Source organism: Micromonospora sp. WMMD730, assembly GCF_049178955.1.
GTDB classification, from domain to species: Bacteria; Actinomycetota; Actinomycetes; order Mycobacteriales; family Micromonosporaceae; genus Micromonospora; species Micromonospora wenchangensis.
Map to the genome: position 1 here is coordinate 3150475 of NZ_JBMHML010000002.1, position 55181 is coordinate 3205655.

53 protein-coding genes, 1 pseudogene and 1 riboswitch (1 of these 55 running past the window's edge) are annotated in these 55181 nt (G+C 73.7%); of the genes and pseudogenes, 27 read left to right on the forward strand and 27 right to left on the reverse strand.

Annotated elements, in window-relative coordinates:
* Positions 1-28: 28 nt before the first annotated feature.
* The 3 genes from ACN265_RS13830 to def are packed head-to-tail and all read left to right on the forward strand — an operon-like array spanning position 29 to position 2556.
* Positions 29-1222 carry a chorismate-binding protein gene (locus tag ACN265_RS13830; protein ID WP_421407873.1) on the forward strand — a complete coding sequence of 398 codons (1194 nt, stop codon included), beginning with the start codon at positions 29-31 and terminating at the stop codon, positions 1220-1222.
* A gap of 28 nt (positions 1223-1250) precedes the next feature.
* Complete coding sequence (locus ACN265_RS13835; protein WP_204928321.1) at positions 1251-2036, forward strand: TetR/AcrR family transcriptional regulator; 786 nt, start codon at positions 1251-1253, stop codon at positions 2034-2036.
* Between the two features lie 10 nt (positions 2037-2046).
* On the forward strand, positions 2047-2556 hold the full coding sequence (def, locus tag ACN265_RS13840) for a peptide deformylase (protein WP_421407876.1): 510 nt from the start codon (positions 2047-2049) through the stop codon (positions 2554-2556).
* On the opposite strand, the gene ACN265_RS13845 is transcribed toward def, so the two are convergent.
* Positions 2536-3330 (reverse strand): GNAT family N-acetyltransferase, encoded by a 795-nt coding sequence (locus tag ACN265_RS13845; protein ID WP_420115362.1) that lies wholly within the window; start codon positions 3328-3330, stop codon positions 2536-2538. The two genes, def and ACN265_RS13845, sit on opposite strands and share 21 nt — an antisense overlap.
* Positions 3331-3333: 3 nt before the next feature.
* A complete protein-coding gene (locus tag ACN265_RS13850) occupies positions 3334-3681 on the reverse strand; it encodes a winged helix-turn-helix transcriptional regulator (protein WP_204928318.1) in 348 nt (115 codons plus the stop codon).
* Between the two features lie 97 nt (positions 3682-3778).
* Here ACN265_RS13850 and ACN265_RS13855 point away from each other — a divergent pair, with 97 nt between their 5' ends.
* Complete coding sequence (locus ACN265_RS13855; RefSeq protein ID WP_357927667.1) at positions 3779-4393, forward strand: malonic semialdehyde reductase; 615 nt, start codon at positions 3779-3781, stop codon at positions 4391-4393.
* A 53-nt stretch (positions 4394-4446) separates the two neighbouring features.
* On the opposite strand, the gene ACN265_RS13860 is transcribed toward ACN265_RS13855, so the two are convergent.
* Positions 4447-5205: a sulfite exporter TauE/SafE family protein gene (locus ACN265_RS13860; protein WP_421407878.1), complete on the reverse strand. Its 759-nt coding sequence runs from the start codon at positions 5203-5205 to the stop codon at positions 4447-4449.
* 190 nt (positions 5206-5395) lie between these two features.
* Between ACN265_RS13860 and ACN265_RS13865 the strand changes: the two genes are divergently transcribed.
* A complete protein-coding gene (locus ACN265_RS13865) occupies positions 5396-6175 on the forward strand; it encodes an endonuclease/exonuclease/phosphatase family protein (protein WP_357927664.1) in 780 nt (259 codons plus the stop codon).
* Here ACN265_RS13865 and ACN265_RS13870 read toward each other — a convergent pair.
* From ACN265_RS13870 to ACN265_RS13885, 4 genes are all read right to left on the reverse strand, one after another.
* Positions 6098-7069, reverse strand: coding sequence for a bifunctional 5,10-methylenetetrahydrofolate dehydrogenase/5,10-methenyltetrahydrofolate cyclohydrolase (locus ACN265_RS13870; protein WP_421407880.1), 972 nt, complete (start codon positions 7067-7069; stop codon positions 6098-6100). The genes ACN265_RS13865 and ACN265_RS13870 overlap by 78 nt on opposite strands.
* Positions 7070-7082: 13 nt before the next feature.
* A riboswitch (ZMP/ZTP riboswitch) is annotated at positions 7083-7159 on the reverse strand.
* A 172-nt stretch (positions 7160-7331) separates the two neighbouring features.
* Complete coding sequence (locus ACN265_RS13875; protein ID WP_421407882.1) at positions 7332-8027, reverse strand: cation transporter; 696 nt, start codon at positions 8025-8027, stop codon at positions 7332-7334.
* Complete coding sequence (locus ACN265_RS13880) at positions 8027-8344, reverse strand: ArsR/SmtB family transcription factor (RefSeq protein ID WP_204924619.1); 318 nt, start codon at positions 8342-8344, stop codon at positions 8027-8029. Before ACN265_RS13880 ends, ACN265_RS13875 begins: the two co-directional genes overlap by 1 nt.
* A 90-nt stretch (positions 8345-8434) precedes the next feature.
* Positions 8435-9439, reverse strand: coding sequence for a tyrosine-type recombinase/integrase (locus tag ACN265_RS13885; protein WP_420118600.1), 1005 nt, complete (start codon positions 9437-9439; stop codon positions 8435-8437).
* A gap of 649 nt (positions 9440-10088) precedes the next feature.
* On the opposite strand from ACN265_RS13885, the pseudogene ACN265_RS13890 reads away from it, so the two are divergent.
* Together ACN265_RS13890 and ACN265_RS13895 are read left to right on the forward strand one after the other, a co-directional pair.
* Positions 10089-11487, forward strand: a pseudogene (locus ACN265_RS13890) (OFA family MFS transporter).
* Complete coding sequence (locus tag ACN265_RS13895) at positions 11484-11609, forward strand: MFS transporter small subunit (RefSeq protein ID WP_363653198.1); 126 nt, start codon at positions 11484-11486, stop codon at positions 11607-11609. The pseudogene ACN265_RS13890 and the gene ACN265_RS13895 overlap by 4 nt, the downstream one beginning before the upstream one ends.
* Before the next feature lie 43 nt (positions 11610-11652).
* Here the strand turns inward: ACN265_RS13895 and ACN265_RS13900 are convergent, their stop codons facing one another.
* Complete coding sequence (locus ACN265_RS13900; RefSeq protein ID WP_421407884.1) at positions 11653-12381, reverse strand: SDR family NAD(P)-dependent oxidoreductase; 729 nt, start codon at positions 12379-12381, stop codon at positions 11653-11655.
* Positions 12382-12554: 173 nt separating this feature from the next.
* On the opposite strand from ACN265_RS13900, the gene ACN265_RS13905 reads away from it, so the two are divergent.
* Entirely contained in the window at positions 12555-13007 is a 453-nt protein-coding gene (locus tag ACN265_RS13905; protein ID WP_204924189.1) for a peroxiredoxin, read from the forward strand.
* 66 nt (positions 13008-13073) lie between these two features.
* Positions 13074-13775 carry a hypothetical protein gene (locus tag ACN265_RS13910; protein ID WP_204924190.1) on the forward strand — a complete coding sequence of 234 codons (702 nt, stop codon included), beginning with the start codon at positions 13074-13076 and terminating at the stop codon, positions 13773-13775.
* Between the two features lie 72 nt (positions 13776-13847).
* Here ACN265_RS13910 and ACN265_RS13915 read toward each other — a convergent pair whose 3' ends face one another.
* The 3 genes from ACN265_RS13915 to ACN265_RS13925 all read right to left on the reverse strand — a co-directional run bounded on the left by ACN265_RS13915 (position 13848) and on the right by ACN265_RS13925 (position 17585).
* Positions 13848-15050: a GNAT family N-acetyltransferase gene (locus ACN265_RS13915; protein WP_421407887.1), complete on the reverse strand. Its 1203-nt coding sequence runs from the start codon at positions 15048-15050 to the stop codon at positions 13848-13850.
* A 115-nt stretch (positions 15051-15165) separates the two neighbouring features.
* The gene (cydB, locus tag ACN265_RS13920) at positions 15166-16164 is read right to left on the reverse strand and encodes a cytochrome d ubiquinol oxidase subunit II (RefSeq protein WP_421407889.1); all 999 of its coding nucleotides are present in this window, start codon (positions 16162-16164) and stop codon (positions 15166-15168) included.
* A 14-nt stretch (positions 16165-16178) separates the two neighbouring features.
* Entirely contained in the window at positions 16179-17585 is a 1407-nt protein-coding gene (locus ACN265_RS13925; RefSeq protein ID WP_421407890.1) for a cytochrome ubiquinol oxidase subunit I, read from the reverse strand.
* A 173-nt stretch (positions 17586-17758) separates the two neighbouring features.
* On the opposite strand from ACN265_RS13925, the gene ACN265_RS13930 reads away from it, so the two are divergent.
* Genes ACN265_RS13930 through ACN265_RS13945 form a run of 4 tightly spaced genes read left to right on the forward strand, consistent with a single transcriptional unit; the run spans position 17759 to position 21528 of the window.
* On the forward strand, positions 17759-18535 hold the full coding sequence (locus ACN265_RS13930) for a lysophospholipid acyltransferase family protein (RefSeq protein WP_204924194.1): 777 nt from the start codon (positions 17759-17761) through the stop codon (positions 18533-18535).
* A 53-nt stretch (positions 18536-18588) separates the two neighbouring features.
* Entirely contained in the window at positions 18589-19356 is a 768-nt protein-coding gene (locus tag ACN265_RS13935) for a glycerophosphodiester phosphodiesterase (RefSeq protein ID WP_421407892.1), read from the forward strand.
* Between the two features lie 15 nt (positions 19357-19371).
* Entirely contained in the window at positions 19372-20766 is a 1395-nt protein-coding gene (locus ACN265_RS13940) for an MFS transporter (protein ID WP_420118607.1), read from the forward strand.
* A gap of 45 nt (positions 20767-20811) precedes the next feature.
* Entirely contained in the window at positions 20812-21528 is a 717-nt protein-coding gene (locus ACN265_RS13945; RefSeq protein ID WP_204924197.1) for a thymidine kinase, read from the forward strand.
* 13 nt (positions 21529-21541) lie between these two features.
* Here ACN265_RS13945 and ACN265_RS13950 read toward each other — a convergent pair whose 3' ends face one another.
* A complete protein-coding gene (locus ACN265_RS13950) occupies positions 21542-22000 on the reverse strand; it encodes a hypothetical protein (protein ID WP_421407895.1) in 459 nt (152 codons plus the stop codon).
* 110 nt (positions 22001-22110) lie between these two features.
* Between ACN265_RS13950 and ACN265_RS13955 the strand changes: the two genes are divergently transcribed.
* Positions 22111-23817, forward strand: a complete 1707-nt coding sequence (locus ACN265_RS13955; protein ID WP_421407896.1) for an acyl-CoA dehydrogenase family protein — start codon at positions 22111-22113, stop codon at positions 23815-23817.
* Here ACN265_RS13955 and ACN265_RS13960 read toward each other — a convergent pair.
* The 4 genes from ACN265_RS13960 to ACN265_RS13975 all read right to left on the reverse strand — a co-directional run bounded on the left by ACN265_RS13960 (position 23810) and on the right by ACN265_RS13975 (position 27299).
* Positions 23810-24397, reverse strand: a complete 588-nt coding sequence (locus ACN265_RS13960; RefSeq protein WP_421407898.1) for a TetR/AcrR family transcriptional regulator — start codon at positions 24395-24397, stop codon at positions 23810-23812. The genes ACN265_RS13955 and ACN265_RS13960 overlap by 8 nt on opposite strands.
* A gap of 46 nt (positions 24398-24443) precedes the next feature.
* Complete coding sequence (locus ACN265_RS13965; RefSeq protein WP_421407900.1) at positions 24444-25442, reverse strand: tyrosine-type recombinase/integrase; 999 nt, start codon at positions 25440-25442, stop codon at positions 24444-24446.
* Between the two features lie 128 nt (positions 25443-25570).
* Complete coding sequence (locus ACN265_RS13970) at positions 25571-25993, reverse strand: Hsp20/alpha crystallin family protein (protein ID WP_204924202.1); 423 nt, start codon at positions 25991-25993, stop codon at positions 25571-25573.
* Between the two features lie 193 nt (positions 25994-26186).
* Positions 26187-27299, reverse strand: coding sequence for an FAD-dependent oxidoreductase (locus ACN265_RS13975; RefSeq protein WP_421407902.1), 1113 nt, complete (start codon positions 27297-27299; stop codon positions 26187-26189).
* Positions 27300-27356: 57 nt separating this feature from the next.
* On the opposite strand from ACN265_RS13975, the gene ACN265_RS13980 reads away from it, so the two are divergent.
* Both ACN265_RS13980 and ACN265_RS13985 read left to right on the forward strand, forming a co-directional pair.
* Positions 27357-28040, forward strand: coding sequence for a TetR/AcrR family transcriptional regulator (locus tag ACN265_RS13980; RefSeq protein WP_421407905.1), 684 nt, complete (start codon positions 27357-27359; stop codon positions 28038-28040).
* Positions 28041-28089: 49 nt separating this feature from the next.
* Positions 28090-28878 (forward strand): NAD(P)H-binding protein, encoded by a 789-nt coding sequence (locus tag ACN265_RS13985; RefSeq protein ID WP_421407906.1) that lies wholly within the window; start codon positions 28090-28092, stop codon positions 28876-28878.
* A gap of 253 nt (positions 28879-29131) precedes the next feature.
* Here the strand turns inward: ACN265_RS13985 and ACN265_RS13990 are convergent, their stop codons facing one another.
* From ACN265_RS13990 to ACN265_RS14000, 3 genes are read right to left on the reverse strand one after another with little or no spacing between them, the layout of a single operon-like run.
* On the reverse strand, positions 29132-29620 hold the full coding sequence (locus ACN265_RS13990; RefSeq protein WP_421407908.1) for a DinB family protein: 489 nt from the start codon (positions 29618-29620) through the stop codon (positions 29132-29134).
* Positions 29620-30264 (reverse strand): class I SAM-dependent methyltransferase, encoded by a 645-nt coding sequence (locus ACN265_RS13995; protein ID WP_421407909.1) that lies wholly within the window; start codon positions 30262-30264, stop codon positions 29620-29622. Before ACN265_RS13995 ends, ACN265_RS13990 begins: the two co-directional genes overlap by 1 nt.
* On the reverse strand, positions 30261-31088 hold the full coding sequence (locus ACN265_RS14000) for an alpha/beta fold hydrolase (RefSeq protein ID WP_421411487.1): 828 nt from the start codon (positions 31086-31088) through the stop codon (positions 30261-30263). Before ACN265_RS14000 ends, ACN265_RS13995 begins: the two co-directional genes overlap by 4 nt.
* Positions 31089-31402: 314 nt before the next feature.
* Between ACN265_RS14000 and ACN265_RS14005 the strand changes: the two genes are divergently transcribed.
* The gene (locus tag ACN265_RS14005; RefSeq protein WP_204924209.1) at positions 31403-31990 is read left to right on the forward strand and encodes a helix-turn-helix domain-containing protein; all 588 of its coding nucleotides are present in this window, start codon (positions 31403-31405) and stop codon (positions 31988-31990) included.
* A gap of 18 nt (positions 31991-32008) precedes the next feature.
* Here ACN265_RS14005 and ACN265_RS14010 read toward each other — a convergent pair whose 3' ends face one another.
* Positions 32009-32917: an alpha/beta fold hydrolase gene (locus ACN265_RS14010; protein ID WP_421407910.1), complete on the reverse strand. Its 909-nt coding sequence runs from the start codon at positions 32915-32917 to the stop codon at positions 32009-32011.
* A 144-nt stretch (positions 32918-33061) separates the two neighbouring features.
* Between ACN265_RS14010 and ACN265_RS14015 the strand changes: the two genes are divergently transcribed.
* Positions 33062-33766 carry a hypothetical protein gene (locus tag ACN265_RS14015; RefSeq protein ID WP_421407911.1) on the forward strand — a complete coding sequence of 235 codons (705 nt, stop codon included), beginning with the start codon at positions 33062-33064 and terminating at the stop codon, positions 33764-33766.
* Positions 33767-33888: 122 nt separating this feature from the next.
* On the opposite strand, the gene ACN265_RS14020 is transcribed toward ACN265_RS14015, so the two are convergent.
* Positions 33889-34617 carry a TetR/AcrR family transcriptional regulator gene (locus ACN265_RS14020; RefSeq protein ID WP_421407914.1) on the reverse strand — a complete coding sequence of 243 codons (729 nt, stop codon included), beginning with the start codon at positions 34615-34617 and terminating at the stop codon, positions 33889-33891.
* An 87-nt stretch (positions 34618-34704) separates the two neighbouring features.
* Here ACN265_RS14020 and ACN265_RS14025 point away from each other — a divergent pair, with 87 nt between their 5' ends.
* Together ACN265_RS14025 and ACN265_RS14030 are read left to right on the forward strand one after the other, a co-directional pair.
* Positions 34705-35601, forward strand: coding sequence for an NAD(P)H-binding protein (locus ACN265_RS14025; RefSeq protein WP_421407917.1), 897 nt, complete (start codon positions 34705-34707; stop codon positions 35599-35601).
* Positions 35602-35653: 52 nt separating this feature from the next.
* Positions 35654-36238, forward strand: a complete 585-nt coding sequence (locus ACN265_RS14030) for a maleylpyruvate isomerase N-terminal domain-containing protein (RefSeq protein WP_421407919.1) — start codon at positions 35654-35656, stop codon at positions 36236-36238.
* A gap of 8 nt (positions 36239-36246) precedes the next feature.
* Here ACN265_RS14030 and ACN265_RS14035 read toward each other — a convergent pair whose 3' ends face one another.
* Both ACN265_RS14035 and ACN265_RS14040 read right to left on the reverse strand, forming a co-directional pair.
* Positions 36247-36726: a DUF1992 domain-containing protein gene (locus ACN265_RS14035; protein ID WP_421407922.1), complete on the reverse strand. Its 480-nt coding sequence runs from the start codon at positions 36724-36726 to the stop codon at positions 36247-36249.
* Between the two features lie 80 nt (positions 36727-36806).
* Complete coding sequence (locus tag ACN265_RS14040; RefSeq protein ID WP_420119475.1) at positions 36807-37355, reverse strand: GNAT family N-acetyltransferase; 549 nt, start codon at positions 37353-37355, stop codon at positions 36807-36809.
* A 122-nt stretch (positions 37356-37477) separates the two neighbouring features.
* On the opposite strand from ACN265_RS14040, the gene ACN265_RS14045 reads away from it, so the two are divergent.
* On the forward strand, positions 37478-38128 hold the full coding sequence (locus ACN265_RS14045) for a LysE family translocator (protein WP_420119476.1): 651 nt from the start codon (positions 37478-37480) through the stop codon (positions 38126-38128).
* 5 nt (positions 38129-38133) lie between these two features.
* On the opposite strand, the gene ACN265_RS14050 is transcribed toward ACN265_RS14045, so the two are convergent.
* Positions 38134-39420, reverse strand: coding sequence for an O-antigen ligase family protein (locus ACN265_RS14050; RefSeq protein ID WP_421407924.1), 1287 nt, complete (start codon positions 39418-39420; stop codon positions 38134-38136).
* Between the two features lie 10 nt (positions 39421-39430).
* Positions 39431-41524, reverse strand: coding sequence for a beta-galactosidase (locus ACN265_RS14055; protein ID WP_421407927.1), 2094 nt, complete (start codon positions 41522-41524; stop codon positions 39431-39433).
* Positions 41525-41680: 156 nt separating this feature from the next.
* Here ACN265_RS14055 and ACN265_RS14060 point away from each other — a divergent pair, with 156 nt between their 5' ends.
* From ACN265_RS14060 to ACN265_RS14080, 5 genes are all read left to right on the forward strand, one after another.
* Positions 41681-44017, forward strand: coding sequence for a TIM-barrel domain-containing protein (locus ACN265_RS14060; RefSeq protein ID WP_420118528.1), 2337 nt, complete (start codon positions 41681-41683; stop codon positions 44015-44017).
* Between the two features lie 205 nt (positions 44018-44222).
* Positions 44223-45443 carry an ROK family transcriptional regulator gene (locus ACN265_RS14065; RefSeq protein ID WP_421407929.1) on the forward strand — a complete coding sequence of 407 codons (1221 nt, stop codon included), beginning with the start codon at positions 44223-44225 and terminating at the stop codon, positions 45441-45443.
* A 235-nt stretch (positions 45444-45678) separates the two neighbouring features.
* On the forward strand, positions 45679-48141 hold the full coding sequence (locus ACN265_RS14070; protein ID WP_421407932.1) for a glycoside hydrolase family 3 C-terminal domain-containing protein: 2463 nt from the start codon (positions 45679-45681) through the stop codon (positions 48139-48141).
* The gene (locus ACN265_RS14075) at positions 48138-49196 is read left to right on the forward strand and encodes a LacI family DNA-binding transcriptional regulator (protein ID WP_421407935.1); all 1059 of its coding nucleotides are present in this window, start codon (positions 48138-48140) and stop codon (positions 49194-49196) included. The genes ACN265_RS14070 and ACN265_RS14075 overlap by 4 nt, the downstream gene beginning before the upstream one ends.
* Positions 49193-51397, forward strand: a complete 2205-nt coding sequence (locus tag ACN265_RS14080; protein ID WP_421407937.1) for a glycosyl hydrolase family 95 catalytic domain-containing protein — start codon at positions 49193-49195, stop codon at positions 51395-51397. Before ACN265_RS14075 ends, ACN265_RS14080 begins: the two co-directional genes overlap by 4 nt.
* A 28-nt stretch (positions 51398-51425) precedes the next feature.
* Here the strand turns inward: ACN265_RS14080 and ACN265_RS14085 are convergent, their stop codons facing one another.
* Positions 51426-51935: an NUDIX hydrolase gene (locus ACN265_RS14085; protein ID WP_421407939.1), complete on the reverse strand. Its 510-nt coding sequence runs from the start codon at positions 51933-51935 to the stop codon at positions 51426-51428.
* A gap of 84 nt (positions 51936-52019) precedes the next feature.
* Here ACN265_RS14085 and ACN265_RS14090 point away from each other — a divergent pair, with 84 nt between their 5' ends.
* Entirely contained in the window at positions 52020-53168 is a 1149-nt protein-coding gene (locus tag ACN265_RS14090) for a hypothetical protein (RefSeq protein ID WP_421407941.1), read from the forward strand.
* Here ACN265_RS14090 and ACN265_RS14095 read toward each other — a convergent pair.
* Positions 53153-55181, reverse strand: the 3' portion of a protein-coding gene (locus tag ACN265_RS14095; RefSeq protein ID WP_421407943.1) for a molybdopterin-containing oxidoreductase family protein. 56 nt of this gene lie beyond the right edge of the window; 2029 of the gene's 2085 nt are visible here — the last part of the coding sequence; its start codon lies beyond the right edge, outside the window — the gene reads right to left on this strand; it ends in the stop codon at positions 53153-53155. The two genes, ACN265_RS14090 and ACN265_RS14095, sit on opposite strands and share 16 nt — an antisense overlap.

A 55181-nucleotide genomic window follows, 5' to 3' on the forward strand; every position in this document is an offset into this window, starting at 1 on the left:
CCATGTTGCCCGGAAATCCGCTGAACGGATGAGGAAGAATCAGCCACCCGGCGTGGAAACGCTCCCAACGGCCCCGGTCGACGTACCCGCAGTGCCGGCACCGTGCCGCAGCGTGCTCGTCGAACGGGACCGCTACGAATGGCGGATCACCGACGGTGGTGACCCGGCCGCGCAGATCACCGCTTTCCTCACCGCCCACGGCCTGCCCGTCGACGACCTGACCCGCCCGGCGACCCACCGCACCGACGGCCCCTGCGGCGCCGCCCTGTTCGTCTCCGCCGCCGCCGGCGCCCGGATGGCCGACGCACCCACCGGCCCCGCGAGCCCCGTGCCCGCCCTGCCCGACGTCGCCGTCGTCGTCTACGACCACGGCCCCCGCCGCCCGCCCCCCACCGCACCGGCGCCCGAGCGGCTACGGCTCGGACCCTGGCGGGACAGCTGGACCGGCACCCGGCACGCCGACGCCGTGCGTGCCGTCCGCGCCGCCATCGGCCGCGGCGACGTCTACCAGGTCAACGTGGTCGGCCACGCCGCCGCCACCTACACCGGTGACCCCCGCCCCGCCCTGGCCCGCCTCGCCGGACTGCCCGGCGCCCGCTACGGCGGCACCCTGCACGGCGACGGCTGGAGCATCGGCTGCGCCTCACCGGAAACCCTCGTCGCCGTGCACGCCGGCCGGGTCGTCACCCGCCCCATCAAGGGCACCCGCCCCGCCACCCCCGCCGGCCGCCGCGACCTGCTCGCCTCCGCCAAGGAACGCGCCGAACACATCATGATCGTCGACCTGGAACGCAACGACCTCGCCCGGATCGCCCGCACCGGCTCGGTGACCGTCGACGACCTGTTCACCGTCCGCCGCTGGTGTGACCTGTGGCAGGCCGAGTCGACCGTGTCGGCGGCCCTCGCCGACGGAACCGGCCTGACCGACCTGCTGCGCGCCACCTGCCCCGGCGGCTCGGTCACCGGCGCGCCGAAACACGCCGCGCTGACGCTGATCGCCGCCGTGGAACCCGTCGGCCGGGGCGCCGGCATGGGCGCGTTCGGCTGGATCGGCCCCGGCCACCTCGACCTGGGCCTGACCATCCGCACCGCCGCCGCCGACCACGACCGGCTGCACCTGTGGGCCGGCGGCGGCATCACCTGGGACAGCGACCCCGCCGCCGAGGTCGCCGAGGCCGCCGCCAAGGCCGCCCCGCTACGGGCCCTGCTCGCCGCCGGCTGAGCACACCCGGGCCGTTAGGGTGACGGGCATGCACGTCGAGTACAGCGGCACCGGTGACCCCGCCCGCAGCCTCGCCCTGCTGTGGCGCACCCGCGAACGGGTCAGCCGCAGCGGCGACCTCGGCGTCGACCAGATCGTCCGGGCCGCCATCGACGTCGCCGACGCCGAGGGTCTCGCCGCGTTGTCCATGCGCCGGGTCGCCGAACGTCTCGGCGTGGGCACCATGTCCCTCTACACGCACGTGCCCGGCAAGGGGGAACTGCTCGACGTCATGCTCGACACCGTGCACGGCGAAACCCCCCGCCCCACCGACGTCCCCGGCGGCTGGCGCGGCCGCCTGGACCGCATCGCCCGCGACAAGTGGGCGCTGTACCTGCGCCACCCGTGGCTGCTGCAGGTCGCCACCACCCGCCCCCCGCTGGGCCCCCAGGTCACCGCCCGCTACGACTACGAACTACGCGCCGTCGAGGGCACCGGCCTGACCGACCTGGAGATGGACGCGGTGGTCACCCTCGTCGACTCCTACGTCCACGGCGCGGTGCGCGGCGCGGTGGAGGCCGCGCAGGCCACCGGCCGCACCGGCCTCACCGATCAACAGTGGTGGCACGCCCACGCCCCCTACCTGGAGAAGGTCATGGACCCGGCGCGGTTCCCCACCGCCGCCCGGGTCGGCGCCGCCGCCGGGCAGGAGTACCAGGCCGCCACCGACCCGACCCGCGCCTTCGAGTTCGGCCTGGCCCGCGTCCTGGACGGCATCGCCGCCCTGATCGCCGACCGGTGCGCCGGGTCACCGCCACCGGTGACCCCCCGATAGCCTTCCCGACATGACCGTACGCCCGATCCGGATCATCGGTGATCCCGTCCTGCGCACCGCCTGCACCCCGGTGACCCGCTTCGACGCCGCCCTGCAGCAGCTCGTCGACGACCTGATGGACACCCTCACCGGTGAACCCGGCCGGGCCGGTGTCGCCGCCCCCCAGATCGGCGTCGACGCCCAGGTGTTCGTCTACGACGCCGACGGCCACCGGGGACACCTGATCAACCCCACCATCGAGCTGTCCGACGACGTCCAGGACGACGATGAGGGCTGCCTGTCCATCCCCGGCCTGTACTTCCCGACCCGCCGTGCCCTGCACGCCACCGTGCACGGCGTCGACCGGCACGGTGACCCGCTGACCATCTCCGGCAGCGGCTTCCTCGCCCGCGCCCTGCAACACGAGACCGATCACCTCGCCGGCCGGCTCTACGTCGACACCCTGCGCGGTGACATCCGCCGCAAGGCCCTGCGGGAGATCCGCGCCGGCCGGTTCGACTCACCCCGCCGACGCGGCTGACCCCGCCCCGACGGTCAACGTGTACTCACCGAACCCGGCGACCCGGGTGAACCCCAACCGTTCGTAGAGGCGCACCGCGCCCGTGTTGTCGGCGTGCACGTTCAACGTCACGTGGTCGACGCTGCCGGCCAGCCGGGCACACAACGCGGCCACCACCGCGGCGCCCAGACCCCGCCTGCGCGCCTGCGGACGGGTGGTCACGTTCCCCACCGCCGCCACCCGGTACGTCGGCGACCACACGTGCACCCCGGCCACCGCCAGCAGGGCGTCACCCTGACGTATCCCCACGTAGTGGCCGGTGTCGAGCATCCGCGCGTCGAACCAGTTCCCCGGGTACGCCACCGCGTACAGGTCCCGCAACGCCGGCAGGTCCGCGGCGTCGAGCACCTCACCCGCGGCGGTGGTGCCGGCGAGCCGCCCCGGGTCGGTCAACGCCATCCGCAGGTGCGCCCCGGCCGGGGTGAGGACGTACCGGCCCGCGAGGACCCGCTCCAGGCCGGGGGACAGGTGCGCGTACAGGCGGGCCGGCAGCACCGGGGCCACCTCGTCGAGCAGCGCCGCCATGGCCGCGCCGTCGCGCTGCGCGGCGAACGCCAGCAGCACCGGCTCGGCCGCCCCGTGGTAGAGCAGCACCACCTGGTCACCGCGCCGGAACCACGACGTGTACGGCCAGAAGAAGTCGTCCAGGTCACCCAGCTGGTAGGCGTGCAGCACCGGATCACGGCGCAGCAGCGCGGCCAGCACGGCACGGTCGTGTTCGGCGCGGACCGGCACCGGTCAGCAACGACCCGTGGGAAGGTTCTCGTCGGCCCACCGGGCCAGCTCGTCCAGCGCCGGCAGCAGGGCCGCGCCCCGCCCGGTCAGCTGGTAGCTGACGCCCAGCGGGGGGCCCTCGCGCACCGTGCGGCTGACCAGGTCCACCCGGGCCAGCTCACCGAGCCGGTCCGACAGCACCGACTCGCTGATGCCGGGCAGCGCCCGCGTCAGCTCGGCGAAGCCGGCCGGCCCCTGGGCGAGGGTGCCGAGGATCATGCCGTTCCACCGCTTGCCGAGGAACGCGAACGCCCGGGACAGCCCCCCGGGGCAGGCGCGGGGCCCGCCGTCGGTCGGGGAGCACGTCGTCATCGTCCCAGCATACGTGGTCCGCAACTCACCCTAGCCACTTCGAAAAAACTAGCTGCTACTGTGGTCGCAGCAATCGTCGATCCGACCGGAGGACACCATGACCGACGTACTGCCCGGCCACCTCATCACCCTCGACCCGCAGGCCCAGGCCCAACTGTTCACCGAAGCCCGCACCGCCAACACCTTCACCGACACCCCCGTCAGCGACGAACAACTCCGCGCCATCTTCGACCTCGTCAAGTACCCACCCACCGCCATGAACGTCCAACCCCTGCGCGTCCTGTTCGTCCGCCCCGGCGACGGCCGCGACCGCCTCCTCACCCACGTCGCCGAAGGCAACCGCGCCAAGACCGCCACCGCCCCCGTCGTCGCCGTCCTCGCCGCCGACACCGACTTCCACGAGCACCTCGACACCGTCTTCCCCATCCGCCCCGGCATGCGCGAGCACTTCGCCGCCGACCCCGCCACCCGCGACGGCATGGCCCGCTTCAACGCCGGCCTCCAGGTCGGCTACTTCCTGCTCGCCGTCCGCGCCGCCGGCCTCGCCGCCGGACCCATGGGCGGATTCGACGCCACCGGCGTCGACAACGAATTCTTCACCGACACCGCCTGGAAGTCCCTGCTCCTGGTCAACATCGGCCACCCCGGCCCCGACGCCTGGCACCCCCGGCTGCCCCGCCTCGACTACGACACCGTCGTCCGGCACGCCTGACCCACCGACACCCCGCACCGACCCCGGCTGGCCGGCCGAGCGCCACCACGCGCTCAGCCGGCCAGCCACTGGTCGTACCCCAACTTCGCCACCAACGCCAACACCACCACCAGCAACACCACCCGCACGAACCCCGCACCCCGACGCAACGCCATCCGCGCCCCCACCGCCGCCCCCGCCACGTTGCACACCGCCATCGCCAACCCCAACCACCACCACACATGCCCGGTCGCCGCGAACACCACCAACGCCCCCAGATTCGTCCCCGCGTTCACCACCTTCGCCATCGCCGACCCGTGCAGAAAATCCGCCCCCACCAACGCCGTGAACGCCACCACCAGAAACGTCCCCGTACCCGGCCCGATCAACCCGTCATACAGGGCCACACCCACCCCCGCCACCACCACCGCAGCCACCACCCGCCACCGCGTCCGCCGCGCCGGCACCGCCACCGTCCCCAACCGCGGCCGCAACACCACGAACAACGCCACCACCACCAACACCACCAACACCACCGGCCGGTACGCCCCCGCCGGCACCGAACCCGCCAACACCGCCCCCACCCCCGCACAACCCACCGCCAACACCCCCGCCGGACCCGCCACCCCCCAGTCCACCCGCGTACGCCGCGCGAACGTCACCGCCGCCGTCGACGTACCCGCGATCGCCGCCAACTTGTTCGTCCCCAACGCCGTCGCCACCGGCACCCCCGGCGCCGCCACCAACAACGCCGGCAACAACAACAACCCACCCCCACCCACCACCGCATCAACCCACCCCGCCAGGGCAGCCGCAGTCAGCAGAGTCGTCAACGAGACAGGATCCACGGCCGGCCATTCTCCCCACCCCACCCGGCCACCCACCCACCCGAGTGGCCCACCTCACCGCCCACGCCGCCGCCGCAACCACACCCCCACCACACCCACCGCCACGAACACCAGCACCGAACAACACAGCAACTTGATCATCCAGCAACTCTCCCACGCCACGTAGGGTGCACACGTGCGCCTGGCCACCTTCAACCTGCTCCACGGCCGCTCCCTGACCGACGGACTCGTCGACCCCGACCGGCTCACCGCCGCCGTCCACGCCCTCGACGCCGACATCCTCGCCCTGCAGGAAGTCGACCGCGACCAGTCCCGCAGCGGCCACCACGACCTCACCACCATCGCCGCCCACGCCCTCGACGCCCCCGAACACCGCTTCGCCGCCGCCGTCGTCGGCACCCCCGGCGAACACTTCCGCCCCCTACGCCACGACGACGACGGCCACGGCGAACCCTGCTACGGCATCGGCCTGATCAGCCGCCACCGGGTCCGCAGCTGGCACGTCACCCGCCTCAAACCCGCACCCGTCCGCTCACCCCTCTACGCCCCCGGCCCCGGCGGCGGCCTCATCCTCCTGCGCGACGAACCCCGCGTCGTCCTCGCCGCCGTCCTCGACACCCCCCACGGCCCCCTCACCGCCGCCGCCACCCACCTGTCCTTCGTCCCCGGCTGGAACGCCTACCAACTCCGCCACGTCGTACGCGCCCTACGCGCCCTACCCGCCCCCCGCATCCTCCTCGGCGACCTCAACATCCCCGCCGGCCCCGCCCGCCTCCTCACCGGCTGGCAACCCCTCGCCCGCCACCCCACCTACCCCGCCACCGCACCCCGCGTGCAACTCGACCACATCCTCGCCGACCCCCACGACCGGCACCGACTACCCCCGGTCACCGCCACCGCCACCCCCCGCTCCACCATCTCCGACCACCGCCCCCTCATCGTCGACCTCGGCTGAACCCCGACCCGCAGCCCGCTGCGCCGCCCGCAACGCGTTACGGAACAACATCGCCACCGTCGTCGGACCCACCCCACCCACCCGCGGCGTGATCGCCCCCGCCACCCGCGCACACGACTCGTCCACATCCGGCAACAACCGACGACCCTCGTACCGCACCCCACCACCCACCACCACCGCACCCGGACGCACATGCTCCGGCCGCACGATCCCCGGCACCCCCGCCGCCGCCACCAGGATCTCCGCCCGCCGCGTGTACCGCGGCCAGTCCGCCACCCCCGTGTGCACCACCGTCACCGCCGCGTTCGCCGTCGGCCGCTTCTGCGCCAACAACATCGCCAACGGACGCCCCAACGTCGCACCACGACCCAACACCACCACCTCCCGCCCCGCCACCGGCACCCCGTGGAACGCCAACAACGCCTCGATCCCCGCCGGCGTACACGGCAACGGCCCCGGCAACCCCAACGCCAACCGGCCCATGTTCACCGGATGCATCCCGTCCACGTCCGAATCCGGATCCAACACCTCCAACGCCCGGTCGTAATCCAGATGCCCCGGCACCGGATGCTGCACCAACACCGCGTGCACCCCGGCGTCGTCGTTGAAATCCCGCAACACCCGGTGCAGATCGGCCTGCGACGCCGACCCGGGCAACCGCACGTGCGGCGACGCGAACCCCAACTCCGCCGCCTGCCGCTGCTTTATCCGGATGTACCCGGCACTGGCGTCGTCGTCACCCACCAGTACCGTCGCCAACGCCGGCACCACCCCGGCCGCCCGCAACGCCGCCACCCCGTCGGCAACCTCGGCGAGAATCCGCTCCGCCACCGGCCCACCCGGCAACAACCGGGCCATACCAGGCGTGGGGGAGAGGGAAGAGGAAACAGACATGACTCACCTCGACCACGGGGGCCCAGGCGGTCGACCCCCGCGACGAGCTCCCCGATGGTTGACCCATCCCCGTGCCGCCAGTCGCGTCCACCCACACCATCCCACACCCACCCACACCCCGTACGCCCGCGCCACACGGGCCGTTCCCAGGTTCCGGCGAAACCCGACGCCGACAAACTGATCCGCCTCGGGAACGGCTACGTGTGCCACCCGAGGGTCGACGACCGCCCGAGCACACGGGTCCGACGGGCCGGCGCGGCCGTCACCGCGGGCTGCCGGGCGCGCAACATCCGTCGGACGTCGGGCCGCTGTCGGATATGACCGGGGTGCAGCAGGTGTGCCCGCGCCAAGCGTCGCGGCCTTCTCTGACGGCGACGGCGGCGATGACCAGCGCAGCGGCGGGGTCGGCCCACCACCAGCCGAACAGCGAGTTGACCGCCAGACCCACCAGCAGGACCGCGGACAGATAGGTGCACAGCAGCGTCTGCCTGGAGTCGGCCACCGCCGACGCCGACCCCAACTCCCGCCCGGCGCGGCGCTGCACCGCCGACAGCAGCGGCATCACCAGCAACGACAGCACGGCGAGCACCAGTCCCACGGTGGAATGCTCGGCCCGGTCGCCGCCGACCAGAGCCCGCACCGACTCGACGGTCACGTAGGCGGCCAGGGCGAAGAATGAGCCGGCGACGATCCGCAGCGCGGTTCGTTCGCGGCGTTCGTGGTCAGCGGCGGTGAACTGCCACGCCACCGCGGCGGCCGAGGACACCTCGATGACCGAGTCCAACCCGAACCCGACGAGCGCGGTGGAGTCGGCGAGGGTGCCGGCGGTGAGCGCGACGGCCGCCTCGATCACGTTGTAGGCGATGGTGGCCGCCACCAACAGGCGGACCCGGCGCACCAGCGACGCCCGCCGCGTCGGGCTCGGCTCGGCGCTCAGCAGCGGCAGCGGCCCGGTCATCAACAGCACCCGTCGGTGCCGGCGCAGGCGGCCGGGTCGACGGCGAGGACCAGGCCGAGCAGGTCACCCAGGGCGTGCGCGAGCCGGGCGTCGGCCAGTTCGTACCGGGTCCGTCGACCCTCGGGGACGGCGACGACCAAGCCGCAGCCGCGTAGGCAGGCCAGGTGGTTGGACAGGTTCTGCCGGCTGGTGCCGAGCAGATCGGCGAGCTCGGCCGGGTAGCCGGGGCGCTCGCGCAACGCGAGCAGCAGCCGGGCCCGCACCGGGTCGGACAGGGCATGGCCGAAGCGGGCAAGGACCTGACCGTGCGTCAGCATCTCCACACCACGACAGTACAGCAGTCGCTGTATTCAGCAAGCGGTGAACCGTCATGCTCGACAGCCGCCGCACCCCGGACCACCCCACCCTCAGCCCGGACGCCCTCCTGACACCAACCCCACCAACACCCGGTTCGTCCGGTTCGACCGCACCGCCGCCCGCTGCTGACCCGCCGTCACCTCGATGTACGTCTGCGACGACGCCAACGACGCATGCCCCAACAGCCGCATGATCTCCGCCGCCCCCGCCCCGTCCTCGGCCAACCGGGTCGCGAACGTGTGCCGCAACGCGTGCAACCGGGCCCCCGCCGGCACCCGGTCGGTGATCCCCGCCCGCCGGTAACAGGAATCCACCAGATACTGCAACCCGCCCCGACGCAGCGGCTCACCCCGCCGATCCACGAACAACACCCCGTCCGGTCGTACGCTGCGCGCCCCGAACCGCCGCCGCCGACTGTCTAGGTAGGCCGCCACCACCTCGTCCAACTCCGGCTCCACCGGCACCACCCTCGGCCGGCCACCCTTGCCGGCCACCGCCACCCGCCGCTCACCGGCCCGCCCCGACACCGACGACACCCGCAACGCCAACAACTCCGCCAGGCGCAGCCCCGCGCACAACGCCAGCGCCAGCACCGCGACGTCCCGCTCCGGCCACGGATCACGCTGCCGCGCGTCCTCCCGCGACACCGACGCCAGCAGCACCTCCGGGGTGTCCTCGCCCCGCAACGGCTTGGGCTGGGGGAGCGGGTTGCGGGGACGCCCCACCGCGGGCATCGGGTTGCCCGCCACCACCTGCTCGGCCACCAGGAACGAGAAGAACCCGTTCCAGCTCGACCAGGCCCGGTGCACCGACGCTGCCGCCCGGGGCGCGGCGAACCGGGCGAACGCCGCCCGCATCAGCCGGGGGGAGAGGGCGGAGATCGTCAGCTCGTGGGGGGACAGGGGAGGGCTGCACTCCTCGCCGGCCAGCGCCGCGACGGCCAGCAGGTCCCGCCGGTACGCCTCCTGCGTGTGTGGGGAGGGCTTGCGGGTGGCCCGCGCGGTCAGGAACTCCTCGACGAGCCGTCCAACCGATTCGTCCTGTTTGTCATGCATAAGGGATATTATGCAGGTTTCTCGGGTTGTCGGGAACCCAGGGGAGGGGAGCGACATCAGGCTGCTCCGCACTGCATCCGGGCCGGGTTCCACCTGCCGACATCGCCTGCACCCTCGGCGGGCTGTCAGTGCGCCCGAGCGGGAGTCTCGCGGCTCGGCATCCGTCCGGGTGGTGGTGGAGCACCAGTCCGGAGTGCGCGCAGCGGGGCTGTGGGTCGCGTGACGCCCGGGACGCCGCAGTGGACCGGCGGACGTCTTGGGGCGCCGTCCGCCCCGGCAGACCACGCACACGAACCGACGTCCCACCGGCACACCGGCGGCTCGTCGGCTGCCTGACCCGCACAGGCGTCCCGTCGGATCCGGCGCGGCAGTGCGACCCGCTGTTGCGCGGTGGACACCACGCGGGTGCGAGAAGCGGTTGCGGCCCCGAAGGTGGGCACTCGCCATCCCGGGTGCCCGAAGGCCGGCAGGGGGCTTCTCTCCGGCTTAGCTTTACATAATGTGCATTATCGAACCTGGATCGGGACGGCGGTGGCAGCCGGTCGGCTCACCGGGACGACCGCTGGGCGCGGCACCGGTTTGCCCGCCGTAGGCGGCGGGGGCATGTGACGGGAGCACGTCACCGCGATGTTCCGGAGAGGAAGCACCGATGCTGTCCGCACTCGATCGTCGGCACACCGTCGCGCCGCCCGGGTACAGCCGCTGGCTGATCCCCCCGGCGGCGCTGGCGATCCACCTCTGCATCGGCCAGGTCTACGCGACCAGCGTCTACAAGAACTCCCTGATCGCGCACTTCGACGCGAGTCAGACGGCGATCGGGGTGATCTTCAGCATCGCGATCGTGATGCTGGGGTTGTCGGCGGCGGTCGCCGGCACCTGGGTCGAGGCGAACGGGCCGCGCAAGGCGATGTTCGTCTCGGCGTGTTTCTGGGCGGCCGGGTTCGGCGTCGGCGCGCTGGGCATCGCCACCGGGCAGCTGTGGCTGCTGTACGTCGGCTACGGGCTGCTGGGCGGGATCGGGTTGGGTATCGGCTACATCTCCCCCGTGTCCACGTTGATCAAGTGGTTCCCGGACCGGCCGGGGCTGGCCACCGGTCTGGCGATCATGGGTTTCGGTGGTGGGGCGATGGTGGCCTCTCCCCTGTCGCGTCAGCTGCTGTCGTTGTACGAACCCGGCGGACGCCGGATCGACGGCCTCGGGGCCGGCGCTGGTCTGGTTGTTCGTCACGTTGGGTGTCGGCTACTTCGTCATCATGATGTTCGGGGTGGTCAACGTGCGGGTGCCGGCGGCGCGCTGGCGGCCGGACGGGTTCGATCCGGCGGCGGTGGCGGCGAAGCCGCTGGTGACCACGGCAAATGTGTCGGCGGCGAACGCGGTGCGGACCCGGGCGTTCTGGCTGCTGTGGGTGGTGTTGTTCTGCAACGTGACCGCCGGGATCGGGATCCTGGAGCAGGCCAGCCCGATGATCCAGGACTTCTTCCGCGACGGGGGCGGCTCGGCGGTGTCGGTGGCTGCGGCGGGCGGGTTCGTGGGCCTGTTGTCGTTGTTCAACATGGCCGGTCGGTTCGTCTGGTCCTCGACGTCGGACTTGCTCGGCCGTAAGCCGATCTACCTGGTGTACCTGGGTGTGGGGATGGTGCTGTACGCGGCGCTGGCCCTGGTCGGGCAGATGGCGACGGCGCTGTTCGTGCTGCTGGCCTGCGTCATCCTGTCGTTCTACGGCGGTGGGTTCGCGACCGTTCCGGCGTACCTGCGGGACCTGTTCGGCACGGTCGAGGTGGGGGCGATCCACGGCCGGTTGCTGACCGCGTGGTCGGCGGCGGGGGTGGCCGGGCCGTTGATCGTCAACGCGTTCTTGGACGCGCAGGGTGAGCCGGGGACGTTGACGGCGTCGGCGTACCGGCCGGCGTTGTTCACGATGGTCGGGGTGCTGGCGGTGGGATTCGTGGCGAACCTGCTGGTGCGTCCGGTGCCGCAGCGGTACCACGAGCCGCCCGGTGGGCGGGACACGGATGTGGTGACGACGCAGAAAGGTGGCGCGCGATGAACGAGGACGGTCCCCGGGGGCAGCGGGTCCGGTTGTGGGTTTCCTGGTCGGTGGTGTCGGTGCTGCTGGGTTACGGGGTGGTGCAGACGGTGCTGACGGCGGCGAAGCTGTTCACCGGTTGACCGGCGGTCGGCGGCCCGGAGGCGTCTGTTCCCGGGCCGCCGGTCAGAGGCCGCCGGCGACGCGCAGCACCGCGCCGGTGGTGTAGGTGGCGTCGGGGCCGAGGAGCCAGGCGACGGCGCCGGCGACCTCGTCGGGTTCACCGGCGCGGCCGAGCGGGATGCGGCCGGCTGCGGTGTCGGGACGGTCGGGTGCGCCGGAGGCGGCATGGATGTCGGTGCGGATGATGCCGGGGGCGACGGCGTTGACCCGGATGCCGCGGGGGGCGAGTTCCTTGGCCAGGCCGATGGTGAGGGTGTCGGTGGCGGCTTTGACGGCGGCGTAGTGGACGTACTCCCCCGGGCTGCCGAGGGTGGCGGCGGAGGAGGAGATGTTGACGATGGCGCCGCCGTGGGTGAGGCGGCGGGCGGCCTGTTGGGCGCAGAGGACGTACCCGATGAGGTTGATGTCGACGACCCGGCGCAGGTCGTCGGGGCGCAGGTCGGTGAAGGGGCCGATGGGGCTGGTGACGCCGGCGTTGTTGACCAGGGCGGTGAGCGGGCCGAGGTCGGCGGCGGCGGTGAAGAGGCGGTCGATGTGGGTGGGGTCGGTGGTGTCGGCGGGGACGGCGACGGCCTTGCCGCCGAGGCGGTGGATGTCGGCGAGGACGGTGGCGGCGGCGCGGTGGTCGCGGTGGTAGCCGATGGCGAGGTGGTGGCCTTCGGCGGCGAGTCGTCGGGCGGTGGCGGCGCCGATGCCTCGGCTGCCGCCGGTGATGACGGTGACCGTGGTCATTGTCCCTGCTCCCCTGCCGGTCCGGTGTGCGGTGGTGTGACGGTACCGTCCGCGCCGGTGTGGTGGGCAGGGTGTGGGTGCTCACGTGGCGCGGTGGCGCGGCGGTGGGTGGGGTGATCGCTTACGCTCACCGCGTTTCGGACGGATCAGATCGGTGGAGGTGTGTAGTGGGTGTGAGTGTCGGTGATCTGGTGGAGGATTTCGTGTTGCCGGATCAGACGGGTGCGCCGCGGCGGTTGTCGGAGTTGTTGGCGGCGGGGCCGGTGGTGTTGTTCTTCTATCCGGCGGCGATGACGCGTGGGTGTACGGCGGAGAGTTGTCACTTCCGGGATCTGGCGGCGGAGTTCGCGGCGGTGGGGGCGCAGCGGGTGGGGATCAGTCGGGATGCGGTGGAGAAGCAGGCGGAGTTCTCCCGGATGCACGGGTTCGACTATCCGTTGTTGTCGGATGTCGACGGTGTGGTGGCGCAGGCGTTCGGGGTGCGGCGGCGGTTGCCGTTGGGGCCGTTGAGCACGCGGCGGATGACGTTCGTGATCGGTCAGGACCGGCGGGTGCTGGCGGTGGTGCACAGCGAGTTGGGGATGAACGAGCACGCGGACGAGGCGTTGCGGGTGCTGGGGGGCTGATCCTCCGGTTGTCGTGGTGGGCTGGTATCAAGGCAGGATCAGACACGTGTACGAAAGAGGGTTGTGATGGCGGGCCAGGGTTTGTCCGATGACGAGGTGCGGGGTATCCGGGAGGCGTTGGCGGCGGGGCGGAAGCCGAAGGTGGTGTTCACCGCGTCGGCGGGGCAGATCGCCGGGCAGGTGGGTCAGGTGGTGGAGGTGACCGATCCGGCGGTGTCGGACGAGTTCGTGGTGGTGCGGTTCGGTCGCGACGAGTTGCCCTTCTCCCCCGCCGATCTGGCGGTGGCGCCGCGGGGTGCGGGTCGTCGGGTGGTGGAGGTGAAGTCGGAGCCGGTGGTGGAGCAGGTGGAGCCGACGGCGAAGGCGGAGCCGGAGTTCGTGTTGGACACGCCCCGGGTGCCGGTGCAGAGGCGGGAGGAGCCGAAGGTGGAGCAGCAGTCCGTGCCGGTGGAGAAGCCGGCGGCGCGGCGGCCGGCGAAGGTGGCGAAGCCGAAGGGGCCGGCGGGTTTGACGGTGACGTTGGCGTATGCCGATGGTGAGTGGACGGTGGCGGCGCAGCAGGGGGCGAAGGCGTTGGCGAAGCCGTACGTGGTGAAGCCTGCGGAGGCGTTGCGGATGGTGGCGTTGGTGGATGTGCCGGGGGTGCAGGAGGCGGTGGAGCAGATCCTGTCGGCGGAGCGGTCGGAGGCGGAGCAGCAGGCGGAGAAGTTGCGGGCGGAGTTGGCGGAGATCGAGGCGCGGTTGGCGGAGTTGCGCGAGGCGCGGTGAGGTGGGGCCGGTGACGGCTGTGGTGGGGGCTGGTCGGGGGCAGCCGATGCGGAGGCCCCCGGCCGGGGTGGGTCAGAAGTAGTCGCCGAGTTGGGCGGGGCCGGGGGCGGCGAGTAGGTCGAGTGGGGTGGGGTCGGTGCCGGCGGGGTGGTGCAGCAGGCCGGCCTGGGCGACGGTGCGGGCGGTGGCGGCGCCGGTGTAGAGCAGGGCGAAGCCGCGGACGGTCAGGTGCAGGTCGGCGGGGGTGGTGGTGCGGCGCAGGTCGGCGTGGCCGTCGGTGATCTCCAGGTGCCAGGTGCCGGTGTTCCAGTCGGCGAGGGGGTCGTCGAGGGTGAAGGTGGCGGTGCCGTGCAGGTGTGGTGGCCAGCCCCGGTCGCGGATGGCGCGGGTGACGTCGACGGGGCGGTGCATCCAGGTGTCCTGTTCGTTTTCGCGGGCCTTCTCCACGGGCAGGTGGGGGGTGAGGGGGTCGCCGGGGAGGAGGGTGAGGCGCAGGGTGGGGGCGACGCTGTGCCAGCTGGCGAGGATGCCGACGAGTTCGCGGGCGGCGTCGGCGGTGGTGGCGGCGAGGTCTTCGACGGTGATGGTGCCGTCGTCGCCGTAGTGGTTGCGGCGGTTCCAGCCGGCGTAGCCGACGAGGTGGCCGTGGTGTTCGACGAGGGTGAGGCCGTCGTAGGGCAGGGTGTTGTCGGTGGTGTGGCGGGTGCGGCGGTGTTCGTGCAGGGGGCCGCTGCGGGCGAGTAGGCCGCGGCGGTGGCGGATGGTGTGGGTGTGCAGTTCGTCGACGGCGGTGAGGTCGGCGGCGGTGCCGGGGCGGACGGTGAGGTGTGGGCTGGGGTGGTGGCGGGTGAGCAGGGCGGTGGGGAGGTTGACGGTGCGTAGGGTGCCGGCGGTTTCCCAGCCGCAGGCCCGGTAGGGGGCGGCGACGGTGGGGAACAGCGCGCTGACGGCGGCGTCCCGGTCGTGTGCGCCGCGCAGGAGGGTGGTGAGCAGGGTGCGGGCGACGCCGCGGCCGCGGGCTTCGGGGGCGACGGCGACGCTGGCGATGTCGGCGGCGGCGATGGTGCGGCCGTCCCACCACTGGTGGTGGTGCAGGTCGACGGCTTTGCCGATGAGGCGGCCGGTGTGGTCGAACGCGCCGTAGCGGGTGGTGCCGGGGGTGGTGGTGGGTGGTGGTGCGGGTTGCGGGTCGGAGCCGAAGGCGGTGCGGCCGAGGTGCCAGGCGGCGGTGGTGTCGTCGTCGGTGAGTTCCCGGACGTGGGGGTCGTGCGGCATGCGGCGACGATAGCGGTGGGTGGGCTGGTCGGCGACGGGTTTGTGGTGGACGCGTTGCGGGGCCGGTGCGACCCCCTCGCTCCGGCCCCGCGTCCCCGCGCCCCTCGCGCGTCTTTCAGTGTTGCGGGATGTTCTGTACCCCGATTCGCTTGCGGAACACCCAGTAGGTCCAACTTTGGTAGGCGAGGACGATCGGGGTGAAGACGACGGCGACCCAGGTCATGATTTTCAGGGTGTAGGGGGTGGAGGCGGCGTTGGTGGCGGTGAGGGTGCCGGCGGGGTCGCCGGTGGAGGGCATGACGTTGGGGAACAGGGCGGTGAAGAGGGTGGCGACGGCGAGGGCGATGGCCAGGGCGGTGCCGGTGAAGGCCCAGCCTTCGCGGCGTACGCGGGCGGCGGCGAGTGCGCCGAGTAGGGCGAGTGCGGCGCCGGCGGCGAGGACGATGGCGGCGGGGTTGGCGCGGATGGTGAGGGTCCAGGTGAGGAAGGCGACGGCGACGACGGCGGTGCCGACGCCGAGGGTGACGGCGAGGGTGCCGGCGCGGTGGCGGATGTCGCCGGTGGTCTTGAGGGCGAGGAAGACCGCGCCGTGGGTGAGGAAGAGGCCGAGGGTGGTCAGGCCGCCGAGTAGGGCGTAGGGGTTGAGCAGGTCGATCAGGCTGCCGACGTGTTCGTGGTCGGCGTCGAGGGGTACGCCGCGGAAGATGTTGGCGAAGGCGACGCCCCAGAGGAGGGCGGGGATGGCGGAGCCCCAGAAGATGGCGTGGTCCCAGCGGCGTTTCCAGGAGGCTTCGGGGCGCTTGTGGCGGTATTCGAAGGCGACGCCGCGGGCGATGAGGGCGAGCAGGATGAGCAGTAGGGGCAGGTAGAAGCCGGAGAAGAGGGTGGCGTACCACTCGGGGAAGGCGGCGAACATGGCGCCGCCTGCGGTGATGAGCCAGACCTCGTTGCCGTCCCAGACGGGGCCGATGGTGTTGATGAGGACGCGGCGTTGCCGGTCGTCGCGGCCGAGGACGGGCAGGAGCATGCCGACGCCGAAGTCGAAGCCTTCGAGGATGAAGTAGCCGGTGAAGAGCACGGCGACGAGGAGAAACCAGATGGTGGTCAGTTCCACGGTGGGGCTCCGGGTCAGTAGGCGAAGGCGAGCGGGCGCTCGGCGTCGTCGGTGTCGTCGGGGGTGGGGGTGACGTCGGGTACGCCGGCGCGGGCGTAGCGCAGGAGGAGTTTGAATTCGATGACGGCGAGGGTGGCGTAGATGAGGGTGAAGGCGGTGAAGGAGGTGAGGACTTCGGTGAGGGAGACGCTGCGGGAGACGCCGTCGCGGGTGAGCATCTCGCCGAAGACGATCCAGGGTTGGCGGCCCATCTCGGTGAAGATCCAGCCGAAGGAGTTCGCGAGCAGTGGGAGCACGGGCATGATCAGGCCGGCGCGCAGCAGCCACCTGTTGGTGGGGGTGCGGCCCTTGCGTTGGCTCCAGAGGATGAGCAGGGCGATGGCGGCGGCGGCGAGTCCGAAGCCGATCATGAAGCGGAAGCTCCAGTAGGTGACCGGGATGATCGGGGTGTAGCTGCCGGGGCCGTACTGGCTGGCGTACTGGGCCTGGAGGTCGTTGATGCCGTGGACGGTGCCGTTGGGGTCGCCGGTGCCGAGGTAGGACAGCAGGTAGGGGATCTTGAGGGCGAAGATCTCGCGGTTGCCGTCGAGGCTGCCGACGGTGAGTACGGAGAACGAGGCGGGGCTTTCGGTGGTGTAGAGGCCTTCGGCGGCGGCCATCTTCATGGGCTGCACCTGGGTCATGATCTTGCCTTGGATGTCGCCGGTGAGGACGACGAGGGTGGCGGAGATGAGGACGACCCAGGCGCCGAAGCGGGTGGCGTGGCGGTAGGCGTCGGTGTCGGGGTTGTCGCGGCGGCGCATGAGGTGCCAGAGGCCGACGGTGGTGACGAGGGCGCCGGCGACGAGGAAGGCGCCGGCGAGGGTGTGCGGGAAGGTGATCAGGGCGACCTTGTTGGTGAGGACGGCGACGAAGTCGGTGAGTTCGGCGCGTCCGGTGTCGGGGTTGAAGCGGTAGCCGACGGGGTTCTGCATGAACGAGTTGGCGGCGAGGATGAAGTAGGCGGACAGGTTGGTGCCGATGGCGGCGGCCCAGATGCTGGCGAGGTGCAGGCGTGGGGGTAGCCGGTCCCAGCCGAAGATCCACAGGCCGATGAAGGTGGATTCGAGGAAGAAGGCGACGAGGGCCTCGATGGCCAGGGGTGCGCCGAAGATGTCGCCGACGAAGCGGGAGTAGTCGGACCAGTTCATGCCGAACTGGAATTCCTGCACGATGCCCGTGACGACGCCCATGGCGAAGTTGATCAGGAAGAGTTTGCCGTAGAACTTGGTGAGTTTGAGGTATTTCTCGTCGCCGGTGCGGTGCCAGCGGGTCTGGAGGATGGCGACCAGGACGGACAGTCCGATGGTCAGTGGTACGAAGAGAAAGTGGTAGACGGTGGTGACACCGAACTGCCAGCGGGCGACGTCCAACGCGTCCACCGGGATCCCCCTGCCATTGATACTACGAGACGTAGTAGATACTACCGCGCGTCGTAGGTTGTCGGGCAGGGTCGGGGGTCCCGACCCGACCCGGGACCAATGACCCTGATCACCACAGGCCGCACGACCCGGCTTCCGGTCCTCCCCCACGCCCGTGCGACCATCGGCGACTGATGGACACCCCGCGCCCCGGCTGGCAGCCACCCCTGTTCTGGCGTGCCGCCCAACTGCTCGCCCGGCTGGTCGTCGCCCTGTTCGCCCGCCTGGAGGTCAGCGGGGACGTCCCCGCGCACCTGCGCCGGGGGCCGCTGATCCTGGCCGCCAACCACATCAGCCCCTTCGACCCCATCGTGCTGGGCGCCGCCTGCCGCGCCCGGGGCATGTCGCCCCGCTTCATGGCCACCGGTGGGCTGTTCCGCACCCCGGGCCTCGGCGCGCTGATGCGCCACGCCGGGCACCTGCGCGTCGACCGGGGCACCACCGGCGTACGCCGGGCACTCGACGACGCCGCCGCAGCGGTCACCGCCGGGTCGGTGGTGCTGGTCTACCCCGAGGGACGCATCGGGCTGGACCCCGGCATGTGGCCCGAACGCGGCAAGACCGGCACCGCCCGCCTCGCCATGGCCTGCGACGCCCCGGTGGTGCCCGTGGCCCAGTGGGGGTCGCACGAGGTGCTGCCCTACCGGGCGCCCCGGGGGATGCTGCGCGCGCTGGCCCGGACGCTGGTGCGCCGCCCGGTGATCCGGGTCCGCTTCGGCGCGCCCCTGCACCTCGGGGACCTCTCCCCCGACGCGCCCGGCGCGGCCCGCCGGGGCACCGACCGGATCATCGACGCGATCACCGACACCCTGGTGCCGCTGCGTCCCGACGAACCGGACGGACCCCGCCACGTCGACCCGGGGCGTCCCGTCGACACCAGCCGGGTCCACCGCCGCCCCACCTCGGCCTGACCCGCCGCCGGTCGGCCACCCGCCGGCCACCGGGGGCGGGCATACTGCGCTGCGTGTCGACCCGAGCCGGCTACCTGGACGCCCCCACCCCGCTGGCCTTCGCCCACCGCGGTGGCGCCGCCGACGGCGACGAGAACACCGTCGCCGCGTTCACCCGGGCCGTCGAGCTGGGCTACCGGTACGTGGAGACCGACGTGCACGCCACCGCCGACGGGGTGTGCGTGGTCTTCCACGACGCCACCCTGCGCCGGGTCACCGGGCAGCGGGGCCGCATCGCCGACCTGCGCTGGGCCGACCTGGCGACGGTGCGGGTCGGCGGCGCGGCGGTCGTGCCGCGGCTCGACGATGTGCTGGCCGGGTGGCCACAGGTCCGGTTCAACATCGACGTGAAGGCCGACGGTGGCGTCACCCCGGCGGTCGAGGCGGTGACCCGCGCCGGCGCGGCCGACCGGGTGCTGCTGGCGTCGTTCAGCGACGCCCGGCTGGCCCGGCTGCGCGCGGCCACCGGCGGCCGGGTCGCCACCGGCCTGGGCATGCGCGGGGTGGCCCGGCTGTGGCTGGCGTCGCGGCACGGCCGGCCGCTGCGGCTGCCGCCGTCGGTGGTGGCCGCGCAGGTGCCGCCCCGCTGGGCCGGGGTGCCGGTGGTCGACCGCCGGTTCCTGGCCTACTGCCGCCGGCTGGGGGTGCACGTGCACGTCTGGACGATCGACGAACCTGCCCGGATGCACGACTTACTGGATCGTGGTGTGGATGGCATCATGACCGATCACGTCGGCGTGCTGCGCGACGTCTACCGCAGCCGCGGCCTCTGGGCCGCCTGAGCCCCGAGGACCCCGATGGCCGACCCGGTCACCACCACCCCCACCGCCACCGGCACCCCGGCGGGCCTGCGCCGGGAGCGGCGCGGCTGGTACCTGTACGACTGGGCCAACTCGGCCTTCCAGACCACCGTCATCACGGTGTTCCTCGGCCCGTTCCTCACCACCGTCACCGAACTGGCCGCCGGCTGCGAACTCGGCGCGGACACCTGCGACGGGTACGTGCACCCGCTGGGCATCCGGGTCGCCGCCGGCTCCTACTACCCGTACCTGATCTCGCTGTCGGTGCTGTTGACCGTGTTCGTGCTGCCGGTGGTCGGGGCGATCGCCGACCGGACGGTGCACAAGAAGCGGCTGCTGGCCGGGGCGGCGTTCACCGGCGCCGGGGCGACCGTCGCGATGGCGTTGGTCACCGGCGAGCGGTACCTGCTCGGTGGGGCGTTGTTCCTGGTCGCCAACATCGCCTTCGGCGCGGCGGTGGTGGTGTACAACTCGTTCCTGCCGCAGCTGGCCGGCCCGGACGAACGCGACGCGGTGTCCAGCCGCGGCTGGGCCATCGGCTACCTCGGTGGTGGTCTGCTGCTGGCGTTGAACCTGGTGGCGGTGACCCTGCTCAGCGAGGACGACAACCCGCAGCGCACCCTGGACCTGGCCCGCTGGTCGATCGTGTCGGCCGGGGTGTGGTGGGCGGTGTTCACCCTGGTGCCGCTGCGGTGGCTGCGGGAGCACCCCACCGCCGAGGCGCTGCGCGGGGCGGGCCGCAACGTGGTCACCGACGGGTTCCGGCAGCTCGGCCGGACCCTGCGGGAGATCAAGGCGTACCCGTTGACGCTGTTCTTCCTGCTGGCGTTCCTGGTCTACAACGACGGCATCCAGACGGTGATCACCCTGGCCAGCCAGTACGGCACCGAGGAGCTGCGGCTGGGGCAGAGCACGCTGATCGTGACGATCCTGCTGGTGCAGTTCCTCGCCTTCGGCGGGGCGTTGGCGTTGGGGGCGTTGGCCCGGCGCATCGGGGCGTGGAAGACGGTGCTGCTGTCGCTGGTGCTGTGGACCGGGGTGATCATCGGGGCGTTCCGGTTGCCGGCCGAGGCGCCGCTGCCGTTCATGATCCTCGGTGGGGCGATCGGTCTGGTCCTCGGCGGCAGCCAGGCGTTGAGCCGGTCGCTGTTCAGCCAGCTCATCCCCGCCGGCAAGGAGGGCGAGTACTACGGGTTCTACGAGATCAGCGACAAGGGCACCAGTTGGCTCGGTCCGCTGGCGTTCGGCCTGGTCTTCCAGCTCACCTCCTCCTACCGGGTGGGTCTGGTCTCCCTGCTGATCTTCTTCGTGGTGGGGTTCGCGTTGCTGGCCGCCGTGCCGATCCGCCGGGCCATCGTCGCCGCCGGCAACACCCCGCCCCGGGTGCTCTGACCATCGGCCGAATCCACCCGCGCCGATGGGCTAGGCTGCCCCGACGTGACCGACGACGCCGCTGCCACCCCCACCTGCCTGGCCCGTCCCCTGCCCGGCCCGCATGACGGGGGAACCGGCTGTGCCGCCGCCCGGGGCGTCGACGGCCGCCCGTTGCACGCCGCCGCGTTGAAGTTCTTCTGGGGTCCGATGGACTGCGGCAAGTCGACGATGGCGTTGCAGATGAACTACAACCACGCCCGGCAGGGCCGCCGGGGCCTGGTCACCACCCGCATCGACCGCTCGTTGGGGCCGCAGGTGACCACCCGCATCGGGTTGGCCCACACGGCGGTGGAGGTGACCGACGAGCTGGACCTGCGGACCCTGGTCCGTGACACCTGGGCCGAGGGGGTCCGCATCGACTACCTGATCTGCGACGAGGCGTCGTTCTACGACGTGGCGCACGTCGAGCAGATGGCCGAACTGGTCGACGGCTACGACGTCGACGTGTACGCCTTCGGCCTGGCCACCGACTTCCGGTCGTGCCTGTTCCCGGCCGCCCGGCGGCTGTTCGAACTGGCCGACGAGGTGGCCCGCATCCAGGTGGAGGTGCTGTGCTGGTGCGGGCGGGAGGGGCTGCTCAACGCCCGCGTCGTCGACGGGCGGGTGGTCCGCGAGGGTGCGCAGGTCGTCATCGGGGACACCGTCGACACCGCCGACGTGCGCTACCAGGTGCTGTGCCGGCGGCACTACCGCTCCGGCGACCTGGGCCCGCGCGCCTGACCCGGCGGGCGGGTCAGTACGGGTCGCCGCAGACCCGCCACTTCCCGTCCTCCTTCACCACCGGCAGCCGCCGCTGCTCGTCGGCCCCGCCGTCGCGGGTGACCCGCGCCGCCACCTCCCCCGCCGGCCGGCCCCCCTTGGTGCGGACCGACACGTCGAGGATCTCGTAGCCGGTGACCACCGGCGGGGTGCGGACCCAGCCGGCGAACCCGACCTCGCTCCACCGGCTGCGGGTCGGCGCGCACAACCGCCGGTAGGCCTGCTCCACCTCACCGGCGGACAACTCCCGCAGGAACCCGTCGGCGGTCTCCCGCACCGGGCCGGTGGCGCCCGCCACCACCTGCACGTTCCACAGCCCCAGCCCGGCCACCCCGACCAGGCACAGGCCGACGGCCAGTCCCCCCAGGAACAGGCCGGTGCGCACCGGGCGACGCCGCCGCGCCGGTCGGGTCCACGCCTGCTGCACGCTCATCACCTGCGACGGTAGGCGGCGGGCCGGGGCGGCGCAGGCGGTTCGCCCCCTGTCGCGCCGCCGGGGCGATCGTCTACCGTCGGCGCACACCCCTGGTGAAGGAGCGACGGATGAGCCGCTACGTGCAGCCGGTGCCGGACATCGACGACCCGTACGCCGGTGACCGGCTGCTGCGGTCGTGGCTGACCCGGCAGCTCGGCGCGGACGGGCACACCGCCGCGCGGGACCGGCTGACCGCGCTGGCCGCCGACGTCGTCGGGCCGCTGCGCGCCGCGCACGCCGACGCCGAGGCCCACCCGCCGACGCTGGTCCGCTACGACCCGTGGGGCGCCCGTGTCGACCGGATCGACACCAGCGGCGGCTGGCAGGCGCAGCGGGCCGCCGCCGCCCGGCACGCCGTGGTCGCCCTGCCCTACCTGGATTCGGCGCGCGGCACGTGGGGGGCCGCCGCCCGCGTCGTCCAGCACGCCCTGCTGCACCTGTACGGGCCGGAGTCGGCGACGTTCTCCTGCCCGGTGGCGATGGCCGACGGGGCCGCCGCGCTGCTGAGCACCCCCGACGTCGACGCGCAGGTGCGCGACGCCTGGCTGCCCCGGCTGGTCGCCACCGACCCGGACACGGCGATCGTCAGCGGGCAGTGGATGACCGAGTCGCAGGGCGGCTCCGACCTGTCCGGCACCGGCACCCTCGGCCGGCCCGCTGCCGACGGGTCGTGGCGGCTGACCGGGGAGAAGTGGTTCTGCTCGGCCGCCGACGCGGCGATGGCGGTGGCGTTGGCCCGGCCGGAGGGCGCCGGGCGGGGCAGCCGGGTCCTCGCCCCGTTCCTGGTGCCCCGCTACGCGGCCGACTCGCCGCTGGCCGGTGCCACCGCCGCCCCGGATGGTCCCGCCCCCGGGGTGGTGGTGCGCCGGCTCAAGGACAAGCTGGGCACCCGGGCGTTACCGACCGCCGAGATCGGGTTGCGGGACGCGTACGCGCTGCCGTTGGGTGACCCGGCGGTGCCGGGGCTGGTGCGGGCGATGACCCTGGTGGTGGTGACCCGGGTGCACAACGCGTCCGCCGCCGCGTCGGGAATGCGCCGGGGCCTGTCCTACGCGACGGCGTACGCGCGTACCCGGCGGGTGGCCGGTGGGCTGCTGGCCGACAATCCGCTGCACCGGGCCACCCTCGGCGCGTTGGCGGTCGACGCGGCGGGCGCGTTCGCCCTGGCCGGACACGCGTTCGCGTTGCTCGGCCGGGTCGAGGTCGGCGGCGACCCGCAGGCCGCCGCGGAGCTGCGGGTGGTCGCGCCACTGGCGAAGCTGGCCACCGGACGGCTGGCGGTGTCGTCCGCCGCCGAGTACGTGGAGGCGTTCGGCGGGGCCGGCTACGTCGAGGACACCGGCGTGCCGAGGCTGCTGCGCGACGCGCAGGTCCTGCCGATCTGGGAGGGCACCACCAACGTGCTGTCGGTGGACGTGCTGCGCGCGGTCACCCGGGAGGACGCGGCCGGCCCGCTGCTGGCGCGGCTCACCGCCGCCGCCGACATGGCCCGCCCGCTGTCACCGGTCCTGGCCGACACGCTCGCCACGGTGGCCGGGGAGCTGCGGGCCACCCTCGGTGAGGTCACCGCCGACCCGACGTCGGCGACGGTCCTGGCCGGCGCGCGTGCCCTGGCCCTGCGGATGGCGTACGCGCTGGCGGCGGCGCTGCTGGTGGAGCACGCCGCGTGGGGTGACGGTCAGGCCGAGGTGGCCGCCCGGTTGTGGACACGGCGGTGGCTGCGGCACGAGGACATCTCCGCCGACGCCCACCACCACCTCGACCTGCTCACCTGACCCGGGTCAGCGCGCCGTGCAGGAACAGGTCGACCAGGTCGGTGGTGGACGGTGCCGTGGTGGCCAGCGGGCCCGGCGGGGACAGCAGACCGAGGAACAGGTCGGCGAGCTGGTCGGGCGGGAGCCGTAGCCGGTCGACGTCGGGGGTGAACAGGGCGGCCACCGCCGAGCGGACCGCCGTCGCCGCCGTGCCGGCCGGTGGCGGGTCGGGTCGGGCCCGACCGGCGGCGTGTAGGGCGCCGAGCACCGCGCCCAGCCGGGCCAGGTGGGCGTGGACCGCCACGGCGGCCTCGGTGAGCCGACCGGTGAGGGGCTGGCGTCGGTCGATGCGGGTCAACCGGTCGAGCAGCGGGTCGGGGCGCAGGACCTCGGCCACGCAGGCGTCGAGCAGCGCCTGCTTGTCGGCGAAGGCGCGGAACACGGTCGCCTCGCCGATCCCGGCGGCCCGCGCCACCTCGGCCGTGGTCAGGGTGGTGCCCCGGCGGGTCAGCAGGGGCAGCGCGGTCTGCACGATCATGGCGCGGCGGCGGTCGGCGGCCATGGCCGGCGCGCGTCGTCGGCGTCCCCCGGGTGCCGTCATGGCACCACACTCGGGAGTGAGCGCTTACTCCGTCAACCGGTTTTCGTCAGCCGCGCCGCCGGGCCCGCGCCGCCCAGATGACGTACGCCGGGTCCCGGTCGAGGTTGTGCCGGTCCCGGTCGTAGCGGCGGGTGGTCCGCGGGTCGGCGTGCCCCATCGCGTCCTGCACGTCCTCCAACGGCACCCCCTCCTCGCGGGCGGTGGTGGCGAAGGCGTGCCGCAGCGAGTGCGGGGACAGCTTCGCCGCCGCGGCGATGCCCGCCGTGGCGGCCAGTCGGCGCACCAGCCGGAACACCGAGTGCCGGTCGAGTCGACCGCCGGTCGTGGTGGCCAGCAGCGGCCCGGTCAACGCCTCGACGGTCACCCCGGTCGTCGCCGCCCGCTCGGCCAGGTAGGCGTCGAGGGCGTACGCGGTGCCCGGGGTGAGCGCCCGGCGGCGGGACTTGCCGCCCTTGCCGACGAACCGGACGCTGCGGTGCCCCCGTTCGGCGCCGAGGTCGGTCAGGTCGAGGGAGACCAGTTCACCGACCCGCAGGCCGAGGTCGGCCAGCAGGGCGACGGCGGCCCGGTTGCGGGCTGCCGTCGGTCCGGTGTCGGCGTCGGCGGCGGCCAGCAGCGCGTCGACCTCCTGCGGCGTGAGGCCGACGGTGGCCGAGTGGTCCCGGTCGATGCGCGGCCGGTCGGCCCCGGAGACCGGGTTGGCGTCCACCGCCCGCAGCTTCACCAGGAACTCGTACCAGCTGGACAGGGCGGACAGTTTCCGGGCGACGGTGGCCGGGGTCAACGGCCGGCCGCTGCGCGGCGACGGGGTGGCCTCCAACTGCCGGGCGTAGGCGTTGACGTCGAGGAAGGTGGCCCGCAGCGGGTCCAGGTCACCGCCGGCGCACCAGGTGAGCCAGCCGGCGATGTCGCGCCGGTACGCGTCGCGGGTGTGCGCCGACAGCCGACGGTTACGCAGCCACGCCTCGGTGAAGTCGACAGGTGTGCCGGTCAGCGCCGGGCGGGTCGCGGTGCGGGGCAGGACGGGGCCGTCGGGACGCAGCATGCGAGAAAGACTCTCATCCCCGGTGGGTAATCACGGTGAGGCGCGCCCGGGCGGATTGCCCGACGCCCGGGCGCGATGGCGTTCGGCCCGGTGGGGGCCGGTGCGGCCCCCACCGTGGGGGGTGGCGGTCAGGCGGTGATCTGCCGGTGTCCGTTACCGGCAGTGACCGGGACCCGACGCGGCTTGGCCCGCTCGGCGATCGGGATGCGCAGCGTCAGCACCCCGTGCTCGTAGGCGGCCTCCAGCCGGTCGGTGTCGAGGGTGTCGCCGAGGAACAGTTGCCGGGAGAAGGTGCCCATCGGCCGTTCGGCGGCGACCAGTTCGATGCCGTCGGAGGTGGGACGGCGGCGCTGCGCGCGGACGGTCAGCACGTTGCGCTCCACCGTGCAGTCGATGCTGTCGGGGTCCACCCCGGGCAGGTCGAACGCCGCGTGGAAGTGGTCGCCGTCGCGCCAGGCGTCCAGGTGCATCACCGCGGGACGGCTGGTGGTGCCGAAGAGCTGCTCGGCGAGCCGGTCGATCTCACGGAAGGGGTCGGTACGCATCAGCATGGTCGTGCCTCCTCGGTTTCCTCGGGCCGAAGGTTTCCAGTGGAGTTGAGTCGGGGTGGCTCAACTCGTACTTCAGTGTTTACCTCGTCCCGGCGCGCCCGTCAACCCCGTCGTCGTACGCCGGTAGACCCCCTGGTCAAAGCTCAGCAGGGCCTCGTCGACCAGGTGCCGGCGGAACGTGGGCACACGGTGGTCAGGAGGGCTGGACCTCGTCGAAGAGGGCGAGGGCGGTGGCCGGGTCCGGGCCGACCAGGCGTTCCAGACCGGCCGTGGTGATCGCCGCCCACCTGCCGGCCCGGGCCCACATCCGTTCCTCCCAGGCCCGCACGACCCCGTCCAGATCGTCGGGGTCGGCGGCGACGGACTCCGCGAGCTCGGCGCCGTCGAGCATCGCCAGGTTCGCCCCCGCCCCCAACGGCGGCATCAGGTGCGCGGCGTCACCCAGCAGCGTCACCCCACGCACGTGGGCCCACGTGTGGGACACGGGAAGGACGTGGATCGGACGGTGGACGAACGCGGTGCCCCGGCCGACCAGGTCGCGCACCGGTTGCGCCCACCCGTCGAACAGGGCGAGCAGGGCCGACCGCGTCGCCTCCACGTCGGCCAGGTCCAGCTGCGCGTGCCAGTCCAGCGGCGCGCGGAGCTGCGCGTACACCGTGACGTGGCCGCCGCTGCTGCGCTGGGCGACGATCGCGCGGTTCACCCCGTACACGGCGACCGCGCCGTCGCCGATCAGCTCGGCCAGGTCGGGGTGGCGGGTGTCGACGTCGTCGAGGGAGGTCTCGACCGCGGTGACGCCGGTGTACGTCGGGGTCACCGGCGACACCGCGGGCCGCACCCGCGACCATGCGCCGTCCGCGCCGACCACGAGATCGAACGTCTCCTGCCGCCCGTCGGCGAAGTGCACGGGCGCGCCGTCGGTGGGCACCACCCGGGTCACCTGGTGTCCCCACCGCACGTCGAGCGAGTCGAGCAGCAGGTCACGCAGTTGCCCACGGTCGATCTCCGGGTTGGCCCGCTCGTCCGGTCGGGGTCGCCAGTCCCGCAGCACGGTTCCCGCCGGGTCGAGGATGCGCATGGCCTGCCCCTCGGGACGGGACAGCTCCCGGAACCGTGCCGTCAGCCCCGCCTTGTCCAGCGCCAGTTGGCCGAGCCCCTCGTGCAGGTCCAGCGTGCCCCCGGGGGGACGGGAGTCGGGCCCGCGATCGCGTTCCAGGACGACGACGGGATGGCCGAGGCGGTGCAGGACCCGGGCGAGGGTGAGGCCGCCGGGGCCGGCACCCACCACGGCGATACGATGTCTCATGGCGATACACTGTATTGACACCGACCGTGTCGCCGCCACCCATCCGGAGGTGACCGCATGACCGTGTGGGACCGGCCGGCACCGCCGCCTCCCCCGGTGCCGCTCGACCGGGAACGGATCGTCGCCGCCGCCGTCGCGCTGGCCGACGAGGGCGGCCTCGCGGCGGTGTCGCTGCGCAAGGTCGCCGCCCGCCTCGACGCCGGCCCGATGCGGCTGTACGGCTACCTCGCCACCAAGGACGAGTTGCTCGACCTGATGGTCGACGCCGTGTATGCCGAGATCATCCCCGTCGAACCGCCCGCCGACTGGCGGGAGACACTGCGGGTCGTCGCCCACCGCACCCGGCGGACCGTGCTGCGGCACGAGTGGCTGGCCGACCTGCTCGGCGGCCGACCCACCCTGGGGCCGAACGGCCTCGCCGTGACCGAGACCCAACTGGCGGCCCTCGACGGGCTCGCCGACACCGACACCGTCCTGCGCGCCGTGGAGACCGTCGGCGCCTACGTCATCGGCGCGCTCCGACGGGAGATCGCCAACCTGCGGGCGGAACGCGCCACGGGCCTGTCCAAACGCGACTGGCAGCGCGCCCACGGCCCGCGCGTGACGAGGATCCTGGCCACCGGCCGCTACCCGGCGCTGGCCCGGGCCGTGCACGACGGCACCGAGGTGGACGCCGCGACCTCCTTCGCCACCGGCCTGGAGTGGGTCCTCGACGCCGTGGCCACCCGGCTGCCCGGGTGACCCGGGAAACCCGGTTGTCGTCGACGGTGCCGCCGGTGATGGTGTGCCCATGCCCACCGAACTGTTTGCCGTCACCGCGGCCACCGGAGCCCTCGGCCGCCGCGCCGTCACCCAGCTGCGTGAGCGGGTCGGGCCCGACCAGGTCGTGGCCATCGCCCGCGATCCCTACCGTGCCCGGCCGCTGGCCGTCGCCGTACGCCACGGCGACTACGACGTCCCCGACACGCTGGTCGAGGCGTTCGCCGGGGTCACCCGGCTACTGTTCGTCTCGTCCCCCGAGCTCGATCCCGCCCGTCGCACCGAACAGCACCGTGCCGTCGTGGTGGCGGCAGAGCGGGCCGGGGTCACCGATGTGGTCTACACCAGTTTCCACCCGATCGCCGGCCTCTTCGACGCCCACCGGGCCACCGAGGAGGCCCTCGCCGCGGCGGGCCCGGCCCACACGGTGCTGCGGAACCCGTTCTACACCGAGCCGTTCGTCGACGCGGCGCTCCGCGACGCCACGTCCGGGGCGGCGCTGGTGCACGCGACCGGGGGCCGGAACCTGACCACCGCCACCCGGGCCGACCTCGCCGATGCCGCAGTGGCCGCCCTGTTGCGCCCCGACACCCGGGGGCGGACCTACACCCTCACGGGCCCGGCGTGGACGTACCCGCAGGTGGCCGCCGCCCTCGGCGTCGAGGCCCGAACCGGCGGCGTGACCGGAGCGATGGGCTGGCTGCACGGGTTGGCCCGTGCCGGCGCCCTGGGCGTGTCGACCGACCACCTACGTGACCTGCTCGGACGGACGCCGGCCGGCATCCTCGACCAGCTCCGGGAAGCCCACCCGCTCCGCTGAGCCCGGCCACGACGGCCGGCGAGGCATGCCTGCACCCCGCAGCGAAGCGGGGTGCAACAGAACAGTCATTATGGTGCTACACCGTTATGCCCGTTTTGACGGCTCCAATTATCGAATTTGAGTTACCGGTAATACGGTAATTGGACCGGAGTGATCGGTTGGCTGTCGAAGTGGTCCCGCACCCCCGGCCGCTCCCGTGTGGGGTGGGCACGCCACCGCGGGGTCGGCGGCGGGCCAGCCGTACCACAGGCGGTCAGCGGCCGGTGGCGCCGTCGATCCTCTCGCGGATGATGTCGGCGTGCCCCGCGTGGCGTCCGATCTCCTCGATCATGTGGACCAGCACCCATCGCTGCGACGGTGGCAGGGCGCGGCCGGGTGGCCGGGGTGCCGGCCGGGTCAGCTCGGTCCAGGTGTCGATGACCTGGTTCGCCTGGGCGATCGTTGCCCGATAGGCGGCGAGCAGGCCGTCGACGGTGTCGTCACGGGTGGGCTGGAAGGTGCGGCGCATGTTGGTGATCGGTTCTTCGAGGAAGTAGAACCTCTCGACGGCGGTCACGTGTTTGATCAGCCCGAGGAGGTTGGTGCCGGAGGGCACGCCGGCGGTGCGGACCTCGGGCTCCGGCACGTCGGCGACCTTGTCCATGATCGCGTTGCGGAGGTAGTCGAGGAAGCCGACCAGGGTGTCCTTCTCCCCGGGGGCTGTCCAGGCGGGCCCGGTGTCCTTGCGTTTCCTGGGCGGCATCAGCGTGTCCGATCATGTCGTTGGATGAGCAGGACGTTGTCGGTGACGGTGGCGGTGGCGGTCCGGCCGCCCGGTCCGGTGGCCCGGCGGTGCGGCGTGTCGGCACGTACGACGGACCACCGGGTCGGGTCGAGGGCGAGCACGGCCGCGGTCTCGCCGGGTGAGGGGTGATGCGTGTCGGAATCCTTGTTCCACGACCAGGGTGCGGCCGAGCCGTGGTCGACGATCAGGAGATGACCGCCGGGGCGCAGGGCGTGCGCCGCGGTACGCAGCACCCGCGCGCGGTCCAGTGCGAAGGGGCTGTGCAGGTACTGCGCGGAGATCAGGTCGAACTGCCCGGCGGGGAAGCTCCGGGCCAGATCGTGCTGTTCGCCGTTCACCCGGTGGTCGATGCCGAGTCGCCGGGAGTGGGCACGTACCCGTTGGACGGCGGCGTCGGAGATGTCGACGGCGGTGACCTGCCAGCCGTGTCGGGCGAGCCAGATGGTGTCGCCGCCGACACCGCACCCCAGGTCGAGGGCGTCGCCGGGAGGCAGTGTCCCGGCTGTCTGCGTCAACACCGGGTTGGGGTGCCCGGGGCCGCCGTCACGCCGGGCGCGGTGGTGCTGTTCCCAGAACGACTCGGCAGTGGGCGCATCGGTCATCGGTCCGCCCCCCTCGCGAAGAACTCCACCAGCTCGGTGGTGACGAATCCCGGGTTCTCCGCGATGAGCCAGTGCCCGGCCTTGGGCACCTCGACTGCGCGGGTGATGTCGGACATGAGGGGCTGCACCGTCGAGCGGGTGAAGTCGAGTGTGCCTTCGGCTGTCAGCAGCAGCGTCGGCATGGTGATCGGCTTCGCGGCCCTGTTGTCCCGCTCATCCTGGTCCAGGGTGCGGTAAAGCTCGAATCCACCGGTCAGCACCTGCGGGCGCTGGTAGGTGCGGGCGTACTCGTCGATCTGCTGCGCGGTGAAGGGAGCCTTCGCGCCCGGCCCGCCGAAGCTGGTCCCACCATGGGCGACGTACCCGTAGAAGAGGGACAGGTAGTCACGGACGTCGTCGTCGACCAGCAGCTCGGGGAACCCGTCCTGGTGGTGGAACGACATGTGCCAGCTCGCCTGCCGGTAGGCGTTCGCACTGAGGGCGGGGCCGGGCATGGGGTAGTCGAGGTGGGCGTACCTGACGACGTCGTCCGGGAACTGGGCGGCGTACTGGAACGCCACCCCGGCACCGAGATCATGCCCGACCAGATTGATCCTGTTCAGCCCCAGCTTGCCGGCGAGCAGCCGGTGGACGTAGCGGGCCAGGGTGGCCTTGTCGTAACTGGTCGGCGCGCCCTCGCTGTCGCCGAGTCCCGGCAGGTCAAGCGCATACACGGTGTGTTTCTCGGCGAGCGCCGGCATGATCTCGCGCCACGAGTACCACGACTGGGGCCAGCCGTGCAGGAGGACGAGTGGCTCGCCGGTGCCGCCGGTGACGTAGTGCATCGTCACGCCGTCGACGTGGGCTGTCCCGTGGGTGAACTGACGGTTGAACGGGGCGTCATCGCGGGTGGCCGCGTCGTAGCCCGCCGCGGTGGTGGCGCTGGCTTGCGGTGACGTCGTGTTCTGTGCCCGGCCGCCGGTGGCCGCGCAGGCTGTCGTCAGGACGAGCCCTGCCGTGACGGCTGCGACGGTCGACCAGCGGGCCGCCGGTCTCGAAGCTACTGCTGATGTGGGCATCGGTTGTCTACCTCCGCCACCAGCATGACCAGCAGCGTTGCCCACTTGCGAGAAATGTTGCGGATCCGCATCATGGGCCCATGAACGTCACGTCAGGCGACGTCCTTGCGGGCGTCGGCCCGCGGCTGCGCGCACTACGCCAGGCCCGGAACATCTCGCTGGCCGCCCTGGCGGCGGAGACCGGCCTGACCGCAAGCACGCTGTCGCGTCTCGAGAACGGGAAACTGCGCCCGACACTGGAGCAGCTGCTGCCGCTGGCACGGGCGCACGGCGTCCCGCTCGACGAACTGGTCGCGGCTCCACCCACCGGCGATCCCCGCATCCACCTGCGGCCGGTACGGCGCTCCGGCTTCACCGTCGTGCCGCTGACCAGACGTCCCGGAGGCATCCAGGCCTACAAGGTGATCTACCCGCCGGCCGGGAAGTCGGCCACGACGAGCCTGCAGACCCACGAGGGGTACGAGTGGTTCTACGTACTCAACGGACAGGTCAGGCTCATCCTCGGTGACCAGGAATACCAGCTGGGCCCCGGCGAAGCCGCAGAGTTCGACACCCGTGTCCCGCACCAGATCGGCAGCGCCGGCCCGCAGGCCGCGGAACTGCTCACGCTCTTCAGCGCCCAGGGCGAACGCGCCCACCTGTCCCCCTCCCCGACCTCGCCCACCTGAACGCACCCGCCCGCAGGATCAGGTCGTGTGGCGGATGATCGAGCCGGCGATCCGCTCGGTGAGCCCGGGTGCGAAGAACGGGTGGTGGCCCATCCCGGGCACGATCTCCAGCCGCGCCGTGGGGATCTGCGCCGCGAGCGCCTCACCGTGGGCCGGCGGGAACAGCGGGTCGTCGCTGCCGTGCAGGACCAACGTCGCAGCCGTGATGCCGGACAGCGACGCCCGCCGGTCGTCGTCCCAGCGCCGACCGGCCAGATCGTGGTTCGCCGCGGCGGCGAGGTTACCGGCCCGGTCGTGACAGTGTTCGACGAACCGCCGCGCGGCCGGCTCGTCGAAGGGCAACACGTCACCGTTGAGCATCCGCCAGGTCTGCACGTCGGCGTCCACCCGCTGCTGTGCCGTCGCGCGGGGTGCCCTCGCCGCGTCCATCAGGTGGTCGAGGAACCGCGCCGTCGGAGGTGGGAGTTCGCCCTGCGCAGCCGGTTGACCCGCCAGCGCCCGCGCCCACGCCGGGCCGGGGTTGTTCCCCATCGGGGAGGAGGCCATGGCCGTCAGCGTGCGGACCCGGGCCGCCCGGTGCACGGCGAGCCACTGCCCGATCGCCGCACCCAGCGACGTCCCCACGACGTGCGCGGTGGCGACACCGTACGCGTCCAGGACGGCGACCGCGTCCGTGGCCAGGTCGGCGAGTGCGTAGGGGTGCGTCGTGAAGTCGACGGAGTCGGAACGGCCGGTGTCGCGGTGATCGAACCGGATCACCTGCCGGCCGCTGTCCACCAGGGCTCCGACCAGCTCGTCGGGCCAGCCGATGCCCTGGGTGGACGTGCCCATGACCAACAGGACGGTGGGGTCGTCCGGCTGCCCGAAACGCTCGGTCCACAGCCGGAGGTGCCCGCGACGAACGAAGTTCTCCTCGCCAGTAAGCATGGCGGCACGGTAGCGGTCACCGGTTCACCGGTAGGCAACTACCCGTTGTAGTGGAAAATCGTGCCCGTGAGATAATAGAGGGGCAGGACGGGGCCTGCGGCGAGCCGGCTGCGGTCGTCGACCCGCCGGCCCGAGAATCGACGGATGGCGACGGCTCTGCGCTACCACGCGGCTCTGCACTACTACGTGGTCCACGACGGTGCCGGCGAGCCGGAGGGGTTGCTGGCCGAGGAGTTCCTCCTCGCGGCAGACCACTCCTGCGTCGGGCTGGTGGGTGGCGGCTGGAGCCGCTCGGAGGGCCGGTGGTCCGACGCGTCGGCCACCAGCAGGCGGCTACGCGTCGATCCCGCGCTGCGGGCCCGGGTGACGCTCGTCAGCCGGGACGGGGCGGCGACGCTCTACCGGGAGTTCTGCGGTGCTGCCCTGCCGGACGAGGCCGCGTTGCGGACGTGCTTCGGTGCGCCTCCCACGCCGCCGTCGCCGCCCCTGCTGCTGCACCGGTCCGAGGCCACACCGGGGTTCCGCGAGACGCGCACCTACCGGATCCTGTTCGCCGGCGCGCTGACCCCGGGCGGTCTCACGGCGCTCGGCGAGGCGTGGCGGATGCCGGTCACCGGCGACCTCGCGGAGCCCGGGGTGCGCGTCCTGGGCACGGTGTGCCGTCAGGTCGGCCGCGACGCATTCCGCTGGGAACTGCGCCGGGTCGCCGCGGGCGCCGCCTGGGGACTGGACGTGACGTGCGACCTGACGGGCGACCGCGACGACGCGGTCAGCGTGCTCCTGCACGCACTGACGGCGCAGGTGCGGCTCCAGGGGCTGGTTCCCGTCACCATCGACCGGTTCCGCTGAGCGTCACGGCTACGGCTCCGCGACTGCCGGCGCACGGCGGTGGGCTGCCCGGCGCTCTCGGGGCCGGACGTGGATCGCGCCGTCGCGGACGGCCCACCTGGTCGGGACACGACGACGTCGGGCTACCGCGGCGGATCGCGTAGCAGGGACAGCGACCGGTCGAGCCACTCGGTCAGCAGCGTGCGTTCGGCGTCGGTGAGGCCGGGCAGGTCCGGCGTCACCGCCGCGAGGGTCACCGCGACCGTGCGCAGGGTCGGGTCGGGGGTCACCGGGGCGGCGGTGAGGATGCCGCCGAGGACGGCGTCGAACACGGCGTCGCCGAGTCCGGGGTCGCGTTGCGACGCGGGGGTCCCCAGCAGGGTGAGGATGACGCCGGTGCCGGCGGAGTGGATCATCATGGTGGCCCGCTGCTCGTCGACCCGCAGCAGGCCGGCGGCGGCGAGCCGGCGCACCCGCGAGCGCAGCACCGCCAGACCCGCCACCGACGCCGGGGACGGGTCGCCGGGCCCGCGCGTGCCGAGCAGCCGGAACAACTCGGGGTTGGCCAGGCCGAACTCCAGGTGCGTGCGCCAGCCGGCACGCAGGTCGGCCACCGGGTCCTGCGGCGCAGCGTCCGTGGCCACCGCCTTGGTGGCGACGTAGCTGGCCAGCACGTGTTCGGCGACGGCGTCGACGAGGCCGTTCTTGTCGCCGAACAGCCGGTAGATGGTGGGTGCCTGCACGCCTGCGGCCTGGGCGACGGCGCGGGTGGTCACCGCGTGCGCCCCGTGCTCGCGCAGCAGTCGGGCGGCTGCGGTGACGATGTCGGATCGCGCGTCGTCGCGGGGTGGGGTGTCGGGCGTCACGGTCACGGATCAACGATAACAGCACCTTGTTAGCGACGAATTAGCGGTGTTAACGTCTGCGCCGTAACGTTGATTCGTCGAAGGGATCCCCTCGTGTTCGTCATCACCGGTGCCACCGGGCAGCTCGGCTCCCGGATCGTCGACCAACTGCTGGCCCGGGTGCCCGCCACCGCCGTCGGGGTGAGCGTGCGCGACGTCGACAAGGCCACCCACCTGGCCGAACGCGGCGTGCGGGTCCGCCGGGGGGACTTCACCGACCCCGCCACGCTGGAGCACGCCTTCGCCGGGGCCGACCGGGTGCTGATCGTGTCCGCCGCCATCCGGGGCGGCGACGCGGCCACCGCGAACCGGGCCGCCGTCGACGCCGCCCGCGCCGCGGGAGCCGCCCGCATCCTCTACACCAGCCACCAGGCCGCCTCCCGCGACTCGCTCTTCCCCGCCCAGGTCACCCACGCCGCCACCGAGGAGCACCTGGCCGCGACCGGGGTGCCGTTCACCGCCCTGCGCAACGGCTTCTACGCCAGCGCCCTCGGGTTCGCCATCGGTGACGCCCTGACCACCGGCCGCCTGGTCGCGCCGGCCGACGGGCCGGTGTCCTGGACCACGCACGACGACCTGGCCGAGGCCGCCGCCATCGCGCTGACCGGTCAGGGCGTGCTCGACGGCGTCACCCCGGCGTTGACCGCCGGCGAGGCCCTCGACCTGACGGACGTCGCCGGCATCCTCACCGACCTCACCGGACGCACCGTCACCCGGCTCGTCCTCGACGACGACGAGTGGCGGGCCGCCGCCGTCGCCCGGGGTATGCCCGGGGCCGCCGCCGACTTCACCCTCGGCATGTACCGGGCCGCCCGGCGGGGCGAGTTCGCCGTCACCGACCCGACCCTGCAGGCACTCCTCGGCCGGCGTCCGGCACCCGCCCGGTCGGTGCTCGAAACCCTCGTCGCCGCCGCGTCCCCCACCGGCCCCCAGCCGGCACGTCGGGCCTGAGCCGCGCCACACGACCCGGCGCGCGGGACACGGTGGTGCGAGGATCGGTCGCATGCCCACCGAGAACCGGGTGACCGGACGCGGGGTCCGGGACGCCGTCGACGAACTGACCCGCACGCTCGGCCCGCACACCGACCGGGACTGGACCGGCCCCGCCGGGGACCTGGACTGGTCGTGCTGGACGACCGCCGCGCACATCGCCCACGACCTGCTCGGCTACGCCACCCAGCTCACCGGCCGGCCCGACACCGGCTACCTCCCGCTCGACCTGCGGGTCCACCCCGAGGCCACCCCGGCCCAGGTGCTGGTCGTGGTGGCCGCCTGCGGGGGGCTGCTCGCCGCCGCGCTCGACACCGTGCCCGCACCCACCCGCGCCTGGCACTGGGGGCCCTGCGACCCGGCCGGCTTCGCCGCCATGGGCATCGCCGAGACGCTGCTGCACACGTACGACATCACCCGGGGGCTCGGGGTGACGTGGCGGCCGCCGACGGCACCCAGCGCGGCGGTGCTGGGGCGGCTGTTCCCCGACGCGCCCGCCGGCGACCCGGCCGACGTGCTGCTCTGGATGACCGGGCGGGCCACCCTGGGTCAGCGGCCCCGCCGCACCGCATGGACCTGGCGGGCCGCCGTCGACTGATCGGGCGGCTACCCCGGCGGTCGCCGCCACGGCCAGCGGAACCGGGGACGTCGTCGTGCCGGTGGCGCGGGTGTCGGAGCGGACGGCGCGGGGACGACGCGGGTGGCGCGGTGGGCCCGCCACTGGCGCAGCACCGCCTCGGTGTCGACCGGGCGGACCGCCACCCGGGGCCCCGCGGGGTACCGCAGCCACGCCACGATCTCCTGGTTGAGCAGCCCGACGAACTCCCGGACCGACTCCTCGGTGGGCAGGTCACGGACCTCGTCGGGCACCTGCTCGACCCGACGGCGCAACTGCAACGGGGTGGGCAGCAGCAGGTCGGTGGGCAGCGCCTCCCGCTCCAGGAAACTCGTGATCCACCAGGACTCGTCGTAGGGGACGTCGCGGCCGGGGATCGGCTTGCCCATACCGGGCAGGTTGTCGAACTCGCCCCGTTCCTGGGCGCTGCGGATCTGCGCCTCGACAGCGGCCTCCCACGCGTCCACCATCCTCCGGACACCTCCCCCGCCACCGTATCCGCCCGGCCGTCACCGGTGCAGCGCCTGCGGGGCGGGCGGCATTCCCCGGTTCAGCGGTGGTGCCGCACGTGGCGGTGCCCGTCGAGGGGGAACGGCGGCCGGGCGGGCAGCACCTCGACGAAGGGGAAGCCGCTCTTCTGCGCCACCCGGCAGGACGCCGGGTTGTCCAGCTGGTGCAGCAGCTCCAGGCGGGCCAGCCCGGTCGCGGCGAACCGGGTGAACGCCCACCGGCTCACCGCGTCCACCGCCCGGGGCGCCACCTGACGGCCGCGTGCCGGCCCGGCCGTCCAGTAGCCGATCTCCGCGTCGACGCGGCCCGGCACCACGTCCTTGAGCAGGACGCAGCCGACCACCCGGTCGCCGTCGGACGTGGCTTCGCAGACGGCGAAGCTGAACCGGCGGCCCGCCGCCCAGCCCTGCCGGTTGCCGTCGACCCACCGTCTGGCCTGCGTCGGCGTGGTCAGCGGGTTACGGGTGCGGGCCCGCAGTTCCGGGTCCCGGTGCGCCTCGACCAACGCGTCGACGTCGTCGTCGCGCCAGCAGCGCAGGAGCAGTCCGGGTGCGGTGACGGTGGGGGCGGCCCGCAGGGTCACAGACATCTGAGCAGTGTGGCCGCTACCCCGCCCGTCCGGAACCCCCGCCGGGGCCGGGCACCACGGGGCGTCGCGGGACGACGGCGCGGCGTAGGGTGCGGGGCAGGTGCGGCAGGACGGGGGCGGCGATGGTCACGGTCGGTGCGGTGGCGGGAATCGCCCTGGTGGCGCTCGGTCTGGTGCTCACCCCGGGGCCGAACATGGTCTACCTGGTGTCCCGGTCGGTCAGCCAGGGTCGGCGGGCCGGGCTGGTGTCCCTGCTCGGGGTGGCCGCCGGGTTCGGCGTCTACCTGGCCGCCGCCGTCGCCGGCATCGCCACGGTGTTCGTGCTGGTGCCGCCGCTGTACACGGCGGTGAAGCTGGCCGGTGCGGCGTACCTGCTGTGGTTGGCGTGGCGGACGCTGCGCCCCGGTGGGCGTTCGGCGTTCACGCCGCAGGAGCTGCCGGTGGACCGGCCGCGCCGGCTGTTCGCCATGGGCCTGCTCACCAACCTGCTCAACCCCAAGATCGCCATCTTGTACGTGTCGTTGCTGCCGCAGTTCGTCGACCCCGCCCGGGGTGACGTGGCGGTGCAGAGCCTGCTGCTCGGCGGCACCCAGATCACCGTCGCGTTGACGGTGAACACGCTGATCGTGCTGACCGCCGGGTCGGTGTCGACGTTCCTGGTGCGCCGGCCGGGCTGGGCGCGGGTCCAGCGGTGGGTGACCGGCAGCGTGCTCGCCGCGATGGCGGTGCGGATCGCGGCGGACCGGTCCCGGGCCGCGGTGGCGGCCGGTTGATCCGCTCAGACCGGTGACGGCCGGGGTGCCGCCGCCGGCAGTGCCCGGTTCACCGGGCCGTCGACGGCGGCCACGGCCAGTCCGATCGCGTAGAACATCACCGACAGGTTCATGTCGGTGAAGCCGTAGAACGGGGCGAGGGCGAGGGCGACCACCGGCACCACGCTCAGCCACCGGCCGGCCGCGGACACCGCGACGGCGGTGCTGCGGACCAGCACCACGAGGAGGGCCAGCAGCGTCAGCAGGGCGGGGATGCCGTGGCTGTACGTGGTCAACCAGACCTGCCCCTGGGTGCCGAGGGGTTCCGCGCCGGTGGTGGTGTCGGCGCTGCGGGGGGCGCCGTAGCCGAGCAGCGGCGAGTGCAGGACCGCGTCGAGGGTCTGCCGGTACAGGTCGGCGCGGTCGCGGGTCGAGTCGGTGTTCTCCACCCGGTTCATGATCATGTCGCCGACCGGGACGACCAGGGTGACCACCCAGGCCACGGCCATCCCGGCGGTGATCGTGCCGATCAGCCGGACGTCGCCACGCGCCAGGGCGCGCAGCCCCAGGTAGAGCAGGCCCACCCCGAGGCCGACGAACATGCCCCGGTTGAGGGTGAGGAACGCCGGCACCAGGGCCAGCGGCAGGGACACCAGCAGCACCCGGCGCAGCGGTCCGGTGCGCACCGCCGACAGGTACGCCAGCACGCACGGCACGAGCAGCGCGAACCCCGTACCCCAGTTGTTGGTGTACGGGTACGGGGCGGCCGTGCGGTAGTACGGGTTGCGGCCGGTGGGGTTGAACTCGGTGGAGTGCACGTGGGTGACCGCCCGGATCATCCGCTGCCCGGCCAGCCCGTCGGGCAGCAGCACCTCCACCGGGGTGGTCAGCGCCAGTCGGGGGGCCAGCACGCCGACCCAGCCGAGCGCGACCATCCCCAACCAGAACAGCAGCACCGGTTGGAACAGCCGGTCCCAGCGGGCCCCCTGCCGGGCGGCGGTGTAGACGTACAGGTAGACCACGAGGGCGGTGAGGACGAAACCCAGCCGCAGGCCGTAGACGAGCAGGCTGCTGGCTTTCTCCAGCCGGGTGGCGCTGACCACGATGAGGCCGACGAGGACGAACCACAGCGCCGAGCCGGGCGGCCAGGACACCCGGCCGTGGGTGAGCAGGACCACCGCCAGCAGCATCCCGAACAGCGCCCAGCCGAGGTAGAGGCCACCGAGCAGCCACCACAGCGGCATCGCCGCGAACATCAGGTACAGCGGCCAGAGCGGCAGTGTGCGCGGTGCCGTCGTGTTCCTCGTCCCCACCGGGGCAAGGTTAGGCGGGCGGGGTCCGGTCGGTCATCGGCGGAGTGGCTGTGACGGACACCATCGGGGCCGGTTCCTCGCGGACCACCGCGACGCCGCCGGCCGGCAGGACCACCGTGCCGTCGGCGGGGGTGTCGGTGAGCAGGTCGACGCCGGTGACGGGCACCCGCTGCGGCCGGTCGGTGTGGTTGAGCAGGAACAGCCAGCTCCCCTGCGGGCCGGCGCGGCGGACCGCCTCCACCCCGGGTGGGGCGTCCGGGCAGACCGGGGCGAGGCCGGCGGTCCGGGCCACCTCGGTGAGCAGCCGCCGGTAGGTGCGGTCGTCGGGCCGGGTCGACAGGTACCAGGCGGTGCCGTCGCCGGTGCGGTGCCGGGTCACCGCCGGTCGGCCGTCGAGGACCCCACCGACGTACGTGCCGACCGGTTCGGCGCCGCACAGGTGGACGGTCTCCGACCAGATCCGGCCGGTCCCGCCGCCGGAGAGCAGCACCTGTTCGTCGGCGGCGAGCGGGTGGAACTCCTCCACCCGCAGGCCGAGCAGGTCCCGGTACGCGCCGGGGTAGCCGCCGAGGTGCACCCGGCCGTGCTGGTCGGCCACCCCGCTGAGGTAGCTGACCAGCAGGTGTCCGCCCGCCTCGACGTGGGCGCGGACCCAGCCGGCGACATCGTCGTCGGCCAGGTAGACGGCGGGTAGGACGAGCAGCCGGTACCGGTCGAGCGGGTCGCCGGGGACGACGATGTCGCAGCCGTAGCCGGCCCGCCACAGCGCCCGGTGCGCGGCGGCCAGTTCGGCGTGGCCGTCGAGCAGGGTCGAGGGCATGCCGGGGTGGCGCAGCGCCCAGCCGCTGGCGGCGTCGAAGGCCAGTGCGACCGATGCGGTCACCTCGCCGGCGGTGACCTCGGCGAGCCGGTCGAGGTGCTCGCCGAGGCGGACCGTCTCGCGGAACACCCGGGTGTCGGGGCCGGTGTGCGGCACCAGCGCGGAGTGGAATCGTTCCGCGCCGCCGGCCGGGGCCCGCCACTGGAAGAACATCGCCCCCCGGGAGCCGCGGGCGACGTGGGACAGGCTGTGCCGGGCCATCCGGCCGGGTTCCTTGGTGTGCGAGCGGCCAATGGTGTGGATCTGGCTGGCGGCGCTCTCCATCAGCAGCCAACCGGCCGGCCCGTCGGCGGGGGCCGCGCCGCGTCGGGTGGCGGCCCGGCGGCGGCCGTGTCGCGCCCAGCCGCGGGCCAGGTCGGCGGCGAGGGCGGTCTGTTCCTCGGCGCCGCCGTCGACGGCCGACGGGTAGTGGTCGACGGCGACCAGGTCCACCTCGGCCGCCCAGCGGGCGTGGTCGACCGGAACCCAGTCGCCCAGGACGTAGTTGGTGGTGACCGGCAGCGCCGGGTTGGCGGCGGCGAGCAGGTCACGTTGTTCGACGTACGCGGCGAGCAGGGTGTCGGACCAGAACCGCCGGAAGTCCAGCAGTTGGCCGGGGTTGCCGAGGTACTGGGTGGCCCGGGGGGTGCTCACGTACGCCCAGTCGGTGTAGTGCTGGCTCCAGAAGCTGGTGGCCCAGGCGGCGTTGAGGGTGTCCAGGTCGCCGTGGCGTTCGACGAGCCAGCGGCGGAACGCGGCCTCGGCGTGCGGGCAGTGGCAGGTGGTGCCGTACTCGTTGTGCACGTGCCACAGGGCGACGGCCGGGTGGTGGGCGTAGCGGGCGGCGAGGGTGGCGGCGATGCCCCGGGCGGCGGCCCGGTAGGCGGGGGCGGCGGCGCAGTAGGTGTCGCGGCTGCCGTGGTGCAGCCGGACGCCGTCGGCGGTGACCGGCAGCGCGTCGGGGTGCGCCAGGGAGAACCAGGGCGGTGGGGAGGCGGTGGGGGTGGCCAGGGCGACCCGGATGCCGCCGTCGTGCAGCAGGTCCAGCACCTCGTCGAGCCAGCCGAAATCGTAGCGGCCGGGGGCGGGCTCGAGCCGGGACCAGGCGAACACACCGACGGTGACCAGGTTGATCCGGGCCCGGCGCATCAGGGCGACGTCCTCGCGCCAGGTGGCGGCGGGCCACTGCTCGGGGTTGTAGTCACCGCCGTAACAGAGCCGCCCGTCGTCCCACATACCCACCATCCCGTCGACTTTGTTTGATAGGTGTCCAAACTATGGAGGTGATTTACCCATGTCAATCAGGTTGATCGCGAGTCAATCGAAGTCCCTCGTTGACAGTTCGTTGGGAAGGCAAAGAAACTGTCGGTACCGCCGGAGAACGTGCCCGAGGAGACGCCGATGCCGTACCGACCGCCACTGGTCCCGTACGAGACGTTCGTGGCCGACCCGCCCGACCTGCCCGTACGGGAACCGGGCGAGGACGGGGTCGCCACCGTCGGCCGGGCCGAGGTCGTCGCCACCGACGAGCACGGCGTCACCGTCAAGGCCGCCCTGTCCGACGGCGGCAGCCTGGTGGTCCGCCTCGACGCCGCCGGCCACGGCGTGATCCGGGTCCGCCTCGCCGAGGACCCGCAGGCCCGCAGCCGCTCGGCCCGCGCCCTGCCCCTGGTCCACCCCCGGGCCCACCCCGCCGCGATCACCGTGGACGACACCCACGTGCTCATCGACGCCGGCGCGGTCGTCGCCGAGATCCGTCTCGACCCCTGGCACCTGCGGTTCCTCACCCCCGACGGTCGGGTGCTGCTCGACCAGGACCCCGGCACCAGGGACATCAGCGGCCGACGCCGCACCCTGCCGTTCGGCCGCAGCAGCGCCGACGGTGCGCCCGTCGCCTGGCACGAGAGCTTCGTGGCGTTCGGCGACGAACGGTTCGTCGGCTTCGGGGAGAAGTTCACCCCGCTGGACAAGCGCGGCCAACGGGCCCTGATGTGGAACTACGACGCCTTCGGCGGGGAGTCCGAGCGGTCCCACAAGAACGTGCCGTTCTACCTGTCCGACCGGGGCTACGGGGTGCTCGTCGACAGCGGCATGCCGGTGCAGTTCGACGTCTGCCAGTCCACCCACAGCGCCGTGCAGATCATCGTCCCCGACGACCTGCTCGACTACTACGTGCTCGCCGGCCCCACCCCCGTCGAGGTGCTGGACCGGTTCGACGAGCTGACCAGCCGGCCGTACCTGCCGCCGAAGTGGGCCTTCGGGGCGTGGATCTCCTCGGGGTTCTATCCCGACAGTCAGCAGCGGGTGCTGGAGCGGGCCCGCCGCATCCGGGACCGCGACATCCCCTGCGACGTGCTGCACCTGGACTGCTACTGGCAGGTCGCCGGCCGCTGGTCCGAGCTGCGCTGGGACGACGAGGCGTTCCCCGACCCGGCCGGGATGCTGGCCACCCTCGCCGGGCAGGGGTTCCGGGTGTGCCTGTGGATGAACCCGTACCTGATGACCGACAGCCCGCTCTACGCCGACGCGGCCCGCGCCGGCTACTTCCTGCACCGCGCCGACGGCAGCACGTACGTGGCGGACGTGTGGCACGGCAGCTACCCGGCCAGCGCCATCGTCGACTTCACCAACCCCGACGCCGTCGCCTGGTTCCGGGGGCTGCTGCGGCCCCTGCTGGAACAGGGGGTGGCGGTGTTCAAGACCGACTTCGCCGAGGGGGTGCCGGCCGACGCGGTGGCGCACAACGGCATGACCGGCGTCGAACTGCACAACGTCTACACCCTGCTGTTCAACGACATCGTCGCCGACCTCACCGAGGAGGTCGCCGGGCACCGTACGGTGTGGGCCCGCTCGTCGTACCTGGGCGGGCAGCGGCACAGCGCGCAGTGGAGCGGCGACGTCAACGCCACCTGGCCCGGCCTGGCCAGCACCCTGCGCGGCGGCCTGTCGCACGGGCTGTCCGGGGTACCGTTCTGGAGCCACGACACCGGCGGCTTCCACGGCACCCCCGAGGCGGACCTGTACGTGCGGTGGACCCAGTTCGGGGCGCTGTCGCCGCTGGTCCGGCTGCACGGCACCACCAGCCGGCTGCCGTGGGACTTCCCCGCCGACACCGAACGCGACGCGGTCGCCGCGCTGCGGCTGCGCTACCGGCTGATGCCGTACCTGTGGTCGGCGGCGGTGGAGTCGGCGCGCACCGGCGCGCCGATGATGCGGGCGCTGCTCGTCGACACCCCCGAGGACCCGACCGCGTGGACCACCGACCTGCAGTACCGGCTCGGCACCGACCTACTCGTCGCCCCGGTCACCGACCCGTCCGGGCGGCGGGCCGTCTACCTGCCCACCGGCGACGACTGGATCGACGCCGGCACCGGCGAACGGCACGGCGGCGGCCGGCACCTGCGGGTGGCCGTGCCGCTGCACCGGCTGCCGCTGTTCGTCCGGCACGGCGCCCTGGTGCCGCTCGTCGCGGCCACCGGCACCGTCGGCGACGGCCCGTTCGACGACGTCACCCTGGTCAGCTGGGGTGGGGTGGACGCCCGCACGGTGCTGCACGACGTCGACGGCGACACCGTGGTGCAGGCGCTGCGCGACGGCGACACCCTGCGGGTCCGCACCGACGGGCCGCTGCGGGTCCGCCGGCTGAGCGTGGTCGGCGACGACGCCCCCCGCCGGCTGCTGCTCAACGGCGAACCGGTCACCCCGACGCCGTTCACCCCGTGGTTCCCGCCGGACTGACCCCACCGGGCCGGGTGGCTGTCCGGGCTCCGGACGTGCCGCTAGAGTTAGTTGAGTTTCCAGCCGAACAGACGTACCGACGGCGCACCGGCCCGCCGACGGCGTCGCCCACCGGCCGACCCGGCGTGCCCGTGCGGGGTCGACGGTGGGCGACGACGCACCGGCACGGCACCACCCACCGTCGGGCGCAGGGAGCGGACAGACCGTGATCAGCATCCACAACGAACCGCAGCCGACCGACCTGGGTGACGTCCGGGTGGCCAACCGGGCCGTGGTCCTGCGGCACGTCCGCCTGCACGCCCCCTGCTCCCGGGCCGACATCGCCGCCACCACCGGGCTCAACAAGGCCACCGTGTCCAGCCTGGTCACCGAACTGCTCGACCGGCGGCTGGTCCGCGAGACCGGGCTGACCGGCAACCGGGTCGGCCGCCCCGCCACCATGCTCGTCCTCGACGGCTCCCCGTACGCGGCGCTGGGCCTGCAGATCGGCGCGGACGACCTGGTGGTGGTCGCCGTGGATCCGGGCGGCAACCGGCTGCTCACCTGGCGGCGGGCGTTCCCCGCCCCCACCGCCGGCCCCGCCGACACCGTCCGGGCGCTGGTCACCCTGGCCCGCCGCGCGATCGGCCGGGTCACCGGGCAGGGCCGCACCGTGCTCGGCCTCACCGTCGGGGTGCCCGGCCTGGTCGACACCGCCGGTGGGGTGCCCCTGGCCAGCGGCCTCGGCTGGCGGGACGTGCCGCTGGCCGCCGACCTGCGGACCGCGCTACGGGACACCGGGTTCACCGTCACGGTGGACACCGACGCCAACCTCGCGGTGCTGGCCGAACAGCGCCACGGTGCGTACGCCGGCGCCACCGACCTGGTCCACGTCACCGGCGGGGTCTCCGTCGGCGCGGGGGTGCTCGCCGGTGGCCGGCTGCTGCGGGGCGGCCGGGGCCACGCCGGTGAACTCGGCCACCTCTGCCTCGACCCGGCCGGGCCACCGTGCCCGTGCGGCCGACGCGGCTGCCTGGCCGCGTCGACCGCGCTGCCGGCCGTGGTGGCCCGCCTGCTGCCCGACGCCACCCAGGACGGCCCGGTCACCGACTACCTGCCGGAACTCGACCGGATCGTGGCGTCGGCCCGGCAGGAGGACCCGGCCGTGCTGGCCGGGCTCGCCGAGATCGGCCGGCACCTCGGGCACGGGGCGTCGATCCTGGCGAACCTGCTCAACCCGGAGGCGATCGTGGTCGGCGGGCACTTCGCCACCCTCGCGCCCTGGCTGCTGCCGGCCGCCCGCGCGGAACTGGTCGCCCGGACCCTCGCCCCGCAGGCCGGGGGCTGCCGCCTCGACGCCTCCACGCTGGACTCCGCCGCCCCCGCGCTGGGCGGCGCCACCGCCGCGTTGGCCACCATCGAGGCCGGTCGACTCCCCGCCGGTTGATCCGGGGGCCGGTCCCCTCTTGACCGGCCGACGCGCAGGTGCCAACCTCGAACCGCCGCCCCGTCGTTCGGGCACCCGGGGCGGCACGTTTTCCGCAGTCGTCGAAGCGCTTCGCCGCTCCGGGCCGACGACCGCCACCACCCTCACTCCGCGATGCCGCACGTCACCACGGCCGTCGAAACGCTTCGACCGCCGGCCGGACGCCTCACCGCGAGCCACCGGAAGGTAACCGCAGATGAACGACCCCACCGGACCGTCCCCCGAAACGCACGCCGACGAGCTGCTGGCCCAGCTCATCCTGCCGGAGAAGATCGGCCTGCTGCACCAGTGGCAGGCCCCCGTGCCCCGGCTGGGCCTGCCCGGCTTCCGCACCGGCACCGAGGCGTTGCACGGGGTCGCCTGGCTCGGCCCGGCCACCGTCTTCCCGCAGGTCGTCGGCCTGGCCAGCAGCTGGAACCCCGACCTGATCCGGGCCGTCGGCGACGTCGTCGGCACCGAGGTGCGGGTCAAACACCAGGCCGACCCCGCCGGCGTCGGGCTCAACGTGTGGGCGCCGGTGGTCAACCCGCTGCGCGACCCCCGCTGGGGCCGCAACGAGGAAGGCTGGTCGGAGGACCCGTGGCTGACCGGCCGGCTCGCCACCGCCTACGCGTCCGGGCTGCGCGGCGACCACCCCCACCGGCTGCGCACCGCCCCGACGGTGAAGCACTTCCTCGGCTACAACAACGAGACCGACCGGGCCACCACCTCCAGCGACCTGCCACCCCGGGTCCTGCACGAGTACGAACTGCCCGCGTTCCGCGCGCCCCTCGCCGCCGGGGCGGCGGTCGCCGTGATGGCCTCCTACAACCTGGTCGACGGGGTGCCCGCGCACCTGAGCCCGCTGCTGAACGACGAACTACGCCGGTGGACCAGCCACGAGGTGATGGTCGTCGGTGACGCCGGGGCGGTCACCAACATCGCCGGCGTGCAGGGCCACCTGCCCGACCACGTCACCGGATTCGCCGCCGCCCTGCGCGCCGGCATCGACAACTTCACCGAGGACGACACCGACAGCGCACCGACCATCCAACGCCTGACCGAAGCCCTGCGCCGGGGGCTCGTCGACGAATCCGACGTGGACCGGGCGGTCCGCCGCATCCTCAGCGTCCGCATCCGCCTCGGCGACCTGGACCCACCCGGGCAGGACCCGTTCGCCGGGGTCTGCCCCGACGTGCTCGACAGCCCCGCCCACCGGGACCTGGCCCGTGAGGCCGCCCGCCAGTCCATCGTGCTGCTCGACAACGACGGGCTGCTGCCACTGCCCACCCGCACCCCACCCCGGGTCGCGGTCCTCGGCCCGCTCGCCGACACCGTGTACGAGGACTGGTACAGCGGCACCCTGCCGTACGCGGTCACCGTCCGGGAGGGCCTTGCCCGGGAACTGCCCACCGTCACCCACCACTGCGGGGCCGACCGGATCGCGTTGCGCGTCGGCGACCGGTACGTCCGCTGCCCCCGCTCCTCCGAGGGTGGGCCGCTGACCGCCGACGACGGCCGCGACGGCACCTGGTTCGACGTGTTCGACTGGGGGCAGGACGTGGTGGCGCTACGCGCCGTCGCCAACGGCCGGCACGTCGGCGCCGACGACGACGGGGCACTGGCCAACGACCGTCCCGGACCGGGCGGCTGGATCGTGCGGGAGACGTTCCGCCTCCGGCACCGCCCCGACGGCACCACCCTGCTGCACCACCTCGCCACCGGCGCGTACGTGCGGGTCGACGAGGACGGGCGGCTGCGCGCCGACGCCACCGACCCGGACACCGCCACCGCGTTCACCGTCGAACTCGTCGCCGACGGCGTGGCCGAGGCCGCCGCGCTGGCCGACGCCGCCGACGTGGCCGTCGTCGTCCTCGGCAACCACCCGATGGTCAACGGCCGGGAGACCGAGGACCGCGTCGACCTGGCCCTGCCCGCCGGGCAGGAACGGCTGCTGCACGCCGTGCACGCCGCGAACCCGCAGACGGTGCTGGTGCTCACCAGCAGCTACCCGTACGCGGTGGGCTGGGCGCACGAGAACCTGCCGGCGGTGCTGTGGTCGGCGCACGGCGGGCAGGAACACGGCACCGCCCTGGCGCAGGTGCTGCTCGGCGCAGCCGACCCCGGCGGCCGGCTCACCCAGACCTGGTACCCCGACGCCGCCGACCTGCCCGACCTGCTCGACTACGACGTGATCGGCGCCGACAGCACCTACCTCTACTACCGGGGCGAGCCGCTGTACCCGTTCGGCCACGGCCTGAGCTACGCCCGGTTCCACTACGCTGACCTGCGGGTGGACCCGCCGACGGTGACCGCCGGCGACGAGGTCGAGGTGAGCGTCGAGGTCACCAACACCGGCGACCGGGAGGGTGAGGAGACCGTGCAGCTCTACACCCGGCAGCGCCGCTCCCGGGTCAAGCAGCCGCTGCGGCAGCTGCGCGACTTCACCCGGGTCACCCTCGCCCCCGGCCAGCGGCGCACCGTCACCCTGCGGCTGCGCGCCGACGACCTGACCTGGTGGGACGAGCAGCGCGGCGGCCCGGTGCTGGAGGACGCCACCCACACCCTGCTGGTCGGCCGCTCCGCCCGCGACATCCGCGCCGTCGGCGCGGTGACCGTGCACACCCGCGCCGCCGCGCCGCAACCCCGCCCCACGGTGACCGCCGGCGGTGCCCGGTGACCGGCACGTCCGGGCGCAGCCGCAAGTCGTCCGACCAGGTCACCATCGTCGACGTCGCCCGGCACGCCGGGGTGGCGGTCAGCACCGTGTCGTACGTGCTCAGCGGCAAACGGGCCATCTCCGAGGTGACCCGCACCCGGGTGCTGGCCAGCATCCGGGAACTGGGCTACCACCCCAACGCCGGGGCGCGGGCGCTGGCCAGCCGACGCGCCAACACCATCGCCCTGGTGCTGCCGCTACGCGCCGGCATGCAGGTGCCGGTGGTGATGCAGTTCGCGATCGCGGTGGTCACCACGGCCCGCCGCTTCGACCACGACGTCCTGCTCGTCACCTCCGACGAGGGGCCGTCGGGGCTGCGCCGCATCGCCGGCAGCGCCATGGTCGACGGGATGCTGGTGATGGACGTCGAGCTGGACGACTCGCGGGTGCCGCTGCTGCGGGACCTGACCCGACCCAGCGTCCTGATCGGCGTCCCCGCCGACCCGACCGGCCTGACCTGTGTGGACCTGGACTTCCACCGCGCCGGTCAGGTGTGCGTGGAACACCTGGCCCGGCTCGGGCACCACCGGGTGGCACTGCTCGGCGCTCCCGCCGCCGTCTACGACCGGGGTACCGGCTTCGCCCACCGCACCCGCGCCGGGGTGGCCGCCGCCGCCGACCGGCACGGCGTCACCGTCGTCACCCAACCCTTCGAGGAGGGGCCCGCCGCGATCCGTCAGGAACTCGCCGACCTGCTCGACCGGCACCCCGACCTGTCGGCGCTGGTGGTGCAGAACGAGGCGGCCGTCGGGCCGGTGCTGGCCTGCCTGCCGACCCTGGGACGGCGGGTGCCGCAGGACATGTCGGTGGTGGCGATCTGCCCCGACCAGTTCGCCGAACAGGCCGCACCCCGGATCACCTCGGTGCCGGTGCCCGCCGAGGAGATCGGCCGGCAGGCGGTGGCGTTGCTGATGCGCAAACTGCACGACGAGCCGGTGCCGGAGGTGACGCTGCTGCCGCCCCGGTTGACCATCCGGGACAGCACCGCCGCGCCGACGGCCCGGACCCCCCGGTGACCGGCGGGCCACCCCCGTCGGCACACCGGATCTGGGACGACGCCCCGGCCGCCGACTGGCCCGACGCCTTCCTCACCGGCAACGGCGAGTACGGACTGATGGTCCCCGGTGACCCGCACGCCGAACGGCTGGTGGTCAACCACCACCGGTTCGTGCTGCCCAACGGCACCCACGACGCGCGGGCACCGAACCTGGCCGCGTTGCTGCCCCGGATCAGGGAACTGGTCCTCACCGGCCGCCGCGCCGAGGCCGGTGAACTGCTCACCGGCGGCCGGGACCTGGCGTGGACCCAGTCGTACCATCCGGGGTTCGCGCTGACCGTCGACGCCCCCGCCACGACGGTGCGTGACTACCGGCGGCACACCGACTTCACCACCGGCGAGGTGGTGGTGCGGTGGTCCGGGCGGCGGCGACGCAGCTTCGTCTCCCGCGCCGACCGGCTGGTCGTCACCCACCTCGACCAGGGCGACTGCGTCGTCGGGGCGACCGGTGACCTGCCCGGCCGCCCCGACACGGTGCGCTACCACACCACCGCCTACCGCCACGACGGGCTGGTGTTCCTGCGGGTGCGGGGCCGCTACCCCGACGTCGGCGGCGCGTACGGCTTCGAGGCGGTGACCCTGGTGCAGGGCGACGCCGAACCCGCCGGTGACCGGGTGCTGGTACGCGGACCGGCGCTGCTGACCACCGTCCTGGACCGCACCGCCACCGCGGCGTGGCCCACCGCCGCACAGCAGCGGCGACTCGCCGGGCACCCGGCCGACTACCCGACGCTGCTGGCCCGGCACGTCACCCGGCACACCGTCCCCTACCGGCGGGTCGACCTGGACCTGGCGGTGCCGGCCGCCGACCGGGACCTGCCCGTGGGTGCGCTGCTCGCCCGGCAGGCCACCGCCGGTGACCGGTTGGACCCGGCGCTGCTGGAACGTCTCTTCCACGCCGGCCGGTACCTGCTGTTCAGCGCCAGCGGCGTGCTGCCACCCCGACTGACCGGCATCTGGACGGGGTCCTGGGACGCGGCCTGGGCGGGGGACTTCACCACCGACGCGAACCTCAACCTGCAACTGGCCGGCGCGAACGTCGGCGCGTTGCCGGAGGTGACCGCCGCGCACGCCCGGCTGGTCCGCGCCCAGGTCGACCACTGGCGGGACAACGCCCGCGCCGTCTACGGGGCACGGGGCCTGCTCGCGCCCAGCCGCACCGACGGTGAACACGGGCACCTGTTCCACGTCCACCCGCACTGGCCGTTCACCGCGTGGCTGGCCGGCGCGCACTGGCTGCTGCACCCGCTGTACGAACATCACCAGGTGACCGGGGAACCGCTGGGGGAGGTGGCGGGGTGGCTGGCGGAGGTGGCCGACTTCTTCACCGACGTGCTCACCGACGTCGACGGGCAGCCGGCGCTGGTGCCGTCGTACTCGCCGGAGACCGGGCCGCTCGACGGGACCGGCCGGCCGGTGCCGGTCGCCGTGAACGCCACCATGGACGTCGCCGCCGCCCGGCACGCCATGACGGTCGCCGCCGAGGTGACCGGGTCGCGGCGGTGGGCGGCGGTACGGGACCGGCTGCCCGGCTACCGCATCGACGCGCGGGGCGCGCTGGCCGAGTGGGCGTGGCCCGGCTACCGCCCCGACGACGACCACCGGCACGTCAGCCACCTCTACCCGGTGTGGCCGACCGGGGAGATCGACCCCGAGGACACCCCGGAGTTGGCGGCGGCGGCGCACCGGGCGTTGACGGTCCGCGGCGACGAGGACGGCTCCGCCCACGGCATCCTGCACCGGGCCCTGGTGGCCGCCCGGCTCGGCGACGGGCCGCTGGTCGGGGCGTACCTGCGGCGGATCGTCGCGGCGGACATGTTCTTCCGGTCGCTGATGAGCGCCCACAACCCGGGCCGGGTGACCTACAACGCCGACGCCGCGCACACCCTGCCGGCGGTGCTGATCGAGGCGCTGGTGCAGACCCGCCCGGGTCTGCTGCGGCTGCTGCCGGCGCTGCCGCCGGGCCTGCGACGGGGGACGCTGCGCGGGGTGACCTGCCGGGGCCGGCTCACCGTCGAGGAGTTGACCTGGGACGACGGTCGGGTCACCGCCCGGCTGGTCGCCGCCGTCACCCGCCGGATCCGGGTCCGCAGCCCCTACGGCGACACCGACTGCGACCTGCCGGCGGGCACCCCGGTGCGGGTGACCCACCGCCGGTGACCCGCCCACGGTCCGGCAGGCACGCGGGTCACAACGCGTCGGGCCGGCACAGGGCGGGATGCCGCTGCCCGGGCCGCGCGAACCAGGGGGCGTCGTCGGGGGCGGCGGCGGTGTCCAGCCGCAGCCGCGCCCACTCGTCCAGCTCCGGCAGCGCGTCCGGAGCGAACCAGCCGACCTCGGTGGACTCGTCGCCGTCGGCGCGGGGTCGCCCACCGACCGGCCGGCACCGGAACCACACGTTGAGGTATTCGCAGGCGTCACCGTTGGGGTACACCACCAGGTGGGTGGCGACCCCGGCGAGCCGGTCGACGACGACCCGGACCCCGGTCTCCTCCCACACCTCCCGCACGACCGCGTCGGCGGGCTGCTCGCCCGGGTCGACCACGCCGGCCGGCAGCGACCAGCGGCCGTTGTCGGCGCGGCGGGCCAGCAGCACCCGACCGGCGTCGTCGTGGACCACCCCGGTCACCCCGGGCAGCAGCAACAGGTCGTGTCCGACGTGGGCGCGCAACTTCACGATGTACGGGGAGACGGCCACCGGCCCACCGTAACGGTCCCGGCGACGGCGCAGGTCGTACCGGTGGTGGGGGTGTGCCCGGGCAGCCTCTAGACTTCCCCGTCGATGGACCCGCAGCCCACCACCCCCGCCGACCTGCGTCCCTGCGCGCACTGTGGACGTGACGTGCCGCAACGTGCCGGTGCGGGACGCCCGTTCCGGTACTGCCGGGACAACGACGGCGCCTGCCAGCGGGCGTCGCGCAACTCGCGGATGCGCCACCGCAACGCCCCCGGACTGCCCGGTCAGGTGGCCCGCACCTGGGAGGTCGTCGACCGGCTCGACCAGGTGGTGCAGACCCTCACCGAGGCGTTGCACGCCGAGTTGTCCCCGGCGGGGGTGCAGCGGCAGCTCGCCCAGGCCCGCGCCGACGCCGCCACCGAGATCGCCGCCGCGCACACCGCCCGCGACGAGGCCCGCGAGGCCGCCGAGACGGCCGCCGCCGACACCGCCCGCGCCCGGCAGGAGACCCGCGCCGCGCTCGCCTCAGCCGACGCGGCGCAGCAGCGCGCCGAGCAGGCCGACACCCGCGCCGCCGCCGCCCGGGAACAGGCCGAACAGGCGCTCACCGCCGCCGACACGGCCCGCCGGGACGCCGCCGCCGCCCAGGCGCTGCGGGTGCAGGCCGAACGGGACCGCGACGCCGCCCGCCACGAGCTGCGGACCCTGCGCGCCGAACGGGACACCGCCCGGCAGCTCGCCGCCGACCTGACCGTCGACCGGGACGCCGCCCGCGCCGACGCCGCCCGGCACGCCACCGACGCGCAGCGGGCCGTCGCCGACGCCACCGCCGCCCGGGAGGAGACCCGGCAGGCGCACGCCGCCGCCACGGCGGCCCGCGCCGACGCCACCGCCGCCGCCGACCAGGCCCGGCAGGCCGAGGCCGAGGCGCAGGTGGCCCGCCGCGACGCCGACGCCGCGCGCGCCGACGCCACCGCCGCCCGGGAGGAGACCGCCGCGCGGACCGCCCGCGCCGGGGAGGAACTGGCCGCCACGCTGGCCCGGGTGGACGCCCTGACCGCCGAGCTGACCGAGGCCCGCGCCGAGCTGCAACGGGCGCAGCGGGCGTCGGCCGCCGACCGGGCCCGACTGGTCGAACTGGACCGGGCGCTGGCTGACCGGGACGCCGCCCAACGCCGTGCCGGTCAACTCGCCGACCAGGTCAGCGACCTGGCCACCGCGTTGGCGCGGATCAGCGCTCAGTCGCCGGGCTGATCGGGCCGGATCGCGCGGGCCGGGGCGGCCTGCACCTCGACCCGGGTGTCGTGGAACGTCGGCCCACCACCCAGGTCGGTGTCGCGGACCCCGGTGACCGCGTTGACGGTGCTGCCGCCGGGACTCAACCGCGCCCAGTACGCCTTGTAGGTGAACGCCAACCCCGGGCGGGTGGCGTCGTCCACGGCGACGGTGGCCAGGAACTCCCCCCGGTCGTTGTGCACCCGCGCCGGATCGCCGTCGGTCAGGCCCCGGACGGCGGCGTCGACGGGATGCAGGTGGATGCGGGGCGGACCGGTGCGGCTGCGGTGCCACGGCAGCGACGCGAACGTCGAGTTGAGGAAGAACCGGCCGGCCGGGGAGATCAACGCCAGCGGGAACCGACGGGCCAGCACGGCGTCACCCACCTCCACCGGCGGCGTGTACCCGACGAGCGGGTCGACGCCCTGCCCGGTCAGCCGCGGATCGTGGAACCGGGCCCGCCCGTCGTGGCTGGGAAACCCACCCTCGGCGTACGGGGCGGAACCGACGGCCACACCGGTGGCCCGCACGTACGTCCGCCGGGTCAACTCGTCGTAGTCGACGCCGGTGCCGTCGAGCAGCTGCCGTGCCAGGTCCTCGTCGCTGTCCCGCAGCCGGGGATGGTCCAACCCGAGCGCGGCGGCGATCCGCCGGAAGATCTCCGTGTTGGGCAGCGCCTGCCCCGGCGGGTCGAGCACCGGCCGGTTCAGGGTGGCGTAGTGGTGGCCGTAGGAGGTGTGCAGGTCGAGGTGTTCCGGCTGCATGGTGGCCGGCAGCACCACGTCGGCGAAGTCGCAGGTGTCGGTCCAGCGTTGCTCCAGCACCACCGTGAACAGGTCGGCGCGGGTCAGGCCGCGCCGCAGCCGGTTCTGGTCGGGAACGGTCGCGACCGGGTTGGTGTCGAAGACCACCAGCGCGGTGACCGGCGGGTCGGCCTCGTCGGTGAGCGCGGCGGCGAGCCGACTCATGTTGATCGACCGGGCCGGCGGGGCGGGCATCCCGGCGGGCCGGGCGACCCGGTCGGCGTCGATGCGGTGGTGCCCGCTGGTGGTGGCCAACGCCCCACCGCCGGGATACCGGAAGTCCCCGGTGAGCAGGGGGATCGCCGCGATGGCCCGGACCGCCTGCCCGGCCCCGGCGTGCCGTTGCAGCCCCAACCCGATCCGGATGGCGGTGGGGCGGGTGGTGGCGATCCGCTCACCGAGGTCCCGCACCACGTCGACGTCGAGACCACACTCGGCGGCGGCCCGCTCCACCGGCCACTCGTCCAGGCGTGCCTGCAACCGGTCCCAGCCGACGGTGTGCGCGGCCACCCACGGCCGGTCGACCGCGCCGAGATCCCGGATGTGCCGCATCAACCCCAGGGCGAGCGCGGCGTCGGTGCCGGGCAGCGGCGCGACGTGCGCGTCGCTGCGGGCGGCGGTGTCGGTGCGCAGCGGGTCGATGGTGACGACGTGGGCGCCGCGCTGCTGGGCCTGCCGCACGAACGGCCAGTGGTGCAGGTTGGTGGAGAGCAGGTTCGCCCCCCACAGGACGACCAGTTTCGCCTCCACCACCGACTCCGGTTCGAAACCGACGGACCCGCCGTAGACCGACGAGAGGGCGGCCCGGGACGCGGCCGTGCAGATGGTGGTCCGCAGCCGCGACGCCCCCAGGTGCGCGAACAGCCGCGGACCCATCGACCAGCCCTGCACCAGGCCCATCGTGCCGGCGAAGTAGTAGGGCAGGACCGACTCCGGGCCGTGCACGTCGATGCTGGCGCGCAGCCCGTCGGCGACCCGGCGGACCGCCTCGTCCCAGCTCGCCGGCCGGTACGACACCGGCCCGACACCCTTCGGGCCGACCCGCACCAGCGGGGTGGTCAGCCGGTCGGGCCCGGTGACCGCGTCGAGGTAACGGTTCACCTTGCCGCACAACACGCCCCGGGTGAACGGATGCTCCTGGTCGCCGCGCAGCGCCACCGGTCGCCCGTCGGTGACGGTGAGCTGCCAG

What these genes read in the sequence shown, in the direction of transcription:
- ACN265_RS13950 (WP_421407895.1), bottom strand. Translation starts at nt 22,000, where the DNA reads ATGAGCGTGCAGCAGGCGTGGACCCGACCGGCGCGGCGGCGTCGCCCG.
- ACN265_RS14015 (WP_421407911.1), top strand. Translation starts at nt 33,062, where the DNA reads ATGGCGACGGCTCTGCGCTACCACGCGGCTCTGCACTACTACGTGGTC.
- ACN265_RS14045 (WP_420119476.1), top strand. Translation starts at nt 37,478, where the DNA reads ATGGTCACGGTCGGTGCGGTGGCGGGAATCGCCCTGGTGGCGCTCGGT.
- ACN265_RS13970 (WP_204924202.1), bottom strand. Translation starts at nt 25,993, where the DNA reads ATGCTGATGCGTACCGACCCCTTCCGTGAGATCGACCGGCTCGCCGAG.
- ACN265_RS14035 (WP_421407922.1), bottom strand. Translation starts at nt 36,726, where the DNA reads ATGGTGGACGCGTGGGAGGCCGCTGTCGAGGCGCAGATCCGCAGCGCC.
- ACN265_RS14030 (WP_421407919.1), top strand. Translation starts at nt 35,654, where the DNA reads ATGCCCACCGAGAACCGGGTGACCGGACGCGGGGTCCGGGACGCCGTC.
- ACN265_RS13910 (WP_204924190.1), top strand. Translation starts at nt 13,074, where the DNA reads ATGGCGGGCCAGGGTTTGTCCGATGACGAGGTGCGGGGTATCCGGGAG.
- ACN265_RS14000 (WP_421411487.1), bottom strand. Translation starts at nt 31,088, where the DNA reads ATGCACTACGTCACCGGCGGCACCGGCGAGCCACTCGTCCTCCTGCAC.
- ACN265_RS13940 (WP_420118607.1), top strand. Translation starts at nt 19,372, where the DNA reads ATGGCCGACCCGGTCACCACCACCCCCACCGCCACCGGCACCCCGGCG.
- ACN265_RS13980 (WP_421407905.1), top strand. Translation starts at nt 27,357, where the DNA reads ATGACCGTGTGGGACCGGCCGGCACCGCCGCCTCCCCCGGTGCCGCTC.
- ACN265_RS13900 (WP_421407884.1), bottom strand. Translation starts at nt 12,381, where the DNA reads ATGACCACGGTCACCGTCATCACCGGCGGCAGCCGAGGCATCGGCGCC.
- ACN265_RS13885 (WP_420118600.1), bottom strand. Translation starts at nt 9,439, where the DNA reads ATGCATGACAAACAGGACGAATCGGTTGGACGGCTCGTCGAGGAGTTC.
- ACN265_RS13855 (WP_357927667.1), top strand. Translation starts at nt 3,779, where the DNA reads ATGACCGACGTACTGCCCGGCCACCTCATCACCCTCGACCCGCAGGCC.
- ACN265_RS14055 (WP_421407927.1), bottom strand. Translation starts at nt 41,524, where the DNA reads ATGGTGGGTATGTGGGACGACGGGCGGCTCTGTTACGGCGGTGACTAC.
- ACN265_RS13985 (WP_421407906.1), top strand. Translation starts at nt 28,090, where the DNA reads ATGCCCACCGAACTGTTTGCCGTCACCGCGGCCACCGGAGCCCTCGGC.
- ACN265_RS13895 (WP_363653198.1), top strand. Translation starts at nt 11,484, where the DNA reads ATGAACGAGGACGGTCCCCGGGGGCAGCGGGTCCGGTTGTGGGTTTCC.
- ACN265_RS14005 (WP_204924209.1), top strand. Translation starts at nt 31,403, where the DNA reads ATGAACGTCACGTCAGGCGACGTCCTTGCGGGCGTCGGCCCGCGGCTG.
- ACN265_RS13960 (WP_421407898.1), bottom strand. Translation starts at nt 24,397, where the DNA reads ATGACGGCACCCGGGGGACGCCGACGACGCGCGCCGGCCATGGCCGCC.
- ACN265_RS13830 (WP_421407873.1), top strand. Translation starts at nt 29, where the DNA reads ATGAGGAAGAATCAGCCACCCGGCGTGGAAACGCTCCCAACGGCCCCG.
- ACN265_RS13955 (WP_421407896.1), top strand. Translation starts at nt 22,111, where the DNA reads ATGAGCCGCTACGTGCAGCCGGTGCCGGACATCGACGACCCGTACGCC.
- ACN265_RS13835 (WP_204928321.1), top strand. Translation starts at nt 1,251, where the DNA reads ATGCACGTCGAGTACAGCGGCACCGGTGACCCCGCCCGCAGCCTCGCC.
- def (WP_421407876.1), top strand. Translation starts at nt 2,047, where the DNA reads ATGACCGTACGCCCGATCCGGATCATCGGTGATCCCGTCCTGCGCACC.
- ACN265_RS13850 (WP_204928318.1), bottom strand. Translation starts at nt 3,681, where the DNA reads ATGACGACGTGCTCCCCGACCGACGGCGGGCCCCGCGCCTGCCCCGGG.
- ACN265_RS13975 (WP_421407902.1), bottom strand. Translation starts at nt 27,299, where the DNA reads ATGAGACATCGTATCGCCGTGGTGGGTGCCGGCCCCGGCGGCCTCACC.
- ACN265_RS14070 (WP_421407932.1), top strand. Translation starts at nt 45,679, where the DNA reads ATGAACGACCCCACCGGACCGTCCCCCGAAACGCACGCCGACGAGCTG.
- ACN265_RS13880 (WP_204924619.1), bottom strand. Translation starts at nt 8,344, where the DNA reads ATGCTGACGCACGGTCAGGTCCTTGCCCGCTTCGGCCATGCCCTGTCC.
- ACN265_RS13870 (WP_421407880.1), bottom strand. Translation starts at nt 7,069, where the DNA reads ATGTCTGTTTCCTCTTCCCTCTCCCCCACGCCTGGTATGGCCCGGTTG.
- ACN265_RS13915 (WP_421407887.1), bottom strand. Translation starts at nt 15,050, where the DNA reads ATGCCGCACGACCCCCACGTCCGGGAACTCACCGACGACGACACCACC.
- ACN265_RS13995 (WP_421407909.1), bottom strand. Translation starts at nt 30,264, where the DNA reads ATGACCGATGCGCCCACTGCCGAGTCGTTCTGGGAACAGCACCACCGC.
- ACN265_RS14060 (WP_420118528.1), top strand. Translation starts at nt 41,681, where the DNA reads ATGCCGTACCGACCGCCACTGGTCCCGTACGAGACGTTCGTGGCCGAC.
- ACN265_RS14090 (WP_421407941.1), top strand. Translation starts at nt 52,020, where the DNA reads ATGGACCCGCAGCCCACCACCCCCGCCGACCTGCGTCCCTGCGCGCAC.
- ACN265_RS13875 (WP_421407882.1), bottom strand. Translation starts at nt 8,027, where the DNA reads ATGACCGGGCCGCTGCCGCTGCTGAGCGCCGAGCCGAGCCCGACGCGG.
- ACN265_RS14010 (WP_421407910.1), bottom strand. Translation starts at nt 32,917, where the DNA reads ATGCTTACTGGCGAGGAGAACTTCGTTCGTCGCGGGCACCTCCGGCTG.
- ACN265_RS13930 (WP_204924194.1), top strand. Translation starts at nt 17,759, where the DNA reads ATGGACACCCCGCGCCCCGGCTGGCAGCCACCCCTGTTCTGGCGTGCC.
- ACN265_RS13965 (WP_421407900.1), bottom strand. Translation starts at nt 25,442, where the DNA reads ATGCTGCGTCCCGACGGCCCCGTCCTGCCCCGCACCGCGACCCGCCCG.
- ACN265_RS14040 (WP_420119475.1), bottom strand. Translation starts at nt 37,355, where the DNA reads ATGTCTGTGACCCTGCGGGCCGCCCCCACCGTCACCGCACCCGGACTG.
- ACN265_RS13990 (WP_421407908.1), bottom strand. Translation starts at nt 29,620, where the DNA reads ATGCCGCCCAGGAAACGCAAGGACACCGGGCCCGCCTGGACAGCCCCC.